This window comes from Methanobrevibacter sp. (assembly GCF_017427765.1).
In the GTDB taxonomy this organism is placed as follows: domain Archaea; phylum Methanobacteriota; class Methanobacteria; order Methanobacteriales; family Methanobacteriaceae; genus Methanocatella.
On the sequence record NZ_JAFRSC010000026.1, the window covers coordinates 113646 to 162072 of the forward strand.

At 33.4% G+C, this 48427-nt stretch carries 53 protein-coding genes and 6 tRNA genes (1 of these 59 running past the window's edge); 45 read left to right on the plus strand and 14 right to left on the minus strand.

Going from position 1 to position 48427, the window contains the following annotated elements; all coding sequences use genetic code 11:
- Positions 1 to 919: the 5' portion of a radical SAM protein gene (locus IJL02_RS07990; protein WP_292814576.1), read on the minus strand. Its footprint begins 62 nt before the window's first position; the window shows 919 of its 981 coding nt (coding positions 1-919); the start codon lies at positions 917 to 919; the stop codon falls past the left edge of the window.
- A gap of 194 nt (positions 920 to 1113) precedes the next feature.
- On the opposite strand from IJL02_RS07990, the gene IJL02_RS07995 reads away from it, so the two are divergent.
- The 7 genes from IJL02_RS07995 (at position 1114) to IJL02_RS08025 (ending at position 2315) form a co-directional block, all read left to right on the plus strand.
- Positions 1114 to 1186 (plus strand) — tRNA-Asn (locus IJL02_RS07995).
- A 5-nt stretch (positions 1187 to 1191) separates the two neighbouring features.
- Positions 1192 to 1265: transfer RNA gene (locus IJL02_RS08000), tRNA-Ile, on the plus strand.
- A gap of 30 nt (positions 1266 to 1295) precedes the next feature.
- Positions 1296 to 1370: transfer RNA gene (locus tag IJL02_RS08005), tRNA-Glu, on the plus strand.
- 59 nt (positions 1371 to 1429) lie between these two features.
- Positions 1430 to 1512: transfer RNA gene (locus tag IJL02_RS08010), tRNA-Leu, on the plus strand.
- A gap of 29 nt (positions 1513 to 1541) precedes the next feature.
- A tRNA-His gene (locus tag IJL02_RS08015) sits at positions 1542 to 1617 on the plus strand.
- Between the two features lie 89 nt (positions 1618 to 1706).
- Positions 1707 to 2117 (plus strand): Holliday junction resolvase Hjc, encoded by a 411-nt coding sequence (gene hjc, locus IJL02_RS08020; protein ID WP_292814580.1) that lies wholly within the window; start codon positions 1707 to 1709, stop codon positions 2115 to 2117.
- Between the two features lie 50 nt (positions 2118 to 2167).
- Positions 2168 to 2315: transfer RNA gene (locus IJL02_RS08025), tRNA-Trp, on the plus strand.
- 109 nt (positions 2316 to 2424) lie between these two features.
- Here IJL02_RS08025 and IJL02_RS08030 read toward each other — a convergent pair.
- A complete protein-coding gene (locus IJL02_RS08030; RefSeq protein ID WP_292814583.1) occupies positions 2425 to 4179 on the minus strand; it encodes a YhgE/Pip domain-containing protein in 1755 nt (584 codons plus the stop codon).
- Positions 4180 to 4464: 285 nt separating this feature from the next.
- On the opposite strand from IJL02_RS08030, the gene IJL02_RS08035 reads away from it, so the two are divergent.
- Entirely contained in the window at positions 4465 to 5931 is a 1467-nt protein-coding gene (locus IJL02_RS08035; RefSeq protein ID WP_292814586.1) for a hypothetical protein, read from the plus strand.
- Between the two features lie 32 nt (positions 5932 to 5963).
- Here the strand turns inward: IJL02_RS08035 and pyk are convergent, their stop codons facing one another.
- A complete protein-coding gene (gene pyk / locus IJL02_RS08040; RefSeq protein ID WP_292814591.1) occupies positions 5964 to 7367 on the minus strand; it encodes a pyruvate kinase in 1404 nt (467 codons plus the stop codon).
- Positions 7368 to 7551: 184 nt separating this feature from the next.
- Here pyk and IJL02_RS08045 point away from each other — a divergent pair, with 184 nt between their 5' ends.
- Positions 7552 to 8163, plus strand: a complete 612-nt coding sequence (locus IJL02_RS08045) for an MBL fold metallo-hydrolase (RefSeq protein WP_292814740.1) — start codon at positions 7552 to 7554, stop codon at positions 8161 to 8163.
- Between the two features lie 4 nt (positions 8164 to 8167).
- Here the strand turns inward: IJL02_RS08045 and IJL02_RS08050 are convergent, their stop codons facing one another.
- Positions 8168 to 8815: a TrkA family potassium uptake protein gene (locus tag IJL02_RS08050; protein ID WP_292814594.1), complete on the minus strand. Its 648-nt coding sequence runs from the start codon at positions 8813 to 8815 to the stop codon at positions 8168 to 8170.
- 52 nt (positions 8816 to 8867) lie between these two features.
- The gene (locus IJL02_RS08055) at positions 8868 to 10301 is read right to left on the minus strand and encodes a TrkH family potassium uptake protein (protein WP_292814598.1); all 1434 of its coding nucleotides are present in this window, start codon (positions 10299 to 10301) and stop codon (positions 8868 to 8870) included.
- Positions 10302 to 10379: 78 nt separating this feature from the next.
- Between IJL02_RS08055 and IJL02_RS08060 the strand changes: the two genes are divergently transcribed.
- Positions 10380 to 11450 carry a UPF0104 family protein gene (locus IJL02_RS08060; RefSeq protein ID WP_292814602.1) on the plus strand — a complete coding sequence of 357 codons (1071 nt, stop codon included), beginning with the start codon at positions 10380 to 10382 and terminating at the stop codon, positions 11448 to 11450.
- 231 nt (positions 11451 to 11681) lie between these two features.
- Positions 11682 to 12566: a formylmethanofuran--tetrahydromethanopterin N-formyltransferase gene (fhcD, locus tag IJL02_RS08065; RefSeq protein ID WP_292814605.1), complete on the plus strand. Its 885-nt coding sequence runs from the start codon at positions 11682 to 11684 to the stop codon at positions 12564 to 12566.
- 40 nt (positions 12567 to 12606) lie between these two features.
- Here fhcD and IJL02_RS08070 read toward each other — a convergent pair whose 3' ends face one another.
- Positions 12607 to 13737 carry an NAD-binding protein gene (locus tag IJL02_RS08070; protein ID WP_292814610.1) on the minus strand — a complete coding sequence of 377 codons (1131 nt, stop codon included), beginning with the start codon at positions 13735 to 13737 and terminating at the stop codon, positions 12607 to 12609.
- A 70-nt stretch (positions 13738 to 13807) separates the two neighbouring features.
- Here IJL02_RS08070 and IJL02_RS08075 point away from each other — a divergent pair, with 70 nt between their 5' ends.
- The 3 genes from IJL02_RS08075 (at position 13808) to IJL02_RS08085 (ending at position 16970) form a co-directional block, all read left to right on the plus strand.
- On the plus strand, positions 13808 to 15349 hold the full coding sequence (locus tag IJL02_RS08075; protein ID WP_292814613.1) for an NAD(P)H-hydrate dehydratase: 1542 nt from the start codon (positions 13808 to 13810) through the stop codon (positions 15347 to 15349).
- Complete coding sequence (sfsA, locus tag IJL02_RS08080; protein WP_292814616.1) at positions 15336 to 16055, plus strand: DNA/RNA nuclease SfsA; 720 nt, start codon at positions 15336 to 15338, stop codon at positions 16053 to 16055. The genes IJL02_RS08075 and sfsA overlap by 14 nt, the downstream gene beginning before the upstream one ends.
- 120 nt (positions 16056 to 16175) lie before the next feature.
- Positions 16176 to 16970, plus strand: coding sequence for a bifunctional 2-polyprenyl-6-hydroxyphenol methylase/3-demethylubiquinol 3-O-methyltransferase UbiG (locus IJL02_RS08085; RefSeq protein ID WP_292814619.1), 795 nt, complete (start codon positions 16176 to 16178; stop codon positions 16968 to 16970).
- On the opposite strand, the gene IJL02_RS08090 is transcribed toward IJL02_RS08085, so the two are convergent.
- A complete protein-coding gene (locus IJL02_RS08090; protein ID WP_292814622.1) occupies positions 16967 to 17692 on the minus strand; it encodes an NAD-dependent protein deacylase in 726 nt (241 codons plus the stop codon). The two genes, IJL02_RS08085 and IJL02_RS08090, sit on opposite strands and share 4 nt — an antisense overlap.
- Before the next feature lie 103 nt (positions 17693 to 17795).
- On the opposite strand from IJL02_RS08090, the gene IJL02_RS08095 reads away from it, so the two are divergent.
- Positions 17796 to 19439, plus strand: a complete 1644-nt coding sequence (locus IJL02_RS08095; protein WP_292814624.1) for a helicase C-terminal domain-containing protein — start codon at positions 17796 to 17798, stop codon at positions 19437 to 19439.
- A 16-nt stretch (positions 19440 to 19455) separates the two neighbouring features.
- On the opposite strand, the gene IJL02_RS08100 is transcribed toward IJL02_RS08095, so the two are convergent.
- Both IJL02_RS08100 and IJL02_RS08105 read right to left on the minus strand, forming a co-directional pair.
- The gene (locus tag IJL02_RS08100) at positions 19456 to 20634 is read right to left on the minus strand and encodes an argininosuccinate synthase (RefSeq protein WP_292814626.1); all 1179 of its coding nucleotides are present in this window, start codon (positions 20632 to 20634) and stop codon (positions 19456 to 19458) included.
- Positions 20635 to 20881: 247 nt separating this feature from the next.
- Complete coding sequence (locus IJL02_RS08105; RefSeq protein ID WP_292814630.1) at positions 20882 to 22804, minus strand: IGHMBP2 family helicase; 1923 nt, start codon at positions 22802 to 22804, stop codon at positions 20882 to 20884.
- 57 nt (positions 22805 to 22861) lie between these two features.
- Here IJL02_RS08105 and IJL02_RS08110 point away from each other — a divergent pair, with 57 nt between their 5' ends.
- From IJL02_RS08110 to IJL02_RS08120, 3 genes are all read left to right on the plus strand, one after another.
- On the plus strand, positions 22862 to 23602 hold the full coding sequence (locus IJL02_RS08110) for a succinylglutamate desuccinylase/aspartoacylase family protein (RefSeq protein ID WP_292814635.1): 741 nt from the start codon (positions 22862 to 22864) through the stop codon (positions 23600 to 23602).
- A 68-nt stretch (positions 23603 to 23670) separates the two neighbouring features.
- Complete coding sequence (locus IJL02_RS08115; protein WP_292814638.1) at positions 23671 to 24381, plus strand: metal-dependent hydrolase; 711 nt, start codon at positions 23671 to 23673, stop codon at positions 24379 to 24381.
- 42 nt (positions 24382 to 24423) lie between these two features.
- Complete coding sequence (locus IJL02_RS08120; protein ID WP_292814642.1) at positions 24424 to 25488, plus strand: glycosyltransferase family A protein; 1065 nt, start codon at positions 24424 to 24426, stop codon at positions 25486 to 25488.
- Here the strand turns inward: IJL02_RS08120 and IJL02_RS08125 are convergent.
- Complete coding sequence (locus IJL02_RS08125; protein WP_292814646.1) at positions 25485 to 26450, minus strand: arsenic resistance protein; 966 nt, start codon at positions 26448 to 26450, stop codon at positions 25485 to 25487. The genes IJL02_RS08120 and IJL02_RS08125 overlap by 4 nt on opposite strands.
- Before the next feature lie 292 nt (positions 26451 to 26742).
- On the opposite strand from IJL02_RS08125, the gene IJL02_RS08130 reads away from it, so the two are divergent.
- Genes IJL02_RS08130 through IJL02_RS08210 form a run of 17 tightly spaced genes read left to right on the plus strand, consistent with a single transcriptional unit; the run spans position 26743 to position 36609 of the window.
- Complete coding sequence (locus IJL02_RS08130) at positions 26743 to 27057, plus strand: monovalent cation/H+ antiporter subunit E (protein WP_292814649.1); 315 nt, start codon at positions 26743 to 26745, stop codon at positions 27055 to 27057.
- A 44-nt stretch (positions 27058 to 27101) separates the two neighbouring features.
- Entirely contained in the window at positions 27102 to 27368 is a 267-nt protein-coding gene (locus IJL02_RS08135) for a hypothetical protein (protein ID WP_292814653.1), read from the plus strand.
- Entirely contained in the window at positions 27365 to 27784 is a 420-nt protein-coding gene (locus IJL02_RS08140) for a cation:proton antiporter (protein ID WP_292814656.1), read from the plus strand. Before IJL02_RS08135 ends, IJL02_RS08140 begins: the two co-directional genes overlap by 4 nt.
- Before the next feature lies 1 nt (position 27785).
- Entirely contained in the window at positions 27786 to 28019 is a 234-nt protein-coding gene (locus IJL02_RS08145; RefSeq protein ID WP_292814659.1) for a DUF4040 domain-containing protein, read from the plus strand.
- A complete protein-coding gene (locus IJL02_RS08150; protein ID WP_292814661.1) occupies positions 28019 to 28405 on the plus strand; it encodes a cation:proton antiporter subunit C in 387 nt (128 codons plus the stop codon). The genes IJL02_RS08145 and IJL02_RS08150 overlap by 1 nt, the downstream gene beginning before the upstream one ends.
- Complete coding sequence (gene ehbF, locus IJL02_RS08155; RefSeq protein ID WP_292814663.1) at positions 28398 to 29852, plus strand: energy conserving hydrogenase EhbF; 1455 nt, start codon at positions 28398 to 28400, stop codon at positions 29850 to 29852. The genes IJL02_RS08150 and ehbF overlap by 8 nt, the downstream gene beginning before the upstream one ends.
- Positions 29849 to 30184, plus strand: coding sequence for a hydrogenase (locus tag IJL02_RS08160; protein WP_292814666.1), 336 nt, complete (start codon positions 29849 to 29851; stop codon positions 30182 to 30184). Before ehbF ends, IJL02_RS08160 begins: the two co-directional genes overlap by 4 nt.
- Positions 30177 to 30458 carry a hydrogen gas-evolving membrane-bound hydrogenase subunit E gene (gene mbhE / locus IJL02_RS08165; protein ID WP_292814668.1) on the plus strand — a complete coding sequence of 94 codons (282 nt, stop codon included), beginning with the start codon at positions 30177 to 30179 and terminating at the stop codon, positions 30456 to 30458. The genes IJL02_RS08160 and mbhE overlap by 8 nt, the downstream gene beginning before the upstream one ends.
- Positions 30455 to 30931 carry an MnhB domain-containing protein gene (locus tag IJL02_RS08170; protein ID WP_292814671.1) on the plus strand — a complete coding sequence of 159 codons (477 nt, stop codon included), beginning with the start codon at positions 30455 to 30457 and terminating at the stop codon, positions 30929 to 30931. The genes mbhE and IJL02_RS08170 overlap by 4 nt, the downstream gene beginning before the upstream one ends.
- Positions 30931 to 31179 carry an energy-converting hydrogenase B subunit J gene (locus IJL02_RS08175; protein WP_292814674.1) on the plus strand — a complete coding sequence of 83 codons (249 nt, stop codon included), beginning with the start codon at positions 30931 to 30933 and terminating at the stop codon, positions 31177 to 31179. The genes IJL02_RS08170 and IJL02_RS08175 overlap by 1 nt, the downstream gene beginning before the upstream one ends.
- Before the next feature lie 11 nt (positions 31180 to 31190).
- Complete coding sequence (locus tag IJL02_RS08180; protein ID WP_292814677.1) at positions 31191 to 32603, plus strand: 4Fe-4S binding protein; 1413 nt, start codon at positions 31191 to 31193, stop codon at positions 32601 to 32603.
- On the plus strand, positions 32604 to 33095 hold the full coding sequence (locus IJL02_RS08185) for a 4Fe-4S binding protein (RefSeq protein ID WP_292814679.1): 492 nt from the start codon (positions 32604 to 32606) through the stop codon (positions 33093 to 33095).
- Positions 33096 to 33542, plus strand: coding sequence for an NADH-quinone oxidoreductase subunit B family protein (locus IJL02_RS08190; RefSeq protein WP_292603639.1), 447 nt, complete (start codon positions 33096 to 33098; stop codon positions 33540 to 33542).
- Between the two features lie 11 nt (positions 33543 to 33553).
- Positions 33554 to 34681: a nickel-dependent hydrogenase large subunit gene (locus IJL02_RS08195; RefSeq protein ID WP_292814682.1), complete on the plus strand. Its 1128-nt coding sequence runs from the start codon at positions 33554 to 33556 to the stop codon at positions 34679 to 34681.
- A 3-nt stretch (positions 34682 to 34684) separates the two neighbouring features.
- Complete coding sequence (locus tag IJL02_RS08200) at positions 34685 to 35683, plus strand: respiratory chain complex I subunit 1 family protein (protein WP_292814686.1); 999 nt, start codon at positions 34685 to 34687, stop codon at positions 35681 to 35683.
- A gap of 10 nt (positions 35684 to 35693) precedes the next feature.
- Entirely contained in the window at positions 35694 to 35948 is a 255-nt protein-coding gene (locus IJL02_RS08205) for an energy-converting hydrogenase B subunit P (protein WP_292814690.1), read from the plus strand.
- Between the two features lies 1 nt (position 35949).
- Positions 35950 to 36609 carry a DUF5612 domain-containing protein gene (locus tag IJL02_RS08210; RefSeq protein ID WP_292814693.1) on the plus strand — a complete coding sequence of 220 codons (660 nt, stop codon included), beginning with the start codon at positions 35950 to 35952 and terminating at the stop codon, positions 36607 to 36609.
- A 53-nt stretch (positions 36610 to 36662) separates the two neighbouring features.
- On the opposite strand, the gene cas4 is transcribed toward IJL02_RS08210, so the two are convergent.
- From cas4 to IJL02_RS08230, 4 genes are all read right to left on the minus strand, one after another.
- On the minus strand, positions 36663 to 37457 hold the full coding sequence (cas4, locus tag IJL02_RS08215; RefSeq protein ID WP_292814697.1) for a CRISPR-associated protein Cas4: 795 nt from the start codon (positions 37455 to 37457) through the stop codon (positions 36663 to 36665).
- Between the two features lie 135 nt (positions 37458 to 37592).
- Positions 37593 to 39071 carry a sodium-dependent transporter gene (locus IJL02_RS08220; protein ID WP_292814702.1) on the minus strand — a complete coding sequence of 493 codons (1479 nt, stop codon included), beginning with the start codon at positions 39069 to 39071 and terminating at the stop codon, positions 37593 to 37595.
- 121 nt (positions 39072 to 39192) lie between these two features.
- Complete coding sequence (locus IJL02_RS08225; RefSeq protein ID WP_292814704.1) at positions 39193 to 39468, minus strand: 2TM domain-containing protein; 276 nt, start codon at positions 39466 to 39468, stop codon at positions 39193 to 39195.
- A 34-nt stretch (positions 39469 to 39502) separates the two neighbouring features.
- Positions 39503 to 40576 carry a DNA polymerase subunit beta gene (locus tag IJL02_RS08230; RefSeq protein ID WP_292814707.1) on the minus strand — a complete coding sequence of 358 codons (1074 nt, stop codon included), beginning with the start codon at positions 40574 to 40576 and terminating at the stop codon, positions 39503 to 39505.
- 95 nt (positions 40577 to 40671) lie between these two features.
- Here IJL02_RS08230 and IJL02_RS08235 point away from each other — a divergent pair, with 95 nt between their 5' ends.
- From IJL02_RS08235 to IJL02_RS08280, 10 genes are all read left to right on the plus strand, one after another.
- Positions 40672 to 41262, plus strand: coding sequence for a DUF366 family protein (locus tag IJL02_RS08235; protein ID WP_292814712.1), 591 nt, complete (start codon positions 40672 to 40674; stop codon positions 41260 to 41262).
- Positions 41262 to 41777 carry a 6-pyruvoyl tetrahydropterin synthase family protein gene (locus IJL02_RS08240; protein ID WP_292814715.1) on the plus strand — a complete coding sequence of 172 codons (516 nt, stop codon included), beginning with the start codon at positions 41262 to 41264 and terminating at the stop codon, positions 41775 to 41777. The genes IJL02_RS08235 and IJL02_RS08240 overlap by 1 nt, the downstream gene beginning before the upstream one ends.
- On the plus strand, positions 41777 to 42475 hold the full coding sequence (locus IJL02_RS08245; protein WP_342765181.1) for a 7-carboxy-7-deazaguanine synthase QueE: 699 nt from the start codon (positions 41777 to 41779) through the stop codon (positions 42473 to 42475). Before IJL02_RS08240 ends, IJL02_RS08245 begins: the two co-directional genes overlap by 1 nt.
- 61 nt (positions 42476 to 42536) lie before the next feature.
- On the plus strand, positions 42537 to 43472 hold the full coding sequence (locus IJL02_RS08250; RefSeq protein ID WP_292814721.1) for a CBS domain-containing protein: 936 nt from the start codon (positions 42537 to 42539) through the stop codon (positions 43470 to 43472).
- A 22-nt stretch (positions 43473 to 43494) separates the two neighbouring features.
- The gene (locus tag IJL02_RS08255; protein ID WP_292814726.1) at positions 43495 to 44298 is read left to right on the plus strand and encodes a CBS domain-containing protein; all 804 of its coding nucleotides are present in this window, start codon (positions 43495 to 43497) and stop codon (positions 44296 to 44298) included.
- Between the two features lie 55 nt (positions 44299 to 44353).
- Complete coding sequence (pheA, locus tag IJL02_RS08260) at positions 44354 to 45157, plus strand: prephenate dehydratase (protein WP_292814743.1); 804 nt, start codon at positions 44354 to 44356, stop codon at positions 45155 to 45157.
- Positions 45158 to 45218: 61 nt separating this feature from the next.
- Entirely contained in the window at positions 45219 to 45953 is a 735-nt protein-coding gene (locus IJL02_RS08265) for an endoglucanase (protein WP_292814730.1), read from the plus strand.
- 26 nt (positions 45954 to 45979) lie between these two features.
- Positions 45980 to 46531, plus strand: coding sequence for a PsbP-related protein (locus IJL02_RS08270; protein ID WP_292814734.1), 552 nt, complete (start codon positions 45980 to 45982; stop codon positions 46529 to 46531).
- Positions 46532 to 46552: 21 nt separating this feature from the next.
- On the plus strand, positions 46553 to 47065 hold the full coding sequence (locus IJL02_RS08275) for a flavoprotein (protein WP_292814737.1): 513 nt from the start codon (positions 46553 to 46555) through the stop codon (positions 47063 to 47065).
- 25 nt (positions 47066 to 47090) lie between these two features.
- Positions 47091 to 47711 carry a phosphopantothenoylcysteine decarboxylase gene (locus tag IJL02_RS08280; protein WP_342765182.1) on the plus strand — a complete coding sequence of 207 codons (621 nt, stop codon included), beginning with the start codon at positions 47091 to 47093 and terminating at the stop codon, positions 47709 to 47711.
- Positions 47712 to 48427: the final 716 nt, after the last annotated feature.

Genomic DNA, 48427 nt, shown 5'->3' on the forward strand with positions numbered 1-48427 from the left:
AAACTTCACTTTTTTGAGGACCTAGCATGTTTTTATCAGTAAATGTGCCTTTCAAATCACGTCCCGCCCATTTGACCTCTTCTTCAACTCTTTTTCCATATTTTGTTCCAAACATTTTGAATAATGGGAATTTGGTGATTCCATTGGCTCCGCTTAAAATTAGAATTCCGATATTCGCCAGATTGTCTATCCAGGTTCCGCATATTATCTCTATGTCTGGAAATGCCAATCTCACTTGGGCCACAACTTGGGCATAGTAAAGTGAGGCAGGCTGTGATGAGTTTGCATAGACTGTTTCCTTGTGAGGATTTAGGGAATAAAATATTATGCGGTCTATCTTGTGGTCTTTGATATAGTCTATAATATAATTAACGTCATCCAGTGTCTCGCCAAGGCCTAAAATTATGGTGATTGCCTTTTTAAAGCCCAAATCTCCGGCAACATCTAACATATTGCTGATATCATCTAACTTTTTGGACGGACATACTCTTTCATGAATCTGTGGATTGGCTACTTCAACAGCCCCGGTTATTCCTTTAATTTCAGAACCATATTCTCCTAACTCATCGGTTATGCCGGTGTTTAGCCAAACTCCATCTCCTGTAATGTTTTTGATGGTTGTAGCTATTTCTTTAATTTCTTGGGTGGTAAATGATTCATATCCTCCAGATAAAAACTCAATATTCCAGTCTAGGCGTCTGCACATTTCCGCTTCTGCATAAATGTTGTAAATGTTTCTTCTGGCTTTTGTCGGATCTTTGATTTTATTTTTTTGTGTTGACATATAACAGAATGCACAGTCTCCCTTGTCACACCACCAGGATAGAAACACCGCTCTTTCAAGGGTTATCAAGTTTCCATGCTTATTTAAAGTTGTTTTATTAGCTTTTTTAATTAGGTCGAATATGTCTAAATCCATATTTTAATATAAGTTTCTTAAAGTTTATATATTAGTTCATAATAAATTATTTTATAGAATTTTATTATTTTACAATAATTTTCCAAAAAACCAAAAGGTTTATATAGTATCCAAATAATAATTATTATTACTGTTTAAAGTCTTTTGATTTTTAATCATGGGTTTTATTTGGTTAAGTTAGATGGTGTTCTTATGCCGTCGTAGCTCAGTAGGTAGAGCGTTCGGCTGTTAACCGATTGGTCACAGGTTCGAGCCCTGTCGACGGCGCTTTTGGGCCTATAGCTTAGCCAGGTAGAGCGTCCGGCTCATAACCGGAAGGTCATGGGTTCAAACCCCATTGGGCCCATGTTAATTAAAACTTTATTTGTATTTGTATGCTCCGGTGGTGTAGTCCGGCCAATCATTTCGGCCTTTCGAGCCGAAGACTCGGGTTCGAATCCCGGCCGGAGCATTTTTAAAAATTTGTTAAGATTTTTTATGGTTTCTATGTATCCTTTGTTTTTTTCATAAGCGGGGGTGCCCGAGAGGCCAAAGGGGACAGGCTTAGGACCTGTTGACGCAGGTCTTCCAGGGTTCGAATCCCTGCTCCCGCACTTTAACAATTTTTATTTAATCTATCAATGCCGGGGTAGGGTAGGTGGTCATCCTCCGGGACTGTGGATCCCGGGACTCGGGTTCGAATCTCGGCCCCGGCCCCATTAATAAAACTGTTTTTCTTATTACTTTTCAAATGCTCTCACATTTTTTTTAAATACTATTAAAATTATATTATTTATTGAGTGTTATTATGGCTAAAAAAGGGTCTGCTGAAGAAAGGGATTTGGTACATAAACTTTGGGATAGGAATTTTGCCGCAATGAGGGCTCCTGCATCTGGCGGTGCTACTAAAAATCCGTTGCCTGATGTTGTTGCTGGAAACGGTAAAATTTATCTTGCAATTGAAGTTAAAACAACCACCAAAGATAAAGTTTACATTGATGAGGCTCAAATTTCTGATTTGTGCAATTTTTCTGAAATATTTGGTGCTAAAGCATATATTGGAGTTAGGTTTAAATATACAAAATGGCTTTTTTTAGAACCGGTAAATACTCCCAGAACCAGAAATGGTAATTATAAGGTAGAAAAGGATTATGCTTTGGAAAAAGGTTTGGAAATTGACGAAATAGCAGGTATCGATAAACAGATGAAATTTGACTAAATGCTAACATTTAAATATTATCAAAATATATTTATTATAGTATATTGTATGGGGCTATAGTGTAACCTGGCATCATCTGGGACTCCAGTTGTCTTTGAAGAAATATACGCGTAACTGAACAGTATCCGTTGTGATGATCAATTGGAGTACTGAGACAAGAGAAATCCCAGGATCGGGGTTCAAATCCCTGTGGCCTCACTTTTTATTTTAAAACTTTTTTTGGCAATTTCAATATTTTTAAAATTAGAGTATTATTTCTATAAATGCCAGATATTAAAAATAAAAAAAGAGAAGTTGTAGTCAACCTCTAAAATAATTCACTTTCTTCTAATTTTTCTTCAAAGTACTTTGAAGCTTTATCCGCTTTTTCTTTAATTAATACTGCAACAATAACAGTAACAATACCTATAGCTAGAAGAATAATCAATGCAGGAATATAATTCGCCCAAACAACACCAAGCTGCGCTTCACGGATTAAGCTGATTGCGTATGTCATTGGCATAAATGGATATAATGTTTGGAAAAACTTATGCATGATTTCGATTGGATAGATTCCTCCGGTTGCAGATATCTGAAGTACTAAAAGAATTACCGCAATACCCTTTCCAACAGTTCCGACTGCAGATATTATTGAATATATTAAAATCATAAACACTGCCGATACCAGAATTGCCGATGATATAAATAATGCATAATTAGTTATATAAACACCTAAAAGATGAGCTCCAATTATTGTTACGCACGCCTGAAGTATGCTCAGTATTATATAAATCAAAAGCTTTCCGGAATACATTTCAAACGGAGAATATTTGGTTCCGGCACTTGATTTCGGTTCAATCATTACGCAGGTAATCAGTGCACCAACCCACATGGATAATACGAGATAGAATGGGGCTACATTGGATCCGTAATCAGGAACTGAAAATACTTCGTGTCTGTCTAATTTGACAGGTGAATAGAAATAGTCTCCAAGTATTGTTTCATTGATTCCGGTTAATTCCCCAAGCATATTTGCAGTTGACCCCAGTGATCCTGCTGCGGTAAATAATGCTTGCGCTGCGGAGTTTCCAAGTAACTCGGCACCTGCAGCAAGGCTCAATGAACCTTCTGCGAGCTCAACTGAACCGCCGGCTAAAGTACTTGCTCCTCCAGCTAACTCACTAGCTCCATCGGCTAATTGGGATGAACCTTCAGCAACTTTTCCGCTTCCTTTTGCAAGTTCGGAGCTGCTTTCAACATACTCTTTTACAGGTCCTTCAGGTATTAAGGATGAATCAACTGCAGCATCCAATTCTTCTGAACCCTGTTGAACTTGACTTGCTCCCTGTTTGACTGATTCAGAACCTTTTTGAAGCTGGCTTGCTCCATCCGTAACTTGGCTTGCACCATCTTCGACTTGGTTTACTCCTGATGCCACCTGTCCTGCACCGGATGAAACCTGCGATGCACCTGATTGAAGCTGGCTTGCTCCGCCTGATAACTGACTTGCACCTGAAGCAAGACCTTCTTGCAATTCTCCAAGTTTTCCATATGCTGCAAGGTTAATGATTTCAACAATTTTGGCATTAAGAGCAGTATAAACCGCATTTGCACCGGAATCTGTTAATTTTGTAGCCACTGGGTTGGATTTTACATTGACGAGATATTCAAGTTTTGCCTGTTGTGGGTCGTCACCTGTAATTGAAACGACATTTTCACTCAGGTTTTTTGGTATTATTATGCCCGAATAATATTTTCCCGTGTAAACTCCGTCCCGCAGGTCATCTTCCGTTGTAAATGTCCAGTTAAACTTGTCATTTTTCTTCAAATCCTTGACAAGTTCATTTCCGACATTTAATTTTTCACCGTCTACTGTTGCACCTTCATCAAGATTGGCTATTGCGAATTGAACTTCACCGGTATTTCCATAAGGATCCCAGCATGCCTGGATATTTAGAAGAGCGTAAAGTGAAGGTAAAATTATAATTCCAATTAACACGATTGTTACAATAGGGTTGGAAAACACAGATTTAAAATCGTTTTTCATTATCTCTGCAATCATGCCGATATCTTTTCTACTCATTTCAAACCTCTTATTTCATTTAAAACAAAGTATTATGAAATTTTAAATGGTAATGTTTAATATTTATTACTGGTTATAGGATAAATTTCCTTATAAATTCTAAAAAATATTAATTTGATTTTACAATCAAATATTTCCCATTTAAACTTACATTATTATGTTTTATGTTAAATAATATAAAAGTATATTGTATTGTTCATTTTGATTCGAGGTAATTATTTTCAAAACAAATAAATATTAAAATTTAATAAACTATTTATAATATAGTAAAAATGGAGTTAAAACATGAAGTTTAAAAATATGATTCTTGTTTTATCATTAATGCTTTGTATTCTATTTAGCATTTCTTCTGTTGCGGCTAGTGATGTTAACGATACTGTAGTCTCCAGCAGTGTCAGTGATGCAGAAGTTATAAGTATTGATGAAAATCAAGTCAGTAATGAAGTTATTGGTAAAAGCAATAATGGAGATTTCACCGAACTGCAGGTTAAGATTATAATGGCTTCAGAAGGAGATACAATAAATCTCGATAAGGATTACTCTTTTAATACTGATTCAAATATCACTACTGGAGTTTTCATTAATAAAAATTTAACCATTAATGGTAATGGCCATACTATTGATGGAATGTCCAAATCTAGAATTTTCAACATACTCTATGGTTTAAAGGACAATAATCATGTTGTATTAAAAAATATAGTATTTAAAAACGGTTTTGCTAAGATTTATGGTGGCGCAATATTGAATTTTGCAGATCTGGTTGTTGATAACTGTCAATTCATAAATAATTATGCAGACACTGCTGGTGGGGCAATAAATTCTTTAGGTTCACTAAATCTGAAAAATTCCAAATTCGATAAGAATGTCGCCAGAGGTGATGCAGGAGCTGTTTTCTCACTAAATCTTGTTAGAGGAAATGACCTTTTCAAATCTTTAAATACTACCGATGAGCTAACAGTCATGCTTAATGTTATGATGGATAAGGCATTTTCACATGGTAAGGATTACATATCCAATTGTGTATTCACCAACAACGTAGCTAACGGTAATGGCGGAGGCGCAGTATATGCATTTTCCCATATAGACATTAAATCTTCCACATTCAATTCAAATAAGGCCGGTGAAAAAGGAGCTGCTGTATATGGATGTAAGGATCTCTTTATAAAGAATTCAAATTTCAATAAAAATAAAGTGGGAATGTATGGTGGTGCAGTTTATTTCAAATGCCATGAAATGACCGGACATTATGAAAATGGACGCTGGGTTTCTTCTGTTAAATATTATTCTAATTTAATTGAAAACTCAGTGTTTGCAGATAATGTTGCAGGTGAGAGAGGTGGAGCAATATATGGATTTAAATCATCAGCTTCTGATAAACATGCTGCAAAAGCGGTCAAATGTACTTTCAGTGACAATAAAGCACCTAACGGTAAAGACATATATGGTGGGACCGTAAGCAAATGTATTTATAAAAATACAAAAATTACTATCAATACTGTAACTATTAAAAAATCAGCTAAAAAGCTTGTTTTAACAGCCACACTTAAAAAAGGTTCCTCACCACTTAAAAACAAACAAGTCACATTCAAATTCAATGGCAAAACCTACAAAGTTAAAACTAATTCAAAAGGAATTGCAAAATGGACTATTAATAAGAATGTGCTTAAAAAACTTAAAGTGGGCAAAAAAATTACCTATCAGGTTAGTTACGGTAGCTTTACTGCTAAAAAAACTGCAAAAGTGAAAAAGTAAATGCTTTGGCATTTACTTCATATTATTTTTTTTTAAATTTCTAAAATTCTTAAATAATTAGTTGTTCTGCTTTTTTTCAGTGGAAATCCTCCGGTAACAACAATCAGATCTCCTTTTTTTAGATTAAATTCTTCCTGAGCCACTTTCCTTGCATTTTCAACTATTTTATCAGTGCTTTCATATATCTGAGTTATAACTGGTTTGACACCAAAGTTTAAAACAACTTTCTCAGCAATGTGGTTGGATGGACAACAGGCTAAAATAGTGCAGTTTGGCCTCAAATTACTGATTTTACTTGCTGTAAAACCGGTCATGGTCGGTGTAACTATTAATTTGACATCTGAATATTCAACAGCGCCTACAACTAATCTGGCAATTGTATCGCTGATGTCTATTGTTCCTTTATAGGCGACATGTTTTGTATAATCAATAGTTGATTCTATATATTTGCATACCTTGCTCATTATTTCTACTGCAGAAACAGGATATTTTCCAATTGTGGTTTCTCCAGACAGCATTACGCAGTCAGTTCCATCCAATACTGCATTGGCTACATCTGAAACCTCTGCTCTTGAAGGTCGGGGGTTTTCATACATTGAGGCGAGCATTTCAGTTGCAACAATTGCAAATTTGCCTTTTTCACGGCATTTTTTAATAATGCTCTTTTGCAGCATTGGCAATTCCTCCATTGGAACTTCCACTCCCAAGTCTCCTCGGGCCACCATGATGCCGTCGGATTCATCAATGATTTCATCTATATTTTCTATGCCTCTTCGGCTTTCAATCTTTGAAATGATGTATGAGTCTCCTCCTGCTTCGTTAATTATTTCACGAGCTGCAATCACATCATCCTTTGTATTTACAAATGATAATGCCAAATAATCACAGGAATGCTGCGCTGCAAATGTAATGTCTTTTCTATCTATTTCACTTATGAAATCCAGGTTTAAATCGACTCCTGGAACATTGATGGTTTTATGGTTCTCAATCTTGCCTTCGCCCAGGGCTTTTAATTCAACATATTCTTTTTCCTTTGCGATGACTTCTAATTCGAGTAAAGCATTATCAATAAGTACTTTATCGCCGATTTCAATAAAATCAATTGCTTCGTCGTGATTTACTCCAAATTCATTTTCACTTCCGATAATGCAATTTTTACTCATCTTAATCGTATCGCCTTCTTGAAGAGTTATGCCTCCATCTTTAAATTTCAAAGTTCTAAACTCAGGCCCCTTGGTATCATACATAATGGCTACTGGAGTATTACAGGCTTCACGTACTTGTCTGATGACGTCTATTGTTTTTAATATGTCATCAGGTGTTGCATGACTGAGATTAATGCGCGCACAATCCATGCCCTGATTAACCATTTCACTCATAACCTCGACGCTATCGGATGCCGGACCTATGCTGCATATAATTTTTGTTTTTTTCATTTTTACTCTCCAAATTTTTTATTTACTGATGAATTAAGCTTATGTTAAGAATTCTATTGATTAAATTATTTAATTTTTTGGCAATAGTTTCTATCAGTTAGAATTTCCTTTTTTTACAAAACCGTTTTGAATATTTTAAGTTAATGTTTTTTCAAAACTTTTAATTACTTTTATCTTAATATTAATTTTCATGTCTGATATTGTTTTTATTATAGGGTTTAATTATGATTCAAATTGTTACTTAATCGATAATAATATATTGGTTGATACTGGTGCAGGTCACAATAAAGATTATCTGTTTTCTAAACTTAAAGAAAATGGTGTAGAGCCTGAAGATATTGAATTGGTTGTTAACACTCACTGTCATTTTGACCATATTGGTGGAAATCATTTCTTCCCTAATGCCAAAATAGCCGTTCATAAGTTTGATGCAATTTCAATTAAAAATGAGGATACTTTAGGAACTTCAATGTCTGCTTTTGAGGGTGTCGACAACTCCCGTGTTGACATTGAACTTGAAGAGGGAGATAAGATTGCCGATTTCGAAGTCATTCATACTCCTGGCCACACTAAAGGAGGAATATGTCTTTGGGATGGTGAAAATTTAATTTCCGGCGACACTATCTTTGCCGGTGGGGGCGTTGGTAGAATGGACATTGGCGGAAGTTATGAAGACATGAAAAATAGTGTTGAAAGATTATTGGAGTTGGATGTTAAAAACATCTATCCGGGTCATGGTCCAATAGTGGAAAAAAATGGAAAAGACCATATTAGATTGTCTTATTCCTATTTATAATTAATTATCCTAATTTTTTGGATAATTTTTTAAATGATCCTCTCTTAACGAGAACTGTTACCTTTTCTCCACGGCTGATTGTATTGTCCGGCTGTGGGATAACTAATTTTCCGTTTTGATAAGTTGATATAATGATGTAGTCTTTAGTTGGGGATATGTCCTTAAAACGTTTTCCGACGATTTTGTCATTGGTGATTGTCATATCCAAAATTTCAGCATCTCCTTCACCAAGAGTCATCAGTTCAGCAGCATTAGGTCTTGTAACTAATTTCTGTAATTGCGCAGCAGCTGCAGTTTCAGGACTTATAACGTGGTCTATTCCGACTTCTTTAAATGCTTCTTCATGGTCTGGATTACTTACACGTGCAATAATATTTGGAACTTCATATTTTCTAACTAAAATGCATGACAGCAGGTTTGCCTCGTCATTTCCTGTTGTTGCAATAAAATAATCTGCATCTTCAATATTTGTTTCTTCAAGTAATTTTGAACTGGTTCCGTTTCCATGAATGACTAATGCGTCAAGTTCTGCTGCAATATCAGAGCATAATGCTTCATCACTTTCAATCAATGTAATGTCTTCGCCATTATCAATTAATAAATTTGCAAGTGCAAGTCCAACACGGCCTCCACCCATAATCACGATATACATAACATCACCTCTAACAATAAATAATCAATATTTATTTTATGACATTATAAAGTTATCTTTTAAAAATTTCAAAGAATGCCCTTATAGTAATCAAAACTGGATAAATCTCTAATCTTCCGGTCCACATATCAAACATACTTACAATTTTTAATACTGGGTGTAATGTGTAATTGATGATTCCAAGTTCCAGACCGTTGTTTCCCTGCAGAGACATTGCAGCAAATAAGCTTCTGAACGGGTCATATCCAAAAAGACAGAATAATGCCCATGTAAACATGATAAACATCATATACAATGTTATGAAGTTTCCGGATTGGGCTATTGCTTTTTCAGGAATCTTGTGGCCATGTAATTTTACAGGAACGACACGTCCTTCCGGAGATAGAATTTCTCTTATATGTCTGTAGATTCCTTTAAAGAATGTTATCATCCTGACAAGTTTGATTGCACCTACTGTTGATCCGTTGGAACCTCCGGTCAACATCAGACACATTATACATATGATTACAAATGACGGCCATCTTGCCATTGTAAGCGGTGCGGCAACGCTGGCTCCGGTTGTAGTTATTGCTGATACGACTGTAAAGAGCAAATCGATTGGCACGATATTTGATAAAAAGTAGAGCATCACGGTTACAAATGCAATAACGCAGATAATGATTTTAAATTGCAAATCTTCAATTAATGATTTTCCTCTGGTTTTAATAACTTTATAATGGACTAAAAAGCTTGTAGCTCCTAAAATCATTAGGACAATCGAAATGAAATAAATCAGATCATCCTGGTAGAATCCCATATTTGCGTTTTTAATGCTCATACCTCCGGTTGAAATTATGCTGAAAGTATTACATAATGAATCAAACGCAGGCATTCCGGCCAATAGGTATAAGACAATTCCTAAGATTGTATATATTGTATAGATTTGCAGGGTCATTTTAAGAGTTGTTTTAACACTTGGTTTAATACGTTCTTCACGGGCTTCCGAATTATATAGTTTGGATGAAACTGAACCCGGTTTTGTCAAAACACTAACGACCATAACGACAACTCCCAAACCTCCAATCCATTGTTCGAGAGCTCTAAAAAATAGTATGCTGTGAGGTAATATTTCAACATCTTCAAACATGGTTATTCCTGTACCTGTTAATGCAGACATACTTTCAAAAACAGCATCAAGCAGGGGCATATGTGTGGCCAGCATGAAAACAAGACCTCCGATAAGACTTGCCCATAGCCATGCAAATGATGAAATCATCATCCCATGTTTAAGACGAATTTTCTTTTTGGTTTTGTTTTCAAAATATTTTGAAAATCCAATTCCCAATAAGATGGATATTGCTGAGGGAATAAGAAAACTGATGATATCAAATTCAAAATAGATTAAATCGAAAATTAATGGAATTAAACACATAACTCCGATTCCAATCATCAGTAATCCTGAATTGCTCGCAACAATTACTAAATCCGTCTTAGTTATATACCTCATTATTGTAATAATTTGAATAAATATCTATATAAATTTATAAGTATTAAGAATTATTAAATAAAATATAAAGTTGATGTTATGGACCGTAAAACAATATTATTATTGGGAATAAGTATTCTTATTTTAGCCATAATGTTGTGGTTTGTAGGAATCGATCAGGTATTGGACGCTTTAAAAATTGCCAATCCTTTAATTATAGCTTTAGCTATAGCAACTCAAGTTTTCACTTACTTTTTATATACTCTAAGGTGGCAAATTCTTAATAAGATTGCCGATATGGATGTGAGCATTAAAAAATTGCTTCCGATGGTTCTGGTCAGTCTTGCAGTCAATAATATCACTCCGTCAGGTCGTGGTGGTGGAGAACCTGTCAGGGCATATTTGTTATCTCAAGCTGATGAAAATTATCATTTTGAAGACTCTTTTGCAACTGTCGTTGCCGATAGGGCTTTGGATACATTTCCGTTTGTGGTTCTGGCGGCAGTTACAATTGCATCCATGACTTTGTTTTTTGATTTTGATTTATGGTTAATTGTTGTAATGGTTTTAGCCGTAATTGCTATTGTAGCAGTCCTTATAATTATTATTTACATGTGTATTAATCCTAGTTTTGGAAAACGTGTTGATGGATGGATTATTGGTCTTGTTAGGAGATTTTATAAGAAAAACTCTGAAAGTTTAGAAAATCAAATTCATGAAGCGATTTTTGGTTTTCAGGAAACCATGAAAATGTTAATTTCCAATAAAAAAGGTTTGGTATATACTTTGACTTTATCTTTTATAATTTGGATATTTGAAATATTTAGGGTCTATTTGGTATTTTTGGCCTTTGGAGCTAATGTAAACATTATTGTAATAGGTGAAGTGTTTATAGTAGCTTGTTTGGTTGGGATGATTCCTCTTCTTCCGGGAGGACTTGGTGCTGTTGATGGATTGATGATTATATTTTACTCTGCAGCAGGTATTTCTACTTCAGTAAGTGCTGCAGCAACTGTTATCGAAAGATTGATTTCATTTTGGATGACTACAATAATTGGTATGGTCATTATGCCATATTACGGATCTTCTGTTCTCGATAAAATTTCATCCAGCTCTTCAAATGAAGAAATTGAAGAGATAGTGAGCGAAGAACAAAATGAAAATGAGTAACTCCTGTGAATAATTTAGATTATTCATCATCTTATTTTATCGTTTAATCTGTCGGAAATTATTTTTTTTAATTCAAATTAGTGTTTTAAAGATTTTTTTCATTGGATATTAAGACTTTTGGATTAAATAGAAAACTTTATTTTAATAATAATATATACCTTTATGTGTTAAGAAAATTAGTTTGATTTATATTTTTTTAATCTAATTTTCAACGAACTAAATGGTGAAAAAATGGAAATTAATGGTGTAAATATACAAGATACCTTTGCTGAAGGTTTCGGAATTAAAGTATCTAGATTAATTATTACTGCAGCTACTAAACATTTAGCTAAAATTGCAGCTACTGAAGCTACCGGATTTGCTACTTCAGTTATCGGATGTCCTGCAGAAGCAGGTATTGACCAATATGTTCCTCCAACTGAATCTCCAGATGGAAGACCTGGTTACGCAATTATGATTTGTCACATGTCTAAAAAAGCTTTAGGCGGACAAATTATGGACAGAATCGGTCAATGTGTTTTAACCGCTCCTACTGCTGCAGCATTCAATGCTCTTGAAAGTGAAGAAGCATTCCCTACCGGAAAACAACTCAAATTCTTCGGTGACGGATTTGAAACTGAAAAAGATGTAAACGGTAAAAAAATGCACGTAATTCCTATTATGTCTGGTGAATTCTTAGTAGAAGATGAAATGGGATGGAAAGACGGTGTAGCTGGTGGTAACTTCTTCATCATGGCTGACAGTCAAATGACTTCTATTGTTGCTGCTGAAGCAGCTGTTGATGCTATTCACGCTGTTGCTGGTGTAATCACTCCTTTCTCAGGTGGTATGGTTGCTTCCGGTTCTAAAACTGGTTCCAAATACTCTTTCATGAGTGCATCCACCAACGAAAAAGAATGTGTAACCCTAAAAGATCAAGTTGAAACCGAATTACCAGAAAACGTATTCGGAAACATGGAAATCGTTATTGATGGTGTGGATGAAGAATCCGTTAAAGCTGCTATGAAAGCAGGTATTGAAGCTGCTTGTCAAGTACCCGGTGTTATTGAAATAGGTGCTGGTAACTACGGCGGAAGCTTAGGACCTTACCAAATCCACTTACAAGATTTATTCTAGAGAGTTCAACTCTCTTTCACTTTCTTTTTTTTCAACAGAGTTATTCAATGTTTTTTCTTGTCAGTTCGGCAACTTCTTTTTTAGTTAAGTTTATTCCAAGAATCTCTTCATTTTTTTCTAGTTCTTTAATCAATTTGTGAAAAGTAGCTCTGTCGGGACCGGAAATGATATGGGAATGGGTGTTGTTTACAATTTTATATAAATTTTCGATGGCTTCTTTTTGTTCTGCATTATTTTCAAGGTATTTTTTGAATTGCTTTCCGTCTTTAAGGTCCATTGTATTAATTTTTCGTGTTAGGGGTGTTTCAATTCCGGGAAAGTGGTATTGAATGTTTTCCAGATTGCATCCATGGTCGCTGATTATTTTAAATTCGTCATAAAGTTTGTCCACTCCATGCCTTACAGTTAGTTTTAAAATGTGAGGTCTTGTTGATTCAAAATATAAATCCTTTCCACCAATTAATTCTGGTGATACAATCTTATCGGCACCAGCTTTTCTAAGACGGGAGTAATTTTCCTCTTTGCTGGCTCTTGATACAATCCATGCATCCGGATTGCTTTCACGTATTGTTAAAACAATGAACAAATTGGTTACATCATCGCCGGTACTTATTATAACACTTCTGCATTTGTCTCCTGCCAGTTTTGAAATCAAATCATCTTCTGTGGCATCTTTATGTATTGCGACAACTGAATCGCTTTCTTCAATCTCTTCAATAATCTCTTCATTTTTTTCAAATAATATGACATTTTGATTTCTTTTGGTCAGTTCTTCGAAAACTACTTTTCCAACCCTTCCGTAACCGCAAAGAATATAATAATCATCCATATTTTCAATCGCTTTCATTTTCATAGCTCCTTTCGAATATTCGCCCATTTTTTCCTGAAAATTTGTTATAATAATATTGAATACATAAGCAAGCAGTGCAACTCCTCCCAAAGCTAATGTAGTTGCAAAAATCTTTTGAATTCCTGTGGTAGGTATATAATCTCCATATCCTACTGTTGCCATAGTAATTACTGCATAATAAATTGAATCAATTAAATTCAAACCCATAATAAAATAAGAACCTACTATTCCATAGATAAATAACGCTATTATTAATATCACGCCGGTTGTAACATATTTCGTAGGCAATGTCTTTAGAAGTTTTATAGTAATTTTTCTCATAAGATTTTTCCTTTAAATTAAGATAATTATATTTATATTAAATAGTTATATTTTAATTTAAGGTGATTTTTTGGACCCAATAGACATGATGGTTACTGATTATAATTGCGAATATTTAGGTTTATCAAGATTATGTTTGATGGAATCGGCTGGAAAGTCTTTAGCTGAAGAAGTTGGTAAAATTGCAGTTTATACATTTGCAAAACCAGTTAAAGTTGTAATTTTTACAGGTTCCGGCGGAAATGGTGGTGACGGTTTTGTTGCGGCACGTTATCTTTTAAACAGAGGCTATGATGTTGATATTTATATGCTGAAAGACAATATCCGCTCACAGCAGTCTAAAATTAATTTGGAAATTTTGGAGAATATGAAACCCCGTTTGTCCCGCTTGAACATTTTCAATCTAAAGACATTGGATGATATTGACAATTGTGAAGTTGCAAAAAGCAGTGAATCTGAATTTGTAATTGTTGACGGACTTTTAGGAACCGGAATCAATGGAAAATTACAGGCTAATATAAAAAGAGCTATAGAAATTATAAATGAATCAAAAGGAGTTAAGATAAGTGTTGATGTACCTTCCGGAATGGACCCTTTAACAGGTGAAGTCAGTGATTTGGCTGTGATTCCGGATTATACAATCAGTTTTCACAAAATCAAAACGGGTGTTAGGAATGCCGATGAAGAGGATGTTGGGGGTCTTGTAACTGCAGATATTGGAATTCCATTTGAAGCCGAATATTTTGTAAATTATGGTGACTTTTTAAGGCTTAAAAATAGAAATTCATCTTCTCATAAAGGAAACAATGGTCGTTTACTTATTGTTGGTGGAAGTAAGGATTATTCCGGCGCTCCTGCTATTGCAGGAATGGCTGCAATAGGTGCCGGTGCAGACCTGGTTTATGTGGCAGCTCCCGAAAAAGCCGCACAGGCCATCAAATCAACATCTCCGGATTTGATTGTAAAATCTCTTGGAGGTGAAAAATTATCTTTAACACACGCAGATGAAATTTTGGATTTGTCCGGGAAAGTTGATGCTGTATTGATTGGTCCTGGAGCCGGAATTGATGATGATACTGCAAAATTATTCAATGTTTTAGTTGCAAAGATTAAAAAACCAGTTGTTCTTGATGCTGATGCGCTAAAACAGGTTAATTTATCATTAATTAAAAATCGTGAAGATATCATATTAACGCCTCATATTTTTGAGTTCAAATCGTTTTTCGGTGTTGATAATGATTTAAAACTTGACATCGATTCATATGACTTTTCAAAAGTTGATGAAAATATTACAGAATTTCAAAAAATCACCCGTCAAATTAAAGGTTGTGTAATTGTTAAGGGCCAATATGATTTGATATTGTCAGGAACTAAATTTAGAATTAATAAATCCGGCAATGCTGGAATGACTGTTGGCGGAACTGGTGATGCGCTTGCGGGAATTGCTGCCAGTTTACTTTCACAAGACTTAAATTCATTTGATTCCGCTTGTCTTGCAGCATTTATTAATGGAGCTGCGGGTGATGAGGCATATGAACAAAGGGGCAACGGTTTTTCAGCTACAAACTTGGTTTCATGTATTGGTAGTGTGATTAAAGATGGATTATGTTAGGGGAATTTTTAAAAATCGTCCGAATAGATTCATAGCAGAAGTGGAAGTCGATGGTGAGCTTGAAATAGCTCACGTACCAAATACCGGCAGGTGCAAGGAACTTTTAGTTGAAGATGCAACAGTTTGGCTTGAACCTTCCGATAATCCCAAAAGAAAAACAAAATATTCTCTTCATTTTGTTGAAAACAAGGGGGTGTTGGTATCACTTTACTCCCAGCAAGCTAACAGTATTGTATATGATGCAATTGTTGATGGTAAAATTAAAGAGCTTGCAGGCTATGATTATCATCAAAGAGAAAAAACAGTTGATAATTCAAGAATAGATATATACTTGGCAAACCGTGAAGAGGATTGTTGCGGAATGAGCTTTCTTGAAGATTCTTGTTATGTCGAAGTTAAGGGAGTAACATTAATAGTTGATGGTGAAGCAAGATTTCCCGATGCACCAACAGAAAGGGGTGCTAAACATCTAAAAGAGTTAATTAAACTTAAAAGGCAAGGAAATCGCTGTGCGGTATTTTTCCTCATTCAGCATCCTGCAGGTAATTTCTTTAGACCGAACTGGGAAAATGATTCCAATTTCTCGAAAACATTAAATGAAGCCTATGAGGAAGGTGTTGAAATTCTGGTTTATCGATGCGATAACCAGTTGGATGGTATTGAATTAATTCCAGAATCTTTAGATTTTGATTTAGGTCAGAGTTAAATATTTTTAAATTATAAAATATTGTTTTTATTAAAGTAAGATTTTAAATATTTTGTGTTTTAAATATAATAGTGTTAAATTCATTTTAGATTGACTATATTAATTTCTGGGTGTTTATTCATGGATTTGAATAGTGAAAAATATTGGGAACATAGGTTTCAAACAGATTGGAAAGAAAAACATGGTTCAGAACAAACTTTAATGCATTATGAAGCTTTAATCGAAAATTTACCGAATTATATAGTAGATTTAATTAAAGAAAATGCATATACTATCTGCGATATGGGTTGCGGATTAGGTGAAGGCGTTAATGAACTTCAAAAAACTTTTTCAACATCCACTATTTTTGGAATGGATTTTTCCCAAACTGCAGTTGATGAAGCCAATGAAACTTACGGTTCGGCCAATGTTAAGTTCATAAAAGGGGATCTGTTAAACCAGGACCAATACTTTGATGTTATTGTTCTCTCACATGTTCTTGAACACTTTAAAAATCCCCATGAAATTCTCGAGTCTCTTTCACAGTATTCCAAATATTTGATTGTCTTTGTTCCATTTAGAGAAAAAAACATGCATAAGGAACATGAATTCAGATTTGTTTATCCATCATTTCCCACTGCAATAAACAATAAACACTTAATATATTTTAAAGAAGTTGCTCCGATATTTTTTGCACCTGGGGACTGTTATATGCAGGAGCAGATGCTGGTTATATATGCGGATGATGAATTATCTAAAGATTATTCTCTTGCAAATTTCCATTCTTATTATGATGAAAAAAGGAAATTGGATGAAAAGATTAAAAAGTTGAATCGTGATAATTCAAAATTAAAAAAAGAAAATAATCATTTCAAATCAACTAAAGCATACAGATTTTGGCAGTTCTATGCAAATTTGAAAGAAAAATTATTTTAAATTTTAATTTGGGACATTATTTTCCCAATTGCATCGTTTATAACTAAACTGGCAAGATTGTCGTATTGTGTTTCGCTTTTGTTAATCAAAACAAGATTTTCTCCGTTAAAGTAGTTTATCAACCCTGCGGCAGGATATACGACTAATGAAGTTCCGCCAATTATCAATGTATCTGCATTTTGGATATAATCGATTGCAAAACTTAAAACTGTGTTGTTCAGAGGTTCTTCATATAATACAACATCCGGTTTAATGATTCCGCCACATTCGCACCTTGGAATGCCATCGCTTTTTAAAATATAATCCAATCCATACTCCTTACTGCAGATCTGACAATAGTTTCTGTGAATTGATCCGTGAAGTTCAAGTACTTCTTCACTTCCGGCTTTCTGGTGAAGACCATCAATATTTTGTGTAATGACTGCCTTTAGTTTGCCTGCTTTTTCCAGATTTGCTAGTGCAATATGTGCCGGATTTGGCTTGGCATCCTTAAAAACTAGATTGTCCTTATAATATCTAAAAAATTCTTCGGTGTGGTCCATATAATAAGTGTGTGAGACCAAATTTTCAGGAGTGTCTCCATATTTTTCCAGACTCTTAAAGATTCCGCTTTCAGACCTGAAATCAGGAATTCCACTTTCTGTTGAAACGCCGGCTCCTCCAAAAAAGACAATATTGTCTGATGAGTCAATAATTTCCTGTAATTGGTTAATTTTAGACATAATATTGTTTATGTCACTGTTTTATATTTATTTTTTGATATAATTTTAAATATTATCTTTCATATAGTATTATTAAGTTGTTATTAATGCTGCGAGGAATGTTATGGATAATAATAGTTCAAATTTGGATTGGATGGTTCATTGGTCTTTTAAAGGACATAATCCTAGATCCAGTCAGGTTAAACTTATTAATAAAATCAATTGGGCTATTGGGGAAGGTTATAAAAATATTATTCTTGAAGCGGGCACAGGTACTGGTAAAAGCGCTATTGCAACCACTCTTGCCAATATGTATGAGGATTCATATATTTTAACAATGACTAAGCAGCTTCAGGAGCAGTATCTGGATGATTTTGATGATATGCTGGTTGAAATAAAAGGTAAAGGTAATTATCCATGCAATTATAAGGGGTCTTGCGATTTCTGCATTAAAGATGAATATAATTTAAGAAAATGCGATACCTGTCCATTTAGAATAGCTTTCAGGCAAGCTCGAGATTCTGAAAATGTTATAACAAATTATGATTTTTTGTATTATATGGGTGTTGCCAACAACATGCTGGACCCTCGTGAATTGCTGATTTTGGATGAGGCTCATAATCTGGAACGCAAAATGTTAATGTTGTCCTCGCATGTTTTAAATAGGGAATATATATCTACAAAGTTTGGTGTTGACATATTTGAATCATTAATGAATGGTACAAAATCTATTAATAGCTTAAAAAGAGATTCTCATCACTGGATTGAGTTGTGTGATGATTTAATCGGCATTTGTAAAGAGAGAATTAAGGAAATAGATGGTGAACATAAACGTGATGTTCAAGTTACTTTGGATGAATTTGAAAATGATCCTTCTAAATTTTCCAGTCAGGATTATATTGAAAAACAAAGATTGGAAACTGACATGAAGTCATTTGCATCAATCAGTTTAGGATTATCTGCTGATGATTTGATTATCGACTTGCCGAATCGAAGCGATATCATGGACGGTAAAATGGATATTTCCGCAGAGTTCAAACCGTTTTCAGTATCAGACGATACTCAAAATCTATTAAAACTAGGTAATATTAGAATATTTTTAACAGGCACTTTGGGAAATAAGGACAAGTTCTGCAAATGGAACAATATCAATCCGGATGAAACATATTATATCTATGAGAAATCTCCTTTTGATGTGGAAAAAAGGCCTATTTATCCGGAATTTGTAGCCAGTATGAGCGGACAAACTAGAGGAATTCCAAATTGGAAAAATTCCCGTGCAATTTCAAAAATTAAAGAGTTATTGGATAAGCATAAAAACGAAAAGGGTGTAATACACACTTCCAGCAATGAACAGGCTTTTTGGATAATTGAAAATTTAAAAGATTATCCGTTAATGTTTGTCGGTGGTGAAGATAGAAATCTTATTTTAAAGGAATTTACCGAGTCCAGTGAAAATATTGTCCTGATTGGCGCTTCAATAAAAGATGGTGTTGATTTTAAGGGGGATTTATGCAGATTCCAAATTATCTTTAAAGTTCCATATCCTCAACTTAATGAACAGGTTAAATACAGGAAAGCTCTTGATAAATCTTGGTATTATTATCAGGCAGTAATGGCTCTAATGCAGGCATATGGTCGTGGAATCAGGGATAAAGATGATTGGTGTGTAATGTATATAATAGATTCTGATTTTATCAATCTGTTTGATTTCAATAAAAGTTTTTTCAATGAATATTTCATTGAAGCAATTCAAAAAAAGAAGTGAAATGATAGCATTAAAGCTATCTGTTTAATTTTTGATAATTTGCAGCTTGAAGACCGTGGTATTTAATCATACCTTCAACTTCTCTTTGGTCAGTTTCTTTGTCTTCAAATGTAATTTGTTCTATGCTGTGTATGCTGAATGGAGATTTTCTAACAATCGGTTGGATTGAACCTTTAAATACTTTCATTACAACTTCTCCACTTACTCTTTCCTGCATTTTATCAATGGCCTGGTCAAGATCTTCCCTTAATGGTTCTTGCCAGAGTGCTCTGTAGACCAAATCAGCATAAAGTGTTGACATGTATTCTGCAAATCTTAACTCATCAGTAGTTAAAACCAATTCCTCTAGTGCCTGGTGTGCTGGAATTAACAGTTTTGCAGCAGGGGTTTCATAGATTTCTCTGCTTTTAAGACCAATCATTCTGTTTTCGATTGTATCTACTCTACCGATACCGTGAGCTCCTGCAATTTCATTTGCTTTTTTGATAAGTTCAATTAAAGGCATCATTTCGCCGTTAATTGCAATAGGAACTCCTTCTTCAAATTCTATAGATACTTTTTCAGGTTCGTCTTTTGCATCTTCCCAGGATGCAGTCCATTCGTAAATGTCTTCAGGAGGTTCGTTTGCAGGATCTTCCAGGACATCTCCTTCAATTGCTCTTCCCCAGAGGTTTTCATCAATACTGTAAATTTTATCATAACTTAATTCGATACCTTTAGATTCTGCATATTCTTTTTCTTCGGTTCTTGTTAAGTTCATTTCTCTGATTGGTGCTATAATATCTAAATCAGACATTGCTAAGATTACTGCTTCAAATCTGAACTGGTCGTTTCCTTTTCCGGTACAACCATGTGCGATAGCTGTTGCTCCTTCTTTTTCAGCTACTTCAATAATTTTTTGAGCAATTAATGGTCTTGCAAGTGCAGTACTTAATGGATATCCTTCATATTCTGCATTTGCTTTAATTCCGCGTGCGATGTATTCATTTGCAAATTCTTCTTTGGCATCTATGTTGTAGTGTTTTAGACCACCAATTTTTGATGCCATGGTTTTTGCTTTTTCCATTTCTTCTTCGCCTTGTCCAACATCAACACATGCAGTAATTACTTCTACATCGTATTTTTCTTCTAATAATTTAACACATACAGAGGTATCAAGTCCACCACTGAATGCTAAAACTACTTTATCAGTCATAAAATCACCATAATTATTTTGATAAGAATGAATTATCAAGAAATATTTATATTTTTAATAGTATTTATAATTTCTAAAAAAACAAGGCAGAAGAAAAACTCTTAATTAAGGGCAATAATTGAGGTTGAATGTTATATGGATTTTTTAATAGGGACCCTAATTAAGAGTTATAAAGAGAAGAAAGTATTTGACTTTGTTCTCTTGATTATAATGTTGTATGTCATAGTATATAAAAGTTTAGGTATGCCTAAATTTTTACCAATAAATTTTCATCTTCAACAAATTCAATCAATCTTGCATAAGTGGGGTTATGCATTAATGTGTCTTTATTTCCGATAATGATTAGTTTTCTTTTAGCTCGTGTAATAGCAACGTTTAATCTTCTCAAATCCTTTAAAAAACCGATGTTTCCATTTTCATTGCTTCTAACGGTTGATATGATGATGATTTCTTTTTCCCTGCCCTGAAAACCGTCAACTGTTTTTACTTCAACAGGGGTTTTGTCCTGGATTATTTTGACCTGATCAGCATAGGGGCTTATGATTCCAATTTCGTCTTCATTTAAACCTGCTTTTAAATAATCATTGGCTATTCTGACCGCTACATCTGCTTCCAGTTTGTTTATAATTGATTTTGAATCTTTAAGATGTTTCTCACCTTCGCTATCAATTTCAGATGTATCTATAAATAGCATTGCTTCCTCTTCTTCGCCAGATTGGGTAATATCATTGATTGTTATTTCATCGACGCTTGAATCGCTTTTCAGGCTGTTGTTGTAAAACTCTGCATTTGGAAATTTCATCAGAAGTGAATTCATACGGTATTGGACATTTAAAAGCTGTGATTTGAATGGGTATAATTTAATCAACTCTTCAAAAAGTGTCTTTTCAAGTTCCCATGCCTTATCGCTTATTATTGTTGGTGGGAGTTGCTTGTGGTCTCCTGCAAGAATAAACCTGTGGGCTTTTGATATTGGAATCAAAACGCTTGGGATTGTGGCTTGTGAAGCTTCATCGATAATTGCAACATCAAATTTGGTTCTTGCAATTGACTCCAGGGCTGAAGAGGAGTTTGTAGCTAATATAACATCACTTTCCTCAATAATGTCTCGAATCATCTTGTTTTCGACACGTTTAATGTCATCATGAAGCTCATCAATCAGCTGGTTATATTCAATCCACTGCGCCATGGATTTCATTTTCTCAGGTGAAATTCCTCGCCCTCCCTTTCCTTTGGAGGCATTATATAGGATATCGTAATCTCCATAGCCTCTGCGGTACTGTGGGGTTGGCTTTGTATATGTGCTTCTTTTCTCAATCAGATTATCAATTTTATTTTGGATTTTCTTAATTTTTTTGTTCAGTCTGTGATTTTCAACCTTATATGCTAGAGTTTGTGTGATGTTATGCTTTGAAACTCTCTGCGGATGGCCAAGCCTTGTTAATTTTAATTTTTTATTTTCCATCAGTCTTTCTAAAATATTATCCACTGCAGCATTACTTTCGGCTGTGGCCAATACTTTATGGTTCTGTCTGGTCTCCTGAGATATTAACTCGACCAATGTTCTGGTCTTTCCTGTTCCGAAAGGACCATGAATTAAATAGAAGTTTTCACAGGATAATGCATTTTCAATAGCTCTTTTTTGGGATTTATTGAGGGATTGGTCAATATAATCAATATAAGGCGTTGGCCGATTCTTTTTAGGGTTTCTTTTATTTAAAATGTATTCCAATGCATTTTTTCCTTTTAAATTTAAGTGTTTTAAGTTGTCTTCCATTCTTCTGAATGTAATATCGTTAGCATACAAATCCAGTCTGACTTTTTTCTTCAATACCCATCGTGGAATTCGTTTATCGAATGCCACTTTAATGAATCTGGCACCTTTTTCGGTTACAGTTCCGGTAAAATCACTGCTTAAGGGATTTGCAGCACTTACCAGCACCATATCTCCAACTGATATTTCGGTATCGATCTTTTCAGACCTTCCAAACTGGACTATTTGAAGGCCCAATTCCTTGCCGACATATTTTCCTTTAACTTTATTGATGGCTCTGCCTAACTCTTCTCTTTTCTGGCCTGACATGTGGGCTATTTCAAATCGCATCAGTTCGATTTCTGCATCCCTTTCGTAATTTACTAATTTGATTAATTTTTTGATATATTTTTTCAATTCAATCCCTAATTATATATTACATTTATAAATAAAAGTTTTAATCTATTATAATATATGGAGTTTGAAAAAGTTAATCAATTTGATGGTTTGGAGATGAGTTATATCTGTGATTTTTCTGGAGGATATGTTTCCAGAAATAAGAAGTTATTTTCCCAAATTGAATTGACTGATTTAAACAGGTTTATTTTAGAGGCTTCAGTTTTTGGAACTCCAATTTTTAAATTAGGCGACGGTAATAATAAATTGCTTATCTTATCTGGAATCCATGGAAATGAATTGCCTCCCCAAATTGCTCATTTGAAGTTATTGAATGAGTTGATTGGTAGTGATATTTCTAATATGATTTATTTCATTCCTTTTGCAGCTCCAAAATCCACAATGCTTAGTGAAAGAACATTTAATTCAATGGATTTAAACCGTTCAACTCATATTAACAACTCTTTAAGCAATCTTATTTTAAATGCTATTTTGGATTTGGACATTAAGTTCGTTGGTGACTTTCACTCAACTGCCATCAATTCCAATCCCGGATTTGAATCTATTTTTTCATCAAAATCGCCTTGTCCTGAAAGTTTTTTGATTGCCAATTATATTTCACGGGAAATGGGATCTGATGTGATTTCATTCGATTTTGCAGGTTCATCCTATAAAGGTGCTGTTGAGGATGTTTGCAATCTAAATGGGGTGCCGGCGGTTACCTGTGAGGTGTTGTCTCCTTTTTCAAATGTTGCTCAAGGCAGTGTTGATAAATCACTCGCTCAGATGAGAAGTTTTTTAGATTATTTTGGAAAATAATACTTCTCAAATGCTCTCGGGAAATCAATTTTAATTAATATTATAATATTAAATATTAAGGTGATTTCATGTCTTCTTATAAAGGGCATTCCGCATTTGCATTGATTCTTTCGTTGATGTTTTTTCATAGTCCTCTGTTAATTGCTTTATGTCTGATTGGTGCAAATGTTCCGGATTTTGACCATAAATTCAAAAAGGACAATGTCTATAAGTTGATTATTCTGGGATTAATAGTGTTTATTTCGCTGTATATCCTTAAATTACCTTATTATATTGGGTTAATCATTGTATTTTTAGGTGTTACTTTTTATTTTTCAGAACACAGAAGTTTTACACATTCTATTTTCGGTGTTTTAACGTTAACCTCTGCGATATCATTAATATTAATTTGGGGATTTCAGTTAATCACCTCAGTAACTACTTTGGAAAGTTACTATCTGATAATGGCAGTATTAATAGCTCTTTTAAGCTTTTTATTTTTAAATAAAAAAGTTTTAATGATATTTCTACCATTGTTTTTTATTAGTTTGTTTATTTTTAACAATGGTGGGATAAACTATCTGGAAATCATTTTTAGTTTATTTTTAGGGTTGTTTTCTCATATTGTTCTTGATTCTTTTACTCCTGCTGGAATTAAACTTTTCGCCCCAATATCTTCTAAAAAATTCTATAGGAATTTTGGTTTGGCTTCAACATTTATTTTGGCTGTTATCTCCATTATATATCATGCTCCATTTTTATTTCAGCTGTTTGAGCAATCTTTAAGAATTTCTCTATAATATCATTGACATTTAATAATAAGTTAAATAATAATTAATATCATGGTTGAAATTTCAGTTATACTTCCGGTTTATAATTCTGAGGATTACTTAAAGGAGTGTCTGGACAGTATTTTAAACCAGTCTTTTAAGGATTTTGAGATTTTATGTATTGATGATGGCTCTAGTGATGGGTCTCTTGATATCCTCAATGAATACAAGGATAAGGACGAACGTATAATTGTTGTTTCACAGGAAAATATTGGTGTTGCCAAAACCAGAAATGAAACATTGAATCGTGTAAATGGTAATTACGTCTATTTTATGGATTCTGATGACTATCTGGATTCCAACACATTTAAAAAATTATATGCAAATATCACTTCAAATGAATCTGATTTTTGCATAATGAAAACTATTTTTGTAAACGGCGAAGAGGAATACAAGTTTCCTGCATTTGAATTGGATAAGGAATTCGGTAAAGTTAATTTTAACAATTTCACATTCACATATAAAGACGCTAAAAAACATGTGTTAAATGATTTGTTTGCCCCTTGGCTTAAGTTCTATAGAAAAGACTTCCTAAAAAGCAGTGATGAATTTACTTTTCCGGAAATTAAGTCATATTCTGATGCGCCATTTCATGTAAAAACCATGTTGAATGCTGAAAAAATCTCATTTGTTCCGGAGTATCTCTATTATTATCGTGAAAATGATGATTCTTTAGTTCATTCGTCTTCAAATACCATTAACTTTTTTAAACTTTCAGATATTATTGAGGAGTATTTAAGAAACAATAATTTCTTTGATGAGCTTCAGGATGAATTTTATACTTTTAAAACATCCAAATTGGTTTATTATATGGGATTTACGGACTCTGATGAATATTATACTAAAGCTAAAGGCGATTTGGCTGAAATTAATGAAAACTTTTTGAATGACTCTTCAAGAAGTATGGTTCCTGAAAAGAAAGATTTGGATAAGGTTGAACTTATATTGGATTCTGATAACTTAAAAGAATGTAAACTGGCTTTGGAATTGTATGACTGTAAAAGAAGAGTTAATTCCATGTTGGAATCTAGAAGTTGGAAAGTAACAAAACCTTTAAGGAAATTCATGGGCCGTTAGAATATATTCCGGCAGACGAAAAACAATCCTGAATTTTGAATCCACAAACAGAATTTTGAAACAAGATATAATACCGGAAGTTCTATCAATGGTCCGATAACAAGGGCAATTGATATAAGTTCATGGCCTGGAAAAGAGTTGATTGCTATCGCCAGTGCCAGCGGTGAATTTCTAGCTAATGTTGTCATTGTAAGGCTTGCATACTCATGATAAGTGAAATTGATTTTTTCAGATAGTAAAAGGTCAATAATTGTATTAACTCCAAAGAAAATGATTAATGGGATAAATATTGTTACTGTTGAGCTTAAATTTTCAAAAAGCAGTTTTCCTTGGGATGCAAATATGCAAAATACTGCAAGCGCTAAAAACCAAATTTCGAGTGAACTGAATATGCTCTCAATTTTCCATTTCATATTCTTAAAAATCATTTTTGTTATTAAACTTGCGATGAATGGGATTATAATGACAATTAACAAGGAATATGCAAGTTGGGTGTAATCCATCATATGTCCACTTGAAAAGAATATTATTAAATATATTGGAAGTAAAACAATCTGCAGAACTAGATTCATTGGTAAAATTGAAAGGCTTAAATTCAAATCGCCCTTTGCTAATTTTGTAAATACCAAATACCAGTCTGTGCATGGAGTTAAGATTAGCATGAAAAATCCAATAAACAGATCAATTTGGCCTTTGAAAAATATTGACCCTAGAAAATACCCAAATAATGGGGTCCATAGAAAATTGATTAAAATGCTTGTTAGGCTAAATTTCACATTTTTGAAACTGTTTTTTAATTCATTTAAAGGAACTTCCAAAAATAATCCGTAAAGCATCAAACATAAGAATATATTTATTAAATAACTAGTATTCTGGGCGATTAAATTGATGTTGGAGAATAATAATCCGATAATCACTGCAGAAAAGATTATTATCGGTTCTAGTTTTTCAATTAATTCCATGCTTTTCACCTTTAGGTATGACTAAATTTGTTCATCATTGTATATAATATTTAGTTTATTGATAATTTTTCTTTAATTTATAGCCTGGCTATTGATTATTTAGCATTTCTTATTTTTTACAATTAAACTGTTCATTTGGTTTTTTTAATAAAATTTTTATTAATTTATTTCAAATTTATATGATTTTTTTAAAAAGCATACATTTATAATAAATAATCATGATAAATAATAATATTATTATTTAATGTCAAAATTTTGACTTATAATTATATAATGAAATGGAGCTTATTTAATGTTTTTAACTAGAATTGGTTATGGAATAATTTATTTCCTTGACCTCATTTACGAAATCATTAAAGCAACAATTGACGTTGCTTTTAATTCAGTTATGAGGAGGAGAATTGATCCTATTGTCATAGATATTGAGACAGTATTGGAAAGACCAATTTCTCAAACAATTTTGGCTAATAGTATCACATTGACTCCTGGTACTTTGTCCGTTGATTTAGATAGTGAAAATAACATTATTAAAGTAGCTGCTATTTCTCCAAGATCAAAAGAGGATATAATTCCTTTTGAGAAGTATATCAAGAAAATGCTGGAATAGATTTCTTTTAAGGCATTTTCTTAAAATTAATCGAGTGAGATAGTATGGATATATTGTTTATTTCAAAATATATTGTGGTTATAGCATTAATTATCATGATGTTGGCCGCTTTAAGAGCAAGTGCATATAAATCCAGCTCAATGGGGCTTTTAGGAAGCTCTGTAGTTGTTGTAGCTTTTGCTATGGCACTACTTATTGCAGGGGATTTGTATAATCTTGAATTCTATAAAGATATATCATTAGCTTTAATATTCTTTGGTTTTGTAGGTACTGTTGCTTTCGCTGCTGTTTTGGGAGGTAATGACGAATGATAGAATATATTCAATCAGCCCTTCTAATTATATCAGCAATTCTGATTATCATATCAGCAATAGGATTGCTCACAGTATCCAAAAACACTAAAAATGCAGTCTATGGAAGAATTCACATTGTTGGTGTTTTTGATGTTGCTTGTATTATTGCTATGATTGGTCTTGGCCAATATTTGCTTGCGGGAATATATTTTATTATTGCACCGTTTACAGCACATGCAATCGCTAATGCTTATTGGAAAAAAGAAGATAGAGAAAATAATTCAGATTTAGTGACTGAAGAAGTTGTTGAAGATGGAAATCCGTTTTTACATTCTGCTGAAAAAATGCAAGCTTTAGAGAGTAAAGATTCAGAAAAACTTAAGACAGACTCCAGATTTTCAGTTGCTATGTTAGATATTGATGAGGGGGAGTAAGATGTTAGACTTCGTATTAATGATTATAATTATTGTAAGCGCAATTCTTGCTCTTATTCAAAAAGACTTATTAAAAGCTGCAATTTTGACAGGATTTTCTGGAGGAGCTCTTGCAGTTCTTTTCCAAATTTTACTTGCGCCTGATGTTGCTTTGACTCAGGCTATTGTTGGTGCAGCAATTGTTCCTGTATTTATTGCTTTGGCTGTTAAAAAAACTCAAAGGGAGGATAGCTAATGGCACAAACTCAACTTGCGATATTATTGACATCTGCTGCATTGGTTATTATTGGACTATACTCAGCAATTTTCATTGATAATATCATAAAGAAAATAATTGGTATTAGTTTTATTGAAGAAGGTGCTAATCTGTTTATCGTTGCTATTGGTTATAAACCTGGTGGTGTTGTTCCTATTTTACTGCCTGGAATGGACACTTCATGGTTTGCAACAAATGCTGCTTATCCTTTGCCTTTTGGTTTGGTACTTACAAGTATCGTAATTGGTGCTAGTACTTTAGCTGTAATGCTTGCTTTGGTAATGGTTTTATATAGAAGATATGGAACTTTGTCCACTAAAGTAATGTTGGCAGACACATCAAAACAGGAGGAATACGATGAATGAACTAATTCCACTTATGGTTATTGTTCCTTTGATGGCTGCATTGCTTATTAGTGCATTTTCAAAGTTTAATAAAGCAACCAAAATATTCGCTTTTGTTGTTGCAATTTGTCTTCCGATTATACCGTTGGCTTCAAATTATGGGCTTCATTACTTTGGAGGTTATGCGCCGATAATGGATAATGTAACATCCACACTATATCATCCGGCAATTACCTATTCATTTACATTCTTACAACAGATATTCATCGCAATGATTGGTCTTTTAACATTTCTGGTTGTCTTTATCTACTTGACCAAATACAGAAAAGTTTCAGGACCTTACTTGTTCCTATTGTTTTTAGGTACTGCTGCTGTAACTGCAATGTTACTGACAGATGATATTTTCCACATGTTTGTGTTCTTTGAGATATTGGCTCTAGCACAAGTGGGTATTGTTGCAGCTTCATCAATCGATTACAGTTATGAAATGGCTTTAAAATATATGATTTTAGGTTCAATTGGATCACCTATCATGCTTTTGGGAATTGGATTCCTTCTGGCATTGACTGGTAGTGTTAATGTTACAGATATTGCCGCTGCTGTTCACAATGGTTTAGTTGATATTACATCTCCAGTATTTTTATTATCACTCGGTTTAATATTCTTTGGTTGGTTATATGCCTCTGGTCTGCCACCATTCCATACTATAAAATCTGGAATCTATTCAAAAGCGGAACCTCATGGAGCAGCATTGCTTCAGTCATTTACAGTTATCTCAATGGTTTCAATTGTATTGATAATGTTTAGGATTTATTCATCCCTACCAATATTTGAAGTTCTCATAGTCTTCTTCTCTATCTTGGCTATGATTTTAGGTGTTTCTCTCGCACTTACTCAAACAGACTTCAGAAGGATGATTGGATTTTTAGCTGTTGGTGAGTTAGGATTTATAGGATTAGGTATTGGTCTTGGAACCCAATACGCAATAACAGCTGGTCTTTTCCAAGCATTGAATGAAATCATTATTACTGCATTATTATTCATAGGATTTGGCGCAATAGTAAATGCAACAAATGAGGTGGATACCCGAAAACTCGGAGGTCTTCTTGCATACCATCCAAAAGTAAGTATCATGCTTTTAATTGGCGGTTTGGCAATGGCTGGTGTTCCTCCGTTAAGCGGATTCCAGTCTAAACTGATGCTTGTTCAAGCTTCATTAAGCTGCGGATTCCCTGAGATATCCATTTTGGCAATCATGGTAAGTATTGCTACATTTGTGGTATTTGTAAAAACATATTATACAATGTTCTTAAAGCCAAAACCTAATGATTTGGAAGTTGAAGGTAAGGATGTTCCACGTGCAATGATTTTTGCTATGGGAATTTTATTAATTATCATCCTGTTATTAGGTATTTTCCCAGATGTGGTTACAAATGGAATTTCTAACTTTGTAGGAGGGATATTATGAAACTTTATGATCAGATATTCAATGTTGTAAAACAGTTTAGAAAATTGTTTTCTCCAGGGCCTGTAACAAATGCTGACGTTTCAGGAAGCATTACAGCCGAAATATTTTTAATTGTTTCATTAGTGTTGTCTGCAATATTGCTTAGACATATCAGTGTTCTTCTTGCAGGTTTGGTAACTTTAATATTGGCTATCGTGTTGATTTCAAACATTCCACTTATTCCGAAGTTTAAAATTGAACAGGAGGATTCATTGGAAAAAATGCTGTTTTATGCGGTGGTAACACTTAGTATTATTGTCGTATTCTTATACTGGGGTGGTAATCTTGTCTAGTAAAAGTACAATTCGTAATTTAATTGCAGCGGTATTGACAGCAATATTTTCTGTTACTTTACTGGATGCAATTTTCCATTTAAGCAATATCATTAATCCTGGTGTAAGCTATATTTACAATGCTTTGGGAACTCAAATAGCTCCAAATATGGTTACTGTGGTTATTTTTGATTTCAGAGCTTATGATACATTAGGTGAATCAATTATATTATTGACTGCCGGATTGGTAGTTCTACTTATATTCGGTAGAGGATTATTGGGGGATAAACAATGAGCGAAGGTAGTATGATTTTAAAAATTGTATCTTTACCAATTTCAATTATATTGATTTGTTTAGGTATAATGACTATTCTTGGAGGTCACATCACTCCTGGTGGAGGTTTCCAGGGTGGTGCAATGATTGCAAGTGGAATTATATTATCTATTCTTGTTTATGGCTTAGATAATTCTCCATTACAATTATCTCACACTTATATTGAAGTTTTCGAATCAATTGGTGCATTAGGTTTTGTCATCTTTGGTTTAATCGGTTTATTCGTTGGAGGATTTTTCCTCTACAATGTTGGGACTGATTTATTGAATGTCGTTCCAGCATCCATTCAAAATGTTTTACATTATCCTGATGTTACTAATGCAGGTATTATTCCATATCTCAATATATTTGTAGGTTTAAAAGTATTCGTAGGTTTATCCTCAATTGTTATTGCATTTGCAGGATTTAAAAAATTAGTTGAGGAGGGTGAATAATGTTGTCTTTAGGACCGATCATATTTGGATTAATTTTAGGCTTAATCATTGGGTCTCAAATTAAGCTCAATGTCAGTGATGCTAAATTCACTCTTGGTTCATTTGTGGTAATATTGATTGCAGGAATTATTGCAGCATGGCAATTAGGTAATTATCCGTTTTATACAGATTTACCTATTTCAACTGCATTTTTATCTGCTTTAATAGGAATTTTTGTAGGCAAACTACTATTTGCAAGGAGTAAATAAGAGGTTTTAATATGTTTTTATCTGCTAATACATGTGATGGAAAAGGAGAATGTATAAAGCAATGTCCTACAAAAGCTATTAAATTAATTAATGGTAAATCATTCAGTTGCTTAACTTGTGGGATATGTCATAAAAACTGTCCGAATGGAGCAATATTCCAAAATAGTTATGGTGGATATGTTGTAGACAGAGCTAAATGTAATGGCTGTGGAATGTGCATGTACAATTGTCCTACAAACAATATCACTATCGAAGACGGAATTGTATATGGTATATGTTCCCGTTGTGGAGTTTGTGAAGGTGCATGTCCGAGTCATTCCAGAGTTGATGGATATGAACTTGAAAAAGACAAGCAAATCAATTTAATAGAGTCATTAAGAATTCTAAATCCTCCATTGGACAATGTTCCTCATAAAAAATCAAATAAAGTTTCACAGGTAACAAGGTCTTACTTTGGAACTGATACGGAAAAATGTATTTTATGCGGAAGATGTCAGGAATACTGTCCTACTGGCGCAATTCATGTGCGCATTGACAGGGATGATGGAATTTGTAGTGAATGCAGGCTTTGTAGTGATGTTTGTCCAAATGAATCCATGAACAAACTTCAGATTGTTAATAAATCTAGCTGTACATTATGCCTTAATTGTATGAAAGCTTGTCCTCACAATGCAATTTCTGTAGAGGACTTTGAAATTGTTGTAAATAAGATTAATCAGAAACCTACTGGTAAAATCATATCTTGTCTTAATTGCGGATTATGTGCTGATTTATGTGAAAATGAATCTCATAAAAATATTGATGGCAAGTTAAGATATGACCCAACTGCAGACACTGAAAATGTTACTCATCAAAAAGCAATCGATTCATGTCCTGTTCACACATTAACTGAAGATGAAGAAATGTTTATCTATGATGAGTTTGACGATAAGGAATTGCCGACATTATCCGGATTCTGTGTGTCCTGCGGGAAATGTGTCCAGGTCTGCGATGAAGTTGGAGCCCGCCAGTTCATGACTGCCAGTTGGGATGGTAGTGTTTCACAAGATTGTATTTCATGCGGAATATGTACTGAGGTATGTCAGGAAAATGCGATTACTCTTAATAGGGGATCAATTTCTGTTGACCTTGACAAATGTATTTTATGTGAGAATTGTGCAGTTCACTGTCCTGTTGATGCAATTCCAAAAACTACAATGTATAAAAATGAAATTAAAGATGGATTTAACTTCATTGAGCAGAAATTATGTATGCATTGCGGTTTATGTCATAAAACATGTTCATATGATGCAATTGATGAAATTGATGGTAATTTTGTTGTTAATGAAGAGAATTGTACTTATTGTGGCGCATGTAAAAATGCATGTCCTGCAAGGGCATTCTTATTCGAAAGAAATTTTAAAGATTCAATAGAGGGTATTTAAATGAGAAATGTACTTAGAATAGCTTTAGAAGGAGCTTTTACTAACTTTAAAAGAATCTTTTTTGCAGCTGACAGGGTTACAGACATGGAACTTCGAAGGCAGATTTCAACACTTTCAGTGGAAGTTGATGACAGAGTGGATGAAAAAGCCTGTATTGGATGTGCTGGATGCGCTAATGTCTGTCCGACAGGGGCAATTGAGATGAAAAAATTGGCAAGTCCTGTTAATTTAACTGATGACTGGACTAAAAGTGAAGTACCTGAAATTAATCTTGAAAAATGTGTTGTATGTTATTATTGTCATGATTTCTGCCCGATATATTCATTATATGGTGAAAAGGGTACTGTCCACCCAAGCTGTGTGGGTGATCAGGAAGTTGACATTTCAGAGTTCCTTGAACAGCCATTTAAAATTTCAGATGATAAACTTAAAGTTATTGCACAATACCTGTCAGACAAGACAGTATTGAAAAATTTCGAGGATGGTGATTAGATGGGTATTAAATCATTTTCAAGAGCAAGAGCAATACATGTCATGTTGGTTTACACTGGCGGATGTAACGGATGCGATATTGAAATTGTAAACTCAATATTATCACCAAGATTTGACGCTGAACAATATAATGTGTTTTTAACTTGGAATCCTCGTGAAGCTGACGTTTTGGTTGTCACAGGACCGGTTACACATTTAAACAGAAAACCATTGGAAGCAATTTATGAAGCTATTCCTAATCCTAAGTTAGTTGTAGCTGCAGGAAGTTGTGCACTGATGGGCGGAGTATATAAAAACTGTTATGGTGATATTCCATCAGAAGAAATTGAAGGACCAGTTGAAAATATTATACCAGTGAATGCTAAAGTTCCAGGCTGTGCAGTAAGACCTCAAGATGTCTTAGCTGGAGTGGTATCACTGTTACCTACATTATTGGATGCGGACTAGGAGGGGATTAAATGGATGAAAAAGTACCGAGAAGCAATATTATTGAAACTGAAATTCCAATGGGTACAGTTCACCCTGCTGCATTGGAACCGTATAGGGTAAGATTTTTCGTTGAAGATGAAATAGTTCAGGAAGCTGAAATTACCATTGGGGTAAATCACAGAGGTATTGAAAGGATTATGGAAGGTCTTCCGGTTGAAAAGGCAAATGCATTAACTGAAAAAATTTGTGGAATTTGTTCTAATTCACATGTATGGAACTCCTGCAGAACTGCAGAATTGGGGTTAGGTATTGAAATTCCAGAGAGAGCTACTTATATTCGTGTCATAATGGGGGAACTTGAACGTTTACATTCACACTTCTTGTATTTAGCGCATGGTTGTGAAGTACTGTCCCACGAAACATTTTCAATGAGAGTGTTCTATTTAAGAGAAATTGTCATGGAACTGCTTGCAATGATTGGTGGTAATAGGGTTCAGTATGGATGTCCTGTTTTAGGTGGTGTAAGGCCTAGATGTGATTTGGATGAAGCAAAACTCCTAAGACTTAAAAATGATATGGATGCAATTGAAGAAGGTCTCAGCGGATTTGTGGATAGATTTTTAGCAGACTCCATATTGCAATCAAGGATTACCGGAATTGGTGTATTGCCGCAAAAGCAAGCTATTGAACTGGCAGTAACCGGACCGTCTCTTAGAGCTACTGGTGTTGCAAGAGATTTAAGGACAACCATGTATGAATATGATAATTTTGATTATAATGTCGTTACTCAGCCTGATGGTGATGTAAGGTCAAATTTAATAATGAGGGCTCTTGAATCATTCGAATCAATTAAAATCATTCGTCAAGCTATTGCCAATATCCCTGAAGGAAAGGTTGTTAATAGGGATTGGGAAATGTTTGACACTGGTATGAATGAAAGTTATATTGAAGTTCCGAGAGGAACCTTGTATCATTCTTATGCATTGGAAAGTGGAAGAGTAAGGCACTGTGTTATAAGAACTCCTTCAATGGCAAATATTGGTGCAATGCAATATGCCTGTATTGGAGATCAGATTACAGATGCTCAACTGTGTATTGTACAGTGTGACCCTTGTTTTACATGTACTGACAGAGCAATTGAAATAATTAGGAGATAGAAAATGTTTTCAAATACATTAATTAATTCAGTTCTTGCAGTAATTCTTACAGTGATTGTCTGTTTTATTATTTCAACATTACTTCCTGGTATTGAAAGGAAATATGTTCATGCAAGAATCCAACAGAGAATTGGACCAATAGTAATTGCTCCGGGAATTATGGCTCCAATCAAATTCATGTTTAAGGAAAATGTTAAAGTTTCATCTCCTGTTTCAGGATTATATAAATCCTTGCCAATAATATGTTTCATTGCGGTTTTATGTATTCTTATTGCATTAACTCCTCAGGCTTATAAAATCCCTGCACTTGCAAGTTTGGTGGCAATTGTTGGATTTTTAAAAGTCGAAGAAATATGTTATGTGCTGATGGGTGCATTGTCAAAATCTGTAATGTCTGTTAGGATGCCTTTCCCAGACCAGATTAAAGGTGCAGCTCACCAGAATGCAAACAGATCATTTGTTGAAGATATAAGTGCCAGAAGGTCCCTTAGAATGATTACTTATGGGTCTTTCCCATTGTATCTGGCATTATTTGCTCCAGTAACTGCTGCTAGAAGCATATTCCTGTCAGATATTGTTGCATATCAACATGCTCATGGGCCATTCTTGTTTACTGTTGCCGGTGGAATTGCAGCTATTGTATTTTTCATTGGTTATATGATTATATTAAATGAATATCCGTTTTCAATCATTAAAGCGAAAAGTGATGTTATTGAAGGACCATATATGGAATATGCAGCTAAATATAGGGCTGTTGTATATCTGACAAGAGGATTTTTCATGTTTGTACTTGGTGCAGTATTTTCAGTATTATTTATTGGAATACCTCCAAATGTGTTCTCTTTAGGAATTTTGGTCAATATTTTAGTAGCTTTAATATTTGTATTCATGATGGGTATTTTCTCAGCATTCAGCCCGGTATTTACAAACAGACAATTGTTGCCGACAATACTTGGTGCAACTTTGCTTGGAATTTTGGCTGTTGTAGTTGGATTATTATGAGGTGATTATTTTGAAATTTGTTATGAGGCCGTATCATATGGTAAGTCTTGGAGGATACATTGTTGAATGGGATTTTCCTTACAGAAATCTTATAGTTGTAAATAAAACCTCTGAACCAATTAAAATTGAAATTCCTGTGTTTCATGAAGAATGGATTGATGAACACAGAAATTTAGGTCTTGAAGTCATTCCTGTGACTAAAGACGACAATTATTTAAGCATGTGGAAAAGAGCACATGCAGAACTAGACAAAGTAAGGTCATAAAATGAGTGATTATACATTAACTATTAAATCAGATGAGAAAAAAGGGGTTCTGGATGATATTACTGATGTTATCACCAGTCATGGTGCTAATATTAGTTATGTTCACCTTTTTGTTGAAAAAAATAATATGGGTTCTATAAATTTAGAACTTGAACATGTTGAGGATATAGATGACTTAATCGAGGATTTAAATAATATTGATGAAATCAAATCCGTTGAACTGCATGGTTCTCAACTGGATATTTATGGTAAACGTATAATTATTGTTGGTGGCGGAGCACAGGTATCTCAAGTTGCAATGGGTGCAATAACGGAAGCCGACAGGCATAATATTCGTGGGGAACGTATCAGTATTGATACTATTCCATTAGTTGGTGAAAAACCTTTAGCTGAAGCAGTTGAAGCTATTTCAAGACTCCCTCGTGTTAGTGCTTTAGTTTTAGCAGGTTCACTTATGGGTGGAGAAATTACTGAAGCTGTTAAAAAAGTTAAAAAAGAGAGCAATTTAATTGTGATTTGTCTTAATATGCCTGGAAGCGTAACCCAGCATGCTGATTTAATAATCACTGATCCTATTCAGGCTGGTGTTCTGGCAGTGATGTCTATTGCAGATACTGCAGTTTTTGATATAAATCGACTTGGAAATAATATTAAGTTTTAATCATGTTTATGGACATATAGTGGGAGTTATTAATAATAACTCCCTTATTTTCATTATTCTTCAAAACAGATATTTTTATACTCGCAATTTTCACATTTTCTAATATTTTTTTTTATATTCGGAAGTTTTTTATTCTCCGTAATTTCTTTAACTTCCCGCATCACGTCAAATAATCCTTTTCTTAAATTGACATCCATCACGACAGGTCTTCTGTCTTCAATTTTTTCATAGTCAATAAATCCAACGAAAACTTCTGTTTCAAATTCTTCTTCAAGAAGAATTGCATAAGCTGCTAATTCTATAGCGTCCTGGTCCCAGACTCCTCTAACTGGTGGTTTTGAGCTTTTAATGGTGACTGGATAATATTTCCCGTCAATAATTTCTATCTTATCACACATTCCAATTAATTCGAGTTGGGAATCTTTTAAAAGATAGGAATACATGCAGTTTGGAAAAAACATGTCTATTATTTCAAATGCATTTTTGTCAAGTATTGTCATTGACTGTTTTATTTTCAAGGCAGTAATTTTTATGTTAAAATATGTATCATCGATAAGCTGATTGATCTGTGAAGTTTCAAGGCCTAAATCCATGGATATTATTGCATCTGCCGTATTTTTGATGTAAGAGTCAATATTGTCAGATAGGATTCTTTCAATTTCACATACTTTCATGTCTTTTTTGATTTTCCGCATATTTTTTTGAATAAGGTCTTTTACATCAATTTTAAGTTTTTTTAGCTCCACTGCAAGCTGGTAATCTGTGTTTTCATTCATGTCCACATGAGTTTGAATGTAAAGCTTCATAGGACAGTACATATGTGTTTTAATCGAAGAAATATTTATCATTTAATAACCTCTAAAATTGTGTAATATTACTTAGTTCTTAATAATATAAATAATTAGAAGTATTAAACAACGTAAATTCTTTTAATTAAAATAAAAAAAGTAAATAGCTAATAATTTAGCTATTTAAAGTCAATTTTATACATCGTAGTAATGTTTATTGATTGCAGGTAATTTTGCAAAGATTGTCGGAACGACTATTAAAACCACTGTTAATATTATCATGACTGTGGTACTAAGGCTATCTGCAGTTGTGAATGTGGAATAAACTCCCTGAATCCAAAGTCCTGCAATACAGATTGGTAAGATGTATTTAATCACAGTTTTCCAGGTTTTACCCACTTTAATTGATGAATTATCATTCAATGTTTTAATCAAATAATCGAATTTGTAAATCCAACCAAAGATTATGCACTCAAGCAGAATTGCGAATAGTAATGCGAAATTATTTAGATATCCGTCGAATATTCCTAAAATTGTACTTCCAGCTCCAGTTGCAAATATTGTTGATATGAAAAATCCAACAATACAAACGACTGTAGCTGTCTTTTTACGTTCAATAAGGAACTTTTCAGAAATTGAATAACATACTCCTTCAAGAAGTGCGATAACTGAGGTAATTCCTGCAAATAGAATACATAAGAAGAATAACGGTCCGATAACATATGCTGCAGCACCCATTGTATTAAATACTTGTGGGAACACTACAAATGCAAGTCCTGTTCCGGAGGTTACAAGTTCGTTGAATGGAATTCCGCTGGTAAGTGTCATGAATCCCAAAATGGAAAAGATTCCAATTGAGTTAAATACTTCAAAACCTGAATTTGAAAATGCCACGATTATTGCATTGTCCACTAATTTTGAGCCTTCTGGAAGGTAACTGGCATAAGTCATTGCAATTGCCATACCTAAACTTAGGGAGAATACGATTTGTCCAAATGCTGCCAGCCAAACATCAAGATTGCCTAAAGCAGACCAGTCTGGCGTAAATATCTGTGTATATCCAAGTGAAGCACCAGGTAATGTTAAAGAGAATGCAACAATAATTACAACAATTGCACAAAGCAAAGGCAGTAAAATTTTACTTACATTACCTATTCCATCATTCAAATCTCTTTTAATAATGAACCATGCTAAAAACCAAATTACAAATACAGATGCTAAAACTGTCGGAACAATAGTAAACAGTCCTGAAATTGAATCTGTTGCATGCAATACATTAGCTGTAAAGTATAAATCAGGATTTGCACCCCAAGCCTTTGTAAAGCTTAAGAATATGTAAATTAAGTCCCATCCGACAACACAAACATAATATGTTGTAATTAAAAATACAACTAAAAGTATAAACCATGCTACGGGTTCTAATTTTTTGCTTACTGCAAACAGTATTCTTGCAAGGGACCTTTTAAACTTAAATCCGACAGCATATTCCACCAAAACAAATGAAATTCCTAAAAGGAATAGAGAAACGATATATGGAATCATGAAAGATCCTCCACCATTGGAGTATAATACGTTTGGGAAACGCCAAATGTTTCCAAGTCCAACAGCAGAACCAATCATTGCCATCATGAATGCAAGATTACTGTTCCATTCTGATTTTTTCTGTTCTGTCATTTTATCACATTAAATTTAATATAATTATATATGTGATAAGAGTTTAAATAATGTTTTCATTAATTAAAAAATAGTAGGTTGAGAGATTATTTTCTCTCAAAAAAAGTTAGTTATATGAATTTTACTTGTTCATTTTTTCCATTTCTTTTTCAATCATTTTGTCTCTGTAGTTATCGTCAATTTTTGGAGCGAAAACAAATACTTTTAGGAAGTGGATAATCAAACCGATTCCCCAAAAGGCAGTTATCCAATAAAACCACCATTCTCCTGGAGAAAAAATAACATTCATAATTATAAACATCACATTAACGCCGACAAAGCTGTATAAATGTTTATAGAATCCAATCTTCTCATCCGCTCTTTTTTCTGCTTTTCGATATAAATCATTTTCTGTCATAGTATCCCTACATTTAAAATTATAGTGTATGCTTTTAAGCAGGACTTTCCTTAAGCTTTACATACTCATCAATAGCTTCACGTGTGGTTCCAACAACTAAACGGTAATGTGAATCTTCGCCGTCAACAATGACCTTTTCCACTTTTCCTTTAGCTATTACGTGCTCGCCATCGACTACCTCTCCGGCATAAGTATGTGTAAATGACACGATTTCGGTCAATTCAAAATCAACACCGTCTAAAAGTTCAACATTCTCAATGGTGTAAAGTGAAGGATTGTCAAAAGCGCCTAAAGCACTTACAATGTTACATTCAATCTGTGCTATTCCTTGAGGTTCGTATACTGTATCACCCCAAGTGCCTGAAATTTCTGAATAACCTTTAGTGGCTAAAATATCAAATAAAGTTCCATTTATTGTTCCTCTATTTGCTTTTCTGTTTTCATACCATCTGAATTCTTCTTTTGTTAGGCTTGAATCGCTCATTCTTTTGTTGTAAACAAAATCCCAATAATCGTCTGTAATTCCCTGAACGGTGATGTGCTTGTCAACATCTTCAAGGTAGACTTCTTTGCCTCTAAATTTCTTAAAAGTCTCTATTGCTCTTCTGTGATTGTCCAGACCGTAAACAACAAAATCTAAATCACTAACATCGTCTTTTTGAAGACCCGGCAGAATTGATCCGGAAATTCCTAAATGGTCATATGGGATATCTGCCATGAAATGGAAAAAGTCTGCCACATCCATCAATTTGGCAATCAATTCAGGATTTTTAACTTCTCCACCACTTTCAAAAGTCTTTTTAAGACCATACAATCTATCTTCCGGTTTGATTATTCTTTCAACTTTGTCTAATGGCACTCCCATCATTTCAACATTTGTCACGTCACAGAAGTATAAATAATCAGGATGGTTTTCCCTCAGATATGTGTATGCTTCTTCAGACCCAACTTTTCTGTATCTCCTGCCGTCTTTTTCACGGTCTCCTTTTGGGTCTGGAATATATCTTAAAAAGGAAATCACCCTGTCTTCAGGATGAATGTAATTGGTTGATGCAAAGTATAAATCATCACTAGTATAAATAAAATCTCTTGTTCTAACTTGTTTCATAATAATTTCCCCAATTAATAATATTATTTTTGCATTAATAATATTTTTATATTATTATTACATATTAATAATGTAATCAAATTAAAGGTTTTATTATGACTATTATTCATAAACATATAGATGAAATTTTTGAATATGATGGAAGCCAAATAAATCCTTCCTGGGCATTTCAGGAATTCGGAATTTATGGCTCATCAATTATAACTTGGATCGGTCCGGTTAATATTACTCCAGATAATTTAAAGGATTTCGCAGATGTTGGATTGGAAATTAAATCAAATAATATGGTTAATTTCATTTGTGAGTTTTTTGACCAGCAGCCTCCAAACATGAGAATAGCTTATCTTCGCCAAAGGCTTTTAGTGATGATTTTCAGAGAAATCTTAACAGAATATGGGGTTTCAACTAAAAGGGAAGGTGATGATATATTTGTTGATAACAGAAAATTATCCATTTCCATAGCTAGTGTTTCTTTAAGTTCATCTAAAATTCACTTTGCACTCAATCTGGAAGATAAAGGAACTCCGGATGATGTTGATACAATCGGATTGTATGATATTGAAGTGGATGATAAGCAGATATTTAATGAAAATAATTTATTGGATTTAATCAATGAAACAGTAAACAGATTCATTGATGAATTGGAAACTATTGAAAATGACATAAGTAAAACAAAGGTGTTATGATGAAGATTTTAGTTAATGGTATGCAGGCTAATTTAAGATTCTCCTCAGCTCATGTAATTCCGGGTCACGAATCATGCGGTTTTATTCATGGGCATTCCTATTTCGTTGATGTTGAAATAGACGGTGAGCGTTCTGGGGAATTTGAATTTGTTGTGGACTTTAAAGATGTTAAAGGATTCACTAAAGCAATTTGTGATGAGCTCGATCACAGATTATTAATTCCGGTCTATAACAAATTAATTGATTTTAAAGATTTTGATAAGGAAAATGATTCAATATTTGATTTAAAAGATAAAAAATCAGTTCATTTTAAAATTGATGGTAAGGGATATTCAATTCCTGCTGTAGATTGTGTATTCTTGCCTCTTCCTTATACTTCAGCTGAAGAGTTATCCAAGTTTTTCGCTGAAACTTTGGCAAAGAAACTTTCAGAAACTTATGATAACTTAAATTATGTTGCAGTATGTGTCAATGAAGGAATCGGACAGGGCGCAGAGTATAGGAAAGATTTATGATGAAAGCTCCAATTATTGAAATATTTTCATCTTTTCAGGGTGAAGGATTACTAATAGGCGAAAGACAAATTTTTGTCAGATTTGCAGGTTGCAATCTGAATTGTAATTATTGTGATACCAATGATAGTAAATCAAAGGATTCAGGTAAGTTAATGACTCCTGATGAAGTCATTGATGAAATCAATAGGATTTTAACTCCTGACTGTAGAACCATTTCATTTACTGGAGGTGAACCTAGCTTATATCCGGACTTTATTTCTGAAGTTAGCAAAAGCTTCGACTTAAAGATTATGCTAGAAACTAATGGTACTTTGCCGGATAATATTGATTCAATCGATAAATTAGACGTTGTTTCTCTTGATATTAAATTGCCAGAGCATTTTGATGGTGATTTTGATGAAGAAATTTTTTTAAATGAGATTAAATCACTAAATTTATTAATGGCGAAGTGCATAAATGTATATTGTAAAGTAGTTATATTGCCTTCAACAAAAATAAAGTCATTTAAAGGAGTAGTTGAAAAATTATCCAAAAATATTTCAAACAAAAGCGACCTTAAAATAATTATCCAACCTTCCAGTCCATTATCTGAGTGGAAGAACGTTAATTTTAGATTATTTAATTTTTCTGAAATTGTTGGGCAATATTTTGAAGTTTCCACCATTCCTCAAATCCATAAGATTTTGGATATTGAGTAATTTTGTTTTTAATATGTTGATTTTATTTTGTTTTGAAGTGAATATAAACTGAGGTGTGAAAATGAAAGATAAAACATCCGTTAATAGAAAATCAAATACAGGCGCAGTTGAACGTCAAACAAAAGTTCATGATAAAGAAGGAGACATCATGGCTATTGCAACTAGAGATGTAGTTTCAATTCCTCCTTCTAAAAGTATAAAAGACACTGCTAAAGTAATGATGGAACACGAATTTAGAAGATTGCCAATCGCTGATCCGGGTTCCGGTAAATTATTAGGTATTGTAACAGTAATGGATATATTAGATTTCTTTGGTGGAGGAAAAAAATTCAACATTATTGAGAAAAAATATGAAGATAACTTTTTAGCAGCTATTAACGAACCAGTTAAAGAAATCATGTCACGTGATTTGATTACATTATCTAACAAAGCTTCAATCGGCGAGACCATTGATACAATGTTAGCTAATCAGTTAGGTGCTATACCTCTCGTAGACGGTGATGGAAAACTTGCAGGTATTGTAACTGAAAGAGATATTGCTTTATCCTTAGCAGGTGTTGCAGGCAAAGAAACCGTACAGGATTTCATGAGTCCAAAAGTATTTACTACCACTCCGGGAACTCCTCTCGAAGGTGCATGTAAAATAATGGTAAGAAACGGTTTAAGAAGAATTCCTATTATTGGTGGTGAAGCGGATATTTCTAAAGCGGCTAAAAAATTATTAGGTATCTTAACTTCTACCGATGTTATAAGATTCTTAAATGCAAAAGAATTATTTGATAATTTAAATTCCAATTTAGCAACAGATGTTTTAAAAACAACTATTTCAGATATTATGGTTAAAGACCCAGTTACTGTTGAACCTACAATTACTATCGGCGAATTATGCGAACTTTTCGCTGATAAAAATATTGGTGGAGTTCCAGTTGTTAAAAATGATAAAGTAATGGGAATTATCACTGAAAGAGATGTATTAAACGCTGTTAAAAGATATTAAAATACTTATAGGAGATGATAATATGCAAATTAAGAATTTGATGTCTGAGGATTTAATTACTGTAGACAAAGATCAAAATCTTTCTGATGCTTTAAAATTATTGCGTAAACATAATGTTTCACGTTTGCCTGTTATTAATAATAAAGAATTAGTTGGTATTATTTCAGAAAGGGACATAGCTAATAAGCTAGGTTCTTCAAAATATGAAAATATGCCTGCATCAAGACTTCATATTTCATCTGTAATGGTTAAAGATGTGTTTACAGTTCCACAAACAATGCAATTAGAAGAAGTGGCAAAACTAATGTTGGAAAACGGTATTGGTTCAGTTCCTGTCATGAATGATGATGATAAGATGGTGGGTATTGTTTCAAAAGCTGATTTTGTAACTCTTGCTTCCGGAATTGCATTTGATAAAATTACTGTAAAAGAAATAATGTCTAAAGAGTTGATTACAGTATCTTCAACTGACAGACTTGTTCATGCAAGAAGACAGATGTTAGAGGCACATGTTGGAAGGCTTCCTGTTGTTGATGATGGAAAACTTGTAGGAATGATTACCTCTAAAGATTTAATGAGAGCTTTCATTGACTTTAGAAAAAAAGTTCCTGAAAAATACCAAAAATCTCAAATTAAAGAGGTTTTGGTTGAAGACATTATGTCAAAAAATCCAACTGTTGTTACAAAAGACATGTCTATTACTGAAGTATCAGATATTATTATGGAAACAGGATTCAATGGATTGCCTGTTGTTGAAGATGATGAAGTAGTGGGCATCATTACACAAACAGATATTTTAAAACTAATTGAAAAATTAGAATCTTAAAACCAAGTATAGTTCTTTAACTATACTCTTTTTTTATTTTTAAGGGGGCTTTAAAATTACATCAATCTCGTTTTTAGGTCCTAAAGGGACATTTACTCATGAAGCGGCTAATATGGTGGGTGATGATTTAGTTCCATATTGTACCATCCCGGCAGTTATGGAAAGTGTTGTAAATGATGAATGTTTGTTCGGCATTGTTCCTATTGAAAATTCTATTGAAGGGCCGGTTGGCATTACTTTGGATTCTCTAGCCCATAAATATGATTTAAAAATTTTTAAAGAAATCATCATTCCTATTAATCAAAACCTGATTGTTAATCCGGGATGTAAACTGGAAGATATTGAAGAGGTATATTCTCATGGTCAGGCTTTAGCACAATGCAGAGATTTTCTAAATAATCATAATTTTCAGCAGCATTATGCAGTAAGTACAGCAAGAGCTGCCAAGGATATCATGGGTGATAAAACTAAAGCAGCAATCGGAAATAAAAAGATTGTTGAATTGTATGATCTTGAAATTTTAAAATCAAATATCCAGGACATGGATAATAATGAAACCAGGTTTGTAGTTCTTTCAAAAGAAAACCATGAAATGACAGGAAAAGATAAAACATCAATTATATTTTCCATTTATGAAGATAAGCCAGGTGGGTTGTATAAAATTTTAGGAATTTTTGAAAAAGATAATATAAATTTGACTAAAATTGAATCAAGACCTTCTAAAAAAGGTTTGGGCAAATATCTATTTTTCGTTGACTTTAATGGCCATATAGAGGATGAAGTCATTCAAAATATCCTAAAACAAATCAAAGAAAATACATATTTTTTAAAAGTTTTAGGTTCATATCCTGAATTTTAAGAAAACTTTAAATTAATGTTTAAATAAAAATTACTATGTATAAATTCAGGGGAGGGTAGGAATGTCAGATGAAAGAGAAAAACTTCTACGCGTAATGAACAATTTGGAATCAGATTATAAGTCTGGTAAAATATCTGCTGAAAAATATAGCTATTTCCGTTCAAAGTATGAAGATAAATTAAATTCAATAGATGCTAAAGCCGCTACAAAGAGAATAAGATCAATGCAGGGCAAGCCATCTCAGGATACTAGGAAAAAGCAACGTAGGAGACCTACCAAAAATAAAAGAAAACAAGAACAGGACTTAGTTCAGAAATACATTATAAATCCTAAAAAGTCCGATGCAAAATATAATAATAAGAAAAAATCTTCAATGGATAGTGGAACATTTAAACTGCTATTATTGTTAATTTTAGTAATCGGCTTTACTGCAGGTACAGCTTACGGTATTTTTAATTTGGATTTTGGAACTATGTCTAATTCTGAAACTGTAGCTATTGTTGATGATACAGCATTCCCTGAAATTAAAGAGGTAGTAAATGTTACTAAGACTAATACTACTAGTTACAGCAATTATAGTTCGTATAAACAGGCTGATGATGATATAGAAACCACTACTGATAGTTCAAACAGTTATCCTGATTCTTCACAAAGTAATTCAAATAATTATCAGGGTTCTGGCCAATCCTCTTCATCCAGTAGTTCGCAAAGTTCATCATCAAGTAATGGTGGTGGATCTAGTTCCACAAGCAATGGCGGAAGTAATGGAGGTAATGGGGGAAGTAATGGAAATTAATTTCTTCATTATAAGTAGGTGAGATTATGAAAAATAATTTTTTAAAGGGAACTATAATGACTGTTGCGATTTTATTATTTTTAATTTCTGCTGTATCTGTTGTAAGTGCGGAAAATGATGATAATTCAGATTTAAGTGTATTAACTTTATCCAAAGGAGGAATTACAATTCAGTATCCTTCAGATTGGGGAGTTTCTCAAGCAAAATCAAATTATTCAATTATGGCAATTTCTAAAATTGATTCAATAGATGCATTGGGTATTGGTCAAGTCAATATTAATGTAGAAAAAAAGCCTATTGAAGGCGAGTTCTATTCATTTGTTAATAATAGTTATAAATCCATGCAAAAGGACACTTCATTTCAATTAGTTTCATCCGGAAGCGTTTCTGTAGGTGGTAAAGATGCATTGGAATATGTCTATACTTCAACTCAGGGTACTTCTGAGAAAGAACATAAGGCTGTTTGGTTTGAAAAAGGTGGTCAGGCTTACGTTATAATGTATAGTGCTCCTATTGATCAGTTTGAAGATAATTTGTATGTCTTTGATTTTGTATTATCACAAATACAAATTACTTAATTTCTTTTTTTAGGTGTTTTTATGATAATTTTATGTGTTACTGGTAGTGTGGCTGCTAGTGAAGCTATTAAATTGGCTAGGGAATTTAGAAGAAATGATGTTGAAGTTAAATGTTTTATGAGTGAAGCGGCTTGCGATTTAATTCATCCCAATTCAATGGAGTTTGCAACTGGTAAAGAGGTAGTAACCAAATTAACTGGAGATATTGAACATGTTAAATATTCTCAGGAGGATTTGATATTGGTTGCTCCGGCTACTGCAAATACAATTTCCAAATTCGCATATAAGATTGCAGATAATCCTATATCCACTCTTTTGATTACTGCCTATGGTCATGATACTCCAATAATCTTTGTTCCATCCATGCATGACTCAATGTTTAAAGCAATAAGTGAAAATATTGAAAAAATTAAAAATGAAGGTTCAGCAACTTTTATAAATCCTCGCATGGATGAAGGAAAAGCCAAATTCCCATCTAAAGAGGACATTGTCCTTGAATCCTTAAGAACAATTAATTTAAATAAAAAGGACTGATATTATTAAAGGAAAAAAAGTTTTAATAAGTCTCGGTGGGACTTATGAACCAATTGATTCTGTAAGGGGGATTACAAACAAATCCTCTGGAAAAATGGGTTTGGAGCTTGCAAAAGAAGCTTATATTAGAGGGGCCGATTTGAAATTGGTTGTAGCTAATGTAAGTGTTGATATTCCTTCTGTTTTTGATGTTGTTCATGTTGAGACAAGCAGTGAAATGAATGATGTTATTTTGAGTTTGATATCTGATTATGACATATTTATTTCAACAGCGGCAGTATCTGATTTTGAATTTAGGCAGAAGTCAGATAAAAAACTTGACTCTTCAAGTTCTCTTTTTTTAAATCTTAAACCTACAACAAAAATTATTCGCCAAATTAAGAAAATTAATCCAGATATTTTTTTAGTGGGATTTAAAGCTGAATTTAACATTTCCCGTGAGGATATTATAAATTGTGCGAGAAAACAGATTTCCGATGCTGGTACTGACCTTGTCATCGCTAATGATATCTCCAGAAAAGATTGTCAATTCGGGTCTGATAATAATGAAGTGCTAATAGTTGATGATGATGTGTTGTCTGTTCCATTAGCTTCTAAAAAAGTAATTGCAAAAACAATTATTGATGAAATTTCTAAAAAAATCTAATTTCTATTTCATTGCTTTAATAAGTTACTTATCGTGTCAGATATACTTATAATTAAGATTGTCTTTAATTTAATATTTGATAATTTTTAATCAAAAAAATTTTTGTTTAACTAAATTCCTTTGTGGTAGCCTTATTTGTTTTTTGTAGTGGTGTTTCCATTTAATTTTTTAATCATGTTTGCATTTCAAGTGCATTATTGCATTAGATTTGTATAGTTAAATGAAATAATTTTTAAGTTTCAAACTAATTTTATTTGGGTGTTATAAGCTCAAAAAAGTAATACTTTTTTTAAATAAAATGTATAAATTAATCTTTGAAAATAATTCTTTTAAAAATAGTCTATTCAATAAAATAAGTTCATGCCTTTAGGCTTTAGTTAAATGGAGTGATTAATAGAGTGAATCCACCTAAAGGACGTTTCAATGAACTTTTATTTTATTTGCATTAGCATATTTTATATTTTATTTTATAGTATAAAAAGGTATTGGAGTAATACTTTTTTGCGATTTTTGTAGTAATTTTTTATATTTCTCAGAGCTATTTTTTCTGTGATTATCACTTGCAGAACGGGTGTTTTTTTTTAAAAATTTTTCTTTCATTGACATTGCATTATTGCCTTTTTTGTACTAGTCTTATTTCACGATTTGATTAATTTTAAAAACTTAATATTGTGTTTTCTGTTAATATTCTTTTGATTTCAATTTAAGATTTTACA

Bases quoted from the DNA above. Each gene is read 5' to 3' on its own strand.
- IJL02_RS08230 (WP_292814707.1), bottom strand. From the start codon at position 40,576: ATGAAACAAGTTAGAACAAGAGATTTTATTTATACTAGTGATGATTTA.
- IJL02_RS08100 (WP_292814626.1), bottom strand. From the start codon at position 20,634: ATGACTGATAAAGTAGTTTTAGCATTCAGTGGTGGACTTGATACCTCT.
- cas4 (WP_292814697.1), bottom strand. From the start codon at position 37,457: ATGATAAATATTTCTTCGATTAAAACACATATGTACTGTCCTATGAAG.
- IJL02_RS08130 (WP_292814649.1), top strand. From the start codon at position 26,743: ATGTTTTTAACTAGAATTGGTTATGGAATAATTTATTTCCTTGACCTC.
- IJL02_RS08070 (WP_292814610.1), bottom strand. From the start codon at position 13,737: ATGAGAAAAATTACTATAAAACTTCTAAAGACATTGCCTACGAAATAT.
- IJL02_RS08115 (WP_292814638.1), top strand. From the start codon at position 23,671: ATGTCTTCTTATAAAGGGCATTCCGCATTTGCATTGATTCTTTCGTTG.
- IJL02_RS08265 (WP_292814730.1), top strand. From the start codon at position 45,219: ATGTCAGATGAAAGAGAAAAACTTCTACGCGTAATGAACAATTTGGAA.
- IJL02_RS08110 (WP_292814635.1), top strand. From the start codon at position 22,862: ATGGAGTTTGAAAAAGTTAATCAATTTGATGGTTTGGAGATGAGTTAT.
- IJL02_RS08225 (WP_292814704.1), bottom strand. From the start codon at position 39,468: ATGACAGAAAATGATTTATATCGAAAAGCAGAAAAAAGAGCGGATGAG.
- IJL02_RS08175 (WP_292814674.1), top strand. From the start codon at position 30,931: ATGTTGTCTTTAGGACCGATCATATTTGGATTAATTTTAGGCTTAATC.
- IJL02_RS08145 (WP_292814659.1), top strand. From the start codon at position 27,786: ATGTTAGACTTCGTATTAATGATTATAATTATTGTAAGCGCAATTCTT.
- IJL02_RS08180 (WP_292814677.1), top strand. From the start codon at position 31,191: ATGTTTTTATCTGCTAATACATGTGATGGAAAAGGAGAATGTATAAAG.
- IJL02_RS08095 (WP_292814624.1), top strand. From the start codon at position 17,796: ATGGATAATAATAGTTCAAATTTGGATTGGATGGTTCATTGGTCTTTT.
- IJL02_RS08030 (WP_292814583.1), bottom strand. From the start codon at position 4,179: ATGAGTAGAAAAGATATCGGCATGATTGCAGAGATAATGAAAAACGAT.
- IJL02_RS08160 (WP_292814666.1), top strand. From the start codon at position 29,849: ATGAAACTTTATGATCAGATATTCAATGTTGTAAAACAGTTTAGAAAA.
- IJL02_RS08200 (WP_292814686.1), top strand. From the start codon at position 34,685: ATGTTTTCAAATACATTAATTAATTCAGTTCTTGCAGTAATTCTTACA.
- IJL02_RS08235 (WP_292814712.1), top strand. From the start codon at position 40,672: ATGACTATTATTCATAAACATATAGATGAAATTTTTGAATATGATGGA.
- IJL02_RS08220 (WP_292814702.1), bottom strand. From the start codon at position 39,071: ATGACAGAACAGAAAAAATCAGAATGGAACAGTAATCTTGCATTCATG.
- ehbF (WP_292814663.1), top strand. From the start codon at position 28,398: ATGAATGAACTAATTCCACTTATGGTTATTGTTCCTTTGATGGCTGCA.
- IJL02_RS08120 (WP_292814642.1), top strand. From the start codon at position 24,424: ATGGTTGAAATTTCAGTTATACTTCCGGTTTATAATTCTGAGGATTAC.
- IJL02_RS08190 (WP_292603639.1), top strand. From the start codon at position 33,096: ATGGGTATTAAATCATTTTCAAGAGCAAGAGCAATACATGTCATGTTG.
- IJL02_RS08170 (WP_292814671.1), top strand. From the start codon at position 30,455: ATGAGCGAAGGTAGTATGATTTTAAAAATTGTATCTTTACCAATTTCA.
- IJL02_RS08140 (WP_292814656.1), top strand. From the start codon at position 27,365: ATGATAGAATATATTCAATCAGCCCTTCTAATTATATCAGCAATTCTG.
- IJL02_RS08195 (WP_292814682.1), top strand. From the start codon at position 33,554: ATGGATGAAAAAGTACCGAGAAGCAATATTATTGAAACTGAAATTCCA.
- IJL02_RS08255 (WP_292814726.1), top strand. From the start codon at position 43,495: ATGCAAATTAAGAATTTGATGTCTGAGGATTTAATTACTGTAGACAAA.
- IJL02_RS08035 (WP_292814586.1), top strand. From the start codon at position 4,465: ATGAAGTTTAAAAATATGATTCTTGTTTTATCATTAATGCTTTGTATT.
- IJL02_RS08275 (WP_292814737.1), top strand. From the start codon at position 46,553: ATGATAATTTTATGTGTTACTGGTAGTGTGGCTGCTAGTGAAGCTATT.
- IJL02_RS08050 (WP_292814594.1), bottom strand. From the start codon at position 8,815: ATGTATATCGTGATTATGGGTGGAGGCCGTGTTGGACTTGCACTTGCA.
- pyk (WP_292814591.1), bottom strand. From the start codon at position 7,367: ATGAAAAAAACAAAAATTATATGCAGCATAGGTCCGGCATCCGATAGC.
- IJL02_RS08085 (WP_292814619.1), top strand. From the start codon at position 16,176: ATGGATTTGAATAGTGAAAAATATTGGGAACATAGGTTTCAAACAGAT.
- IJL02_RS08250 (WP_292814721.1), top strand. From the start codon at position 42,537: ATGAAAGATAAAACATCCGTTAATAGAAAATCAAATACAGGCGCAGTT.
- hjc (WP_292814580.1), top strand. From the start codon at position 1,707: ATGGCTAAAAAAGGGTCTGCTGAAGAAAGGGATTTGGTACATAAACTT.
- IJL02_RS08125 (WP_292814646.1), bottom strand. From the start codon at position 26,450: ATGGAATTAATTGAAAAACTAGAACCGATAATAATCTTTTCTGCAGTG.
- IJL02_RS08185 (WP_292814679.1), top strand. From the start codon at position 32,604: ATGAGAAATGTACTTAGAATAGCTTTAGAAGGAGCTTTTACTAACTTT.
- IJL02_RS08240 (WP_292814715.1), top strand. From the start codon at position 41,262: ATGAAGATTTTAGTTAATGGTATGCAGGCTAATTTAAGATTCTCCTCA.
- IJL02_RS08060 (WP_292814602.1), top strand. From the start codon at position 10,380: ATGGACCGTAAAACAATATTATTATTGGGAATAAGTATTCTTATTTTA.
- IJL02_RS08150 (WP_292814661.1), top strand. From the start codon at position 28,019: ATGGCACAAACTCAACTTGCGATATTATTGACATCTGCTGCATTGGTT.
- IJL02_RS08135 (WP_292814653.1), top strand. From the start codon at position 27,102: ATGGATATATTGTTTATTTCAAAATATATTGTGGTTATAGCATTAATT.
- IJL02_RS08270 (WP_292814734.1), top strand. From the start codon at position 45,980: ATGAAAAATAATTTTTTAAAGGGAACTATAATGACTGTTGCGATTTTA.
- IJL02_RS08055 (WP_292814598.1), bottom strand. From the start codon at position 10,301: ATGAGGTATATAACTAAGACGGATTTAGTAATTGTTGCGAGCAATTCA.
- IJL02_RS08245 (WP_342765181.1), top strand. From the start codon at position 41,777: ATGAAAGCTCCAATTATTGAAATATTTTCATCTTTTCAGGGTGAAGGA.
- fhcD (WP_292814605.1), top strand. From the start codon at position 11,682: ATGGAAATTAATGGTGTAAATATACAAGATACCTTTGCTGAAGGTTTC.
- IJL02_RS08210 (WP_292814693.1), top strand. From the start codon at position 35,950: ATGAGTGATTATACATTAACTATTAAATCAGATGAGAAAAAAGGGGTT.
- IJL02_RS08090 (WP_292814622.1), bottom strand. From the start codon at position 17,692: ATGTCTAAAATTAACCAATTACAGGAAATTATTGACTCATCAGACAAT.
- sfsA (WP_292814616.1), top strand. From the start codon at position 15,336: ATGGATTATGTTAGGGGAATTTTTAAAAATCGTCCGAATAGATTCATA.